At 55.6% G+C, this 56,732-nt stretch carries 60 protein-coding genes (1 of these 60 running past the window's edge); 35 read left to right on the top strand and 25 right to left on the bottom strand.

The window, feature by feature from the left end:
• Positions 1 to 827, bottom strand: the 5' portion of a protein-coding gene (locus tag IKP20_05710; GenBank protein ID MBR4504449.1) for a DUF1743 domain-containing protein. Its footprint begins 499 nt before the window's first position; 827 of the gene's 1,326 nt are visible here — the first part of the coding sequence; the start codon lies at positions 825 to 827; the stop codon falls past the left edge of the window.
• A 26-nt stretch (positions 828 to 853) separates the two neighbouring features.
• Complete coding sequence (locus IKP20_05705) at positions 854 to 1,156, bottom strand: hypothetical protein (GenBank protein MBR4504448.1); 303 nt, start codon at positions 1,154 to 1,156, stop codon at positions 854 to 856.
• Positions 1,157 to 1,581: 425 nt separating this feature from the next.
• Between IKP20_05705 and IKP20_05700 the strand changes: the two genes are divergently transcribed.
• Both IKP20_05700 and IKP20_05695 read left to right on the top strand, forming a co-directional pair.
• Positions 1,582 to 2,817, top strand: a complete 1,236-nt coding sequence (locus tag IKP20_05700; GenBank protein MBR4504447.1) for an ORC1-type DNA replication protein — start codon at positions 1,582 to 1,584, stop codon at positions 2,815 to 2,817.
• Between the two features lie 260 nt (positions 2,818 to 3,077).
• Positions 3,078 to 3,821, top strand: coding sequence for a DUF169 domain-containing protein (locus IKP20_05695; GenBank protein ID MBR4504446.1), 744 nt, complete (start codon positions 3,078 to 3,080; stop codon positions 3,819 to 3,821).
• Between the two features lie 60 nt (positions 3,822 to 3,881).
• Here IKP20_05695 and IKP20_05690 read toward each other — a convergent pair whose 3' ends face one another.
• A complete protein-coding gene (locus IKP20_05690) occupies positions 3,882 to 4,670 on the bottom strand; it encodes a S26 family signal peptidase (protein ID MBR4504445.1) in 789 nt (262 codons plus the stop codon).
• Positions 4,671 to 4,768: 98 nt separating this feature from the next.
• Here IKP20_05690 and IKP20_05685 point away from each other — a divergent pair, with 98 nt between their 5' ends.
• The 11 genes from IKP20_05685 (at position 4,769) to IKP20_05635 (ending at position 13,838) form a co-directional block, all read left to right on the top strand.
• On the top strand, positions 4,769 to 5,218 hold the full coding sequence (locus IKP20_05685) for a dCMP deaminase family protein (protein ID MBR4504444.1): 450 nt from the start codon (positions 4,769 to 4,771) through the stop codon (positions 5,216 to 5,218).
• Positions 5,219 to 5,379: 161 nt separating this feature from the next.
• Positions 5,380 to 5,712 (top strand): hypothetical protein, encoded by a 333-nt coding sequence (locus IKP20_05680; GenBank protein MBR4504443.1) that lies wholly within the window; start codon positions 5,380 to 5,382, stop codon positions 5,710 to 5,712.
• A 40-nt stretch (positions 5,713 to 5,752) separates the two neighbouring features.
• On the top strand, positions 5,753 to 7,744 hold the full coding sequence (locus IKP20_05675) for a V-type ATP synthase subunit I (GenBank protein ID MBR4504442.1): 1,992 nt from the start codon (positions 5,753 to 5,755) through the stop codon (positions 7,742 to 7,744).
• 13 nt (positions 7,745 to 7,757) lie between these two features.
• Complete coding sequence (locus tag IKP20_05670) at positions 7,758 to 7,985, top strand: ATPase (GenBank protein MBR4504441.1); 228 nt, start codon at positions 7,758 to 7,760, stop codon at positions 7,983 to 7,985.
• Positions 7,986 to 8,005: 20 nt separating this feature from the next.
• Complete coding sequence (locus IKP20_05665) at positions 8,006 to 8,566, top strand: hypothetical protein (protein MBR4504440.1); 561 nt, start codon at positions 8,006 to 8,008, stop codon at positions 8,564 to 8,566.
• 5 nt (positions 8,567 to 8,571) lie between these two features.
• Positions 8,572 to 9,630, top strand: coding sequence for an ATP synthase A1 subunit C (gene ahaC / locus IKP20_05660; protein ID MBR4504439.1), 1,059 nt, complete (start codon positions 8,572 to 8,574; stop codon positions 9,628 to 9,630).
• Positions 9,630 to 9,935 carry a V-type ATP synthase subunit F gene (locus tag IKP20_05655; GenBank protein ID MBR4504438.1) on the top strand — a complete coding sequence of 102 codons (306 nt, stop codon included), beginning with the start codon at positions 9,630 to 9,632 and terminating at the stop codon, positions 9,933 to 9,935. Before ahaC ends, IKP20_05655 begins: the two co-directional genes overlap by 1 nt.
• Positions 9,936 to 11,666: a V-type ATP synthase subunit A gene (locus IKP20_05650; protein MBR4504437.1), complete on the top strand. Its 1,731-nt coding sequence runs from the start codon at positions 9,936 to 9,938 to the stop codon at positions 11,664 to 11,666.
• 5 nt (positions 11,667 to 11,671) lie between these two features.
• A complete protein-coding gene (locus IKP20_05645; protein MBR4504436.1) occupies positions 11,672 to 13,054 on the top strand; it encodes a V-type ATP synthase subunit B in 1,383 nt (460 codons plus the stop codon).
• A gap of 5 nt (positions 13,055 to 13,059) precedes the next feature.
• Positions 13,060 to 13,680: a V-type ATP synthase subunit D gene (locus IKP20_05640; protein MBR4504435.1), complete on the top strand. Its 621-nt coding sequence runs from the start codon at positions 13,060 to 13,062 to the stop codon at positions 13,678 to 13,680.
• Between the two features lie 2 nt (positions 13,681 to 13,682).
• Positions 13,683 to 13,838 carry a hypothetical protein gene (locus tag IKP20_05635; GenBank protein ID MBR4504434.1) on the top strand — a complete coding sequence of 52 codons (156 nt, stop codon included), beginning with the start codon at positions 13,683 to 13,685 and terminating at the stop codon, positions 13,836 to 13,838.
• A 56-nt stretch (positions 13,839 to 13,894) separates the two neighbouring features.
• Here the strand turns inward: IKP20_05635 and IKP20_05630 are convergent, their stop codons facing one another.
• Both IKP20_05630 and IKP20_05625 read right to left on the bottom strand, forming a co-directional pair.
• A complete protein-coding gene (locus IKP20_05630) occupies positions 13,895 to 14,536 on the bottom strand; it encodes an SIMPL domain-containing protein (protein MBR4504433.1) in 642 nt (213 codons plus the stop codon).
• A 56-nt stretch (positions 14,537 to 14,592) separates the two neighbouring features.
• On the bottom strand, positions 14,593 to 16,053 hold the full coding sequence (locus IKP20_05625; GenBank protein ID MBR4504432.1) for a DNA-directed DNA polymerase II small subunit: 1,461 nt from the start codon (positions 16,051 to 16,053) through the stop codon (positions 14,593 to 14,595).
• A 202-nt stretch (positions 16,054 to 16,255) separates the two neighbouring features.
• Between IKP20_05625 and IKP20_05620 the strand changes: the two genes are divergently transcribed.
• Positions 16,256 to 19,633, top strand: coding sequence for a leucine-rich repeat domain-containing protein (locus tag IKP20_05620; GenBank protein MBR4504431.1), 3,378 nt, complete (start codon positions 16,256 to 16,258; stop codon positions 19,631 to 19,633).
• 479 nt (positions 19,634 to 20,112) lie between these two features.
• Here IKP20_05620 and IKP20_05615 read toward each other — a convergent pair whose 3' ends face one another.
• A complete protein-coding gene (locus IKP20_05615; GenBank protein ID MBR4504430.1) occupies positions 20,113 to 23,925 on the bottom strand; it encodes a leucine-rich repeat domain-containing protein in 3,813 nt (1,270 codons plus the stop codon).
• Between the two features lie 316 nt (positions 23,926 to 24,241).
• Between IKP20_05615 and IKP20_05610 the strand changes: the two genes are divergently transcribed.
• Together IKP20_05610 and IKP20_05605 are read left to right on the top strand one after the other, a co-directional pair.
• Positions 24,242 to 24,628 carry a hypothetical protein gene (locus IKP20_05610; GenBank protein ID MBR4504429.1) on the top strand — a complete coding sequence of 129 codons (387 nt, stop codon included), beginning with the start codon at positions 24,242 to 24,244 and terminating at the stop codon, positions 24,626 to 24,628.
• Complete coding sequence (locus IKP20_05605; GenBank protein ID MBR4504428.1) at positions 24,625 to 25,392, top strand: sugar phosphate isomerase/epimerase; 768 nt, start codon at positions 24,625 to 24,627, stop codon at positions 25,390 to 25,392. The genes IKP20_05610 and IKP20_05605 overlap by 4 nt, the downstream gene beginning before the upstream one ends.
• Here IKP20_05605 and IKP20_05600 read toward each other — a convergent pair.
• From IKP20_05600 to IKP20_05550, 11 genes are all read right to left on the bottom strand, one after another.
• A complete protein-coding gene (locus IKP20_05600) occupies positions 25,356 to 26,480 on the bottom strand; it encodes a CPBP family intramembrane metalloprotease (GenBank protein MBR4504427.1) in 1,125 nt (374 codons plus the stop codon). The two genes, IKP20_05605 and IKP20_05600, sit on opposite strands and share 37 nt — an antisense overlap.
• A complete protein-coding gene (locus tag IKP20_05595) occupies positions 26,477 to 27,088 on the bottom strand; it encodes a hypothetical protein (GenBank protein MBR4504426.1) in 612 nt (203 codons plus the stop codon). Before IKP20_05595 ends, IKP20_05600 begins: the two co-directional genes overlap by 4 nt.
• A complete protein-coding gene (locus IKP20_05590) occupies positions 27,085 to 28,029 on the bottom strand; it encodes a transcriptional regulator (protein ID MBR4504425.1) in 945 nt (314 codons plus the stop codon). Before IKP20_05590 ends, IKP20_05595 begins: the two co-directional genes overlap by 4 nt.
• A 47-nt stretch (positions 28,030 to 28,076) precedes the next feature.
• Entirely contained in the window at positions 28,077 to 28,973 is an 897-nt protein-coding gene (locus IKP20_05585) for a ribokinase (protein ID MBR4504424.1), read from the bottom strand.
• Between the two features lie 226 nt (positions 28,974 to 29,199).
• Positions 29,200 to 29,685, bottom strand: a complete 486-nt coding sequence (locus tag IKP20_05580; protein MBR4504423.1) for an Hsp20/alpha crystallin family protein — start codon at positions 29,683 to 29,685, stop codon at positions 29,200 to 29,202.
• An 86-nt stretch (positions 29,686 to 29,771) separates the two neighbouring features.
• On the bottom strand, positions 29,772 to 31,922 hold the full coding sequence (locus IKP20_05575) for a CDC48 family AAA ATPase (protein ID MBR4504422.1): 2,151 nt from the start codon (positions 31,920 to 31,922) through the stop codon (positions 29,772 to 29,774).
• Positions 31,923 to 31,927: 5 nt separating this feature from the next.
• Positions 31,928 to 32,389: a helix-turn-helix domain-containing protein gene (locus IKP20_05570; GenBank protein MBR4504421.1), complete on the bottom strand. Its 462-nt coding sequence runs from the start codon at positions 32,387 to 32,389 to the stop codon at positions 31,928 to 31,930.
• Positions 32,390 to 32,548: 159 nt separating this feature from the next.
• Entirely contained in the window at positions 32,549 to 32,827 is a 279-nt protein-coding gene (locus tag IKP20_05565) for a hypothetical protein (GenBank protein ID MBR4504420.1), read from the bottom strand.
• Between the two features lie 6 nt (positions 32,828 to 32,833).
• Positions 32,834 to 33,019: a hypothetical protein gene (locus tag IKP20_05560; protein MBR4504419.1), complete on the bottom strand. Its 186-nt coding sequence runs from the start codon at positions 33,017 to 33,019 to the stop codon at positions 32,834 to 32,836.
• The gene (locus IKP20_05555; protein MBR4504418.1) at positions 33,016 to 33,519 is read right to left on the bottom strand and encodes a hypothetical protein; all 504 of its coding nucleotides are present in this window, start codon (positions 33,517 to 33,519) and stop codon (positions 33,016 to 33,018) included. Before IKP20_05555 ends, IKP20_05560 begins: the two co-directional genes overlap by 4 nt.
• 213 nt (positions 33,520 to 33,732) lie before the next feature.
• Entirely contained in the window at positions 33,733 to 36,222 is a 2,490-nt protein-coding gene (locus IKP20_05550; GenBank protein ID MBR4504417.1) for a hypothetical protein, read from the bottom strand.
• 203 nt (positions 36,223 to 36,425) lie between these two features.
• Between IKP20_05550 and endA the strand changes: the two genes are divergently transcribed.
• Complete coding sequence (gene endA, locus IKP20_05545) at positions 36,426 to 37,478, top strand: tRNA-intron lyase (GenBank protein ID MBR4504416.1); 1,053 nt, start codon at positions 36,426 to 36,428, stop codon at positions 37,476 to 37,478.
• Between the two features lie 101 nt (positions 37,479 to 37,579).
• On the opposite strand, the gene IKP20_05540 is transcribed toward endA, so the two are convergent.
• The gene (locus tag IKP20_05540) at positions 37,580 to 38,512 is read right to left on the bottom strand and encodes a transcription initiation factor IIB (protein ID MBR4504415.1); all 933 of its coding nucleotides are present in this window, start codon (positions 38,510 to 38,512) and stop codon (positions 37,580 to 37,582) included.
• The gene (locus tag IKP20_05535; protein ID MBR4504414.1) at positions 38,439 to 38,747 is read right to left on the bottom strand and encodes a hypothetical protein; all 309 of its coding nucleotides are present in this window, start codon (positions 38,745 to 38,747) and stop codon (positions 38,439 to 38,441) included. The genes IKP20_05540 and IKP20_05535 overlap by 74 nt, the downstream gene beginning before the upstream one ends.
• Positions 38,748 to 39,063: 316 nt before the next feature.
• On the opposite strand from IKP20_05535, the gene IKP20_05530 reads away from it, so the two are divergent.
• The 4 genes from IKP20_05530 (at position 39,064) to IKP20_05515 (ending at position 41,614) form a co-directional block, all read left to right on the top strand.
• Positions 39,064 to 39,366, top strand: coding sequence for a hypothetical protein (locus IKP20_05530; GenBank protein ID MBR4504413.1), 303 nt, complete (start codon positions 39,064 to 39,066; stop codon positions 39,364 to 39,366).
• 88 nt (positions 39,367 to 39,454) lie between these two features.
• On the top strand, positions 39,455 to 39,937 hold the full coding sequence (purE, locus tag IKP20_05525; GenBank protein MBR4504412.1) for a 5-(carboxyamino)imidazole ribonucleotide mutase: 483 nt from the start codon (positions 39,455 to 39,457) through the stop codon (positions 39,935 to 39,937).
• Positions 39,921 to 40,868 carry a glutamine-hydrolyzing GMP synthase subunit GuaA gene (guaA, locus tag IKP20_05520; protein ID MBR4504411.1) on the top strand — a complete coding sequence of 316 codons (948 nt, stop codon included), beginning with the start codon at positions 39,921 to 39,923 and terminating at the stop codon, positions 40,866 to 40,868. Before purE ends, guaA begins: the two co-directional genes overlap by 17 nt.
• Before the next feature lie 65 nt (positions 40,869 to 40,933).
• Positions 40,934 to 41,614, top strand: a complete 681-nt coding sequence (locus IKP20_05515) for a GMP synthase subunit A (protein ID MBR4504410.1) — start codon at positions 40,934 to 40,936, stop codon at positions 41,612 to 41,614.
• Here the strand turns inward: IKP20_05515 and IKP20_05510 are convergent.
• Together IKP20_05510 and IKP20_05505 are read right to left on the bottom strand one after the other, a co-directional pair.
• Positions 41,580 to 41,849: a UPF0147 family protein gene (locus tag IKP20_05510; protein ID MBR4504409.1), complete on the bottom strand. Its 270-nt coding sequence runs from the start codon at positions 41,847 to 41,849 to the stop codon at positions 41,580 to 41,582. The genes IKP20_05515 and IKP20_05510 overlap by 35 nt on opposite strands.
• Positions 41,850 to 41,860: 11 nt before the next feature.
• Entirely contained in the window at positions 41,861 to 42,025 is a 165-nt protein-coding gene (locus IKP20_05505) for a hypothetical protein (GenBank protein ID MBR4504408.1), read from the bottom strand.
• Between the two features lie 353 nt (positions 42,026 to 42,378).
• On the opposite strand from IKP20_05505, the gene IKP20_05500 reads away from it, so the two are divergent.
• The 8 genes from IKP20_05500 (at position 42,379) to IKP20_05465 (ending at position 47,754) form a co-directional block, all read left to right on the top strand.
• On the top strand, positions 42,379 to 42,603 hold the full coding sequence (locus IKP20_05500) for a protein translocase SEC61 complex subunit gamma (protein ID MBR4504407.1): 225 nt from the start codon (positions 42,379 to 42,381) through the stop codon (positions 42,601 to 42,603).
• 49 nt (positions 42,604 to 42,652) lie between these two features.
• Positions 42,653 to 43,531, top strand: a complete 879-nt coding sequence (locus IKP20_05495; protein MBR4504406.1) for a transcription elongation factor Spt5 — start codon at positions 42,653 to 42,655, stop codon at positions 43,529 to 43,531.
• 14 nt (positions 43,532 to 43,545) lie between these two features.
• Positions 43,546 to 44,016: a 50S ribosomal protein L11 gene (locus tag IKP20_05490; protein ID MBR4504405.1), complete on the top strand. Its 471-nt coding sequence runs from the start codon at positions 43,546 to 43,548 to the stop codon at positions 44,014 to 44,016.
• A 182-nt stretch (positions 44,017 to 44,198) separates the two neighbouring features.
• A complete protein-coding gene (locus IKP20_05485; protein ID MBR4504404.1) occupies positions 44,199 to 44,840 on the top strand; it encodes a 50S ribosomal protein L1 in 642 nt (213 codons plus the stop codon).
• Positions 44,841 to 44,852: 12 nt separating this feature from the next.
• Entirely contained in the window at positions 44,853 to 45,863 is a 1,011-nt protein-coding gene (locus tag IKP20_05480) for a 50S ribosomal protein L10 (GenBank protein ID MBR4504403.1), read from the top strand.
• A 14-nt stretch (positions 45,864 to 45,877) separates the two neighbouring features.
• The gene (rpl12p, locus tag IKP20_05475; GenBank protein MBR4504402.1) at positions 45,878 to 46,198 is read left to right on the top strand and encodes a 50S ribosomal protein P1; all 321 of its coding nucleotides are present in this window, start codon (positions 45,878 to 45,880) and stop codon (positions 46,196 to 46,198) included.
• Between the two features lie 174 nt (positions 46,199 to 46,372).
• Positions 46,373 to 47,122, top strand: coding sequence for a hypothetical protein (locus IKP20_05470; protein MBR4504401.1), 750 nt, complete (start codon positions 46,373 to 46,375; stop codon positions 47,120 to 47,122).
• A gap of 44 nt (positions 47,123 to 47,166) precedes the next feature.
• Positions 47,167 to 47,754, top strand: a complete 588-nt coding sequence (locus IKP20_05465) for a GNAT family N-acetyltransferase (protein ID MBR4504400.1) — start codon at positions 47,167 to 47,169, stop codon at positions 47,752 to 47,754.
• On the opposite strand, the gene IKP20_05460 is transcribed toward IKP20_05465, so the two are convergent.
• A complete protein-coding gene (locus IKP20_05460; GenBank protein MBR4504399.1) occupies positions 47,714 to 48,442 on the bottom strand; it encodes an RNA methyltransferase in 729 nt (242 codons plus the stop codon). The genes IKP20_05465 and IKP20_05460 overlap by 41 nt on opposite strands.
• Positions 48,443 to 48,553: 111 nt before the next feature.
• Here IKP20_05460 and IKP20_05455 point away from each other — a divergent pair, with 111 nt between their 5' ends.
• Genes IKP20_05455 through IKP20_05435 form a run of 5 tightly spaced genes read left to right on the top strand, consistent with a single transcriptional unit; the run spans position 48,554 to position 52,625 of the window.
• Positions 48,554 to 49,306, top strand: a complete 753-nt coding sequence (locus IKP20_05455) for a phosphopantothenate/pantothenate synthetase (GenBank protein ID MBR4504398.1) — start codon at positions 48,554 to 48,556, stop codon at positions 49,304 to 49,306.
• 1 nt (position 49,307) lies between these two features.
• Complete coding sequence (locus tag IKP20_05450; protein MBR4504397.1) at positions 49,308 to 50,546, top strand: adenosylhomocysteinase; 1,239 nt, start codon at positions 49,308 to 49,310, stop codon at positions 50,544 to 50,546.
• Positions 50,543 to 51,463 carry a carbohydrate kinase gene (locus tag IKP20_05445; protein ID MBR4504396.1) on the top strand — a complete coding sequence of 307 codons (921 nt, stop codon included), beginning with the start codon at positions 50,543 to 50,545 and terminating at the stop codon, positions 51,461 to 51,463. The genes IKP20_05450 and IKP20_05445 overlap by 4 nt, the downstream gene beginning before the upstream one ends.
• On the top strand, positions 51,460 to 51,981 hold the full coding sequence (locus IKP20_05440) for an adenylate kinase family protein (GenBank protein MBR4504395.1): 522 nt from the start codon (positions 51,460 to 51,462) through the stop codon (positions 51,979 to 51,981). Before IKP20_05445 ends, IKP20_05440 begins: the two co-directional genes overlap by 4 nt.
• Entirely contained in the window at positions 51,972 to 52,625 is a 654-nt protein-coding gene (locus tag IKP20_05435) for a CDP-alcohol phosphatidyltransferase family protein (protein MBR4504394.1), read from the top strand. The genes IKP20_05440 and IKP20_05435 overlap by 10 nt, the downstream gene beginning before the upstream one ends.
• A gap of 2 nt (positions 52,626 to 52,627) precedes the next feature.
• Here IKP20_05435 and IKP20_05430 read toward each other — a convergent pair whose 3' ends face one another.
• From IKP20_05430 to IKP20_05420, 3 genes are all read right to left on the bottom strand, one after another.
• Positions 52,628 to 53,677, bottom strand: a complete 1,050-nt coding sequence (locus IKP20_05430; GenBank protein ID MBR4504393.1) for a DNA primase large subunit PriL — start codon at positions 53,675 to 53,677, stop codon at positions 52,628 to 52,630.
• Positions 53,678 to 53,713: 36 nt separating this feature from the next.
• Positions 53,714 to 54,217, bottom strand: coding sequence for a hypothetical protein (locus IKP20_05425; protein MBR4504392.1), 504 nt, complete (start codon positions 54,215 to 54,217; stop codon positions 53,714 to 53,716).
• A gap of 63 nt (positions 54,218 to 54,280) precedes the next feature.
• Positions 54,281 to 55,897 (bottom strand): radical SAM protein, encoded by a 1,617-nt coding sequence (locus IKP20_05420; GenBank protein MBR4504391.1) that lies wholly within the window; start codon positions 55,895 to 55,897, stop codon positions 54,281 to 54,283.
• 164 nt (positions 55,898 to 56,061) lie between these two features.
• Between IKP20_05420 and IKP20_05415 the strand changes: the two genes are divergently transcribed.
• Positions 56,062 to 56,568 carry a hypothetical protein gene (locus IKP20_05415; GenBank protein MBR4504390.1) on the top strand — a complete coding sequence of 169 codons (507 nt, stop codon included), beginning with the start codon at positions 56,062 to 56,064 and terminating at the stop codon, positions 56,566 to 56,568.
• Positions 56,569 to 56,732 lie beyond the last annotated feature (164 nt).

Genomic DNA, 56,732 nt, shown 5'->3' with positions numbered 1-56,732 from the left:
GGAACCAAGCTCTTCGCGTGGGTGATGATGTGATCGTCCGTCCCCTGGTTTGTCAGGAATATCATCCATCTCTCTATCGGCTCGGTCGATATTTTCCCGGAAGCTTCGATGAGATCTTCTTCGACGTCGCCGCGAAGTCCGTACATCACAGGACAGGGAGTCGCAGGAACCATCGCAACCTTCTGCATGCGGTCTTCCCAGCTGTTGAATGTCGTAGGATAACCGTGCTCAACATCGCGTATGGTGAGAGGATCGAAAATACGCTCTGTGCCCCACCTCTCGGGTGGGCGATAAGTCAGAAGCTCATATGTGCTGTCCCTGGGCCTCCAAGCCATGCCGCAAACGCAACCTATGAGACCTCTTCCGCATCCAATTTCGAATGTGGTGCCTCCGACAGCCTTTATCCCAGGATCCACGTCATCGCGGGTTAGTATGGTCCTGACCCCTCTCCAGTAAAATTCTTGGGAAGGTTTCCGGACGGATATCAGCAGGCCAGGATCGGAATCATCCTCGTGATGCTCTTGGATATGCGGTATGATCCTGCGCTTCATCTCCTCCGGATCGGGCTCGTATGAAGTATGGCGGTCATAGCAGAATATGTCGCGATCTCCTATGCGTCCGATGAGCCTCTTTTTCCCAGCACCTTTTCCGAATCTCATAGTAAGAGAGCCGTTTCCGCGAGTCTTCCATGGGACAGAAGGGTTGAGACGAACCAAACGGGGATTCCCTATGAGATCCAGCTCGGGGAACTCGCGTATGATCTCCGTCGCAAGGAACGTCGTGCAATTCCCTTTCATCGAATCCGTATCGTCAACCGCAACGAACATCCCGAGGGCAATCGCTCAATGCTACTTTATATTGTCCCAAAAGAGGGATCATCCAGAAGAGTCAGAGTCGAAACAAAGAAGATAGACCCATCGCTCGAGAATGCGCCGGAAATACCGTAATGACCCAATTCTGTGACTTCAACCTTGGAGAAACATCTAATCTTGGTTCCATCGGAGCAGTCGAAATCGAAAGTGTACCCTTTGGCAGATTCGCTCACGCCATGGGCGATGCCCCTCTGATCGAATTCCATCATCGGATTCCCCGAGAAGAAAACGATAAGAAGCGCGACAGCTACGACCGAGAACGCGAGAATGAGATATTTATTCAATCGGAAGCACCGGATAAAAAGTTCCGCTGCAGATGATAAAGAAATAGGGGTGCGGTAGACAATCATGCCCCCCACCCCTCCATTTCCACTGGAACTCCCCATGAAGGGTATGGGGCAGCTCAGACCATGGAGTTGATGAGGCAAAGAACGCCTATGAACGCGACTATCCCAAGAATGCAAGCGCCGATAGTGAGCCATCCTTTCATTGTTATGCTCCTCCTTTGATTGTAATGAGGGTAACCTGAATCTATTATTTAATATGGATTAGACCTGAGAAGGATCCGACGGAAACCCTGAAAAATTTCCATTGGAATAGGGACAATCAGAGCACCATCAGGGCGCTGTCTGAAAATCGTTATAAACAACGTAAAGATAGAGTGGAAAGAAAATTGGAAAAAGGTATTTCCAATGAAAAGGGTAGGGACATGACTGAGCCGAACATTTTTACGCAATATATGCAAAAAAGGAATACGGTGGTGAAGAATAAGAAAATTCTTCAGTCATCCTACATACCTGAGAAGCTGCCACATAGAATGGATAAGATCAACGAAGTCGTCGAGATAATAGCCCCTGCCCTCAACAAAGACAAACCATCCAACATTCTTATAATCGGAAAGACCGGAACAGGAAAGACCGCGGTCATGAATTTTGTCGGCAAAGAATTGAAAAAAGCCGATCCGAATCAGACCAATTGCGCATATATCTATGTGAACTGCGAAGTCGTCGACACTTCCTACGGAATCTTATACAACATTTCCAACCAGATAATCACGGATCCCAGCAAGAAGATTCCGTTCACAGGATGGAGTATTGATAAAGTCTTCGCGGAATTGGCTGAATATATAGACAAAGAAGAGAAAGTCTTCATAATCGTTCTCGACGAGATAGACAGATCATTCCAAAAGAATGGGGCAGACATCTTCTATTATCTCACATCGATAAACGAGATCCTTCAGATTTCCAAAGTTTCCGTGATCGGAATAACCAACAATGCGAAATTCACTGAATTCCTCAGTCCTAGGATCAGAAGCAGACTGGGAGAGGAAAAAATCATATTCCCTCCATATAACGTCGAGCAGCTCCAGGATATCCTTTATGAAAGAGCGAAATTCGCTTTCGATGACGGAATTCTTGACGATGATGTCATACCATATTGTGCTGCGCTTTCTGCGCAGGAAATGGGGGATGCGAGACGCGCCTTGGATCTTCTCAGAATGTCTGCGGATATAGCTGAAAGAAACGGAGATTCCAAGATAACATCGGCTCATGTTCGTTCTGCGAAGAATAAGATCGAACTCGATGCTGTTTCCGAAGTTGTAAAAACCTTGACTATACAATCCAAGACAGTTCTTCTGAGCGTCATATTAAATAAAGATGAAGGGCTGAATCCGATGACAACCGGGGATGTCTTCACGAAATACAAATTCATATGCGAAGTCATCGGACAATCTGCGCTTTCCCAAAGAAGGGTTGCAGGTCTGATTTCTGAACTGGATATGCTTGGAATCGTCCATGCAAGGGTCAAATCCTTCGGAAGAGCCGGTCGTACGAGGGAAATTGAACTCAGCACCCCAAAAGAAATTGTCAACATGATAAAATCCGATGATGCTTTCAAAGATTATTGGATGTACAAGCCTCCGAAACAGAAGACTTTCTTCTGATTCCATAGGAAAAATTCTTTCATTGCCGCTTTGAATTGAGCAAACTGATTTCGTTCGGTTCAAAGCGTGTTTTATCTTATTCATCATTCTGTTTTTCACTCTTTTCAACGCTTATTTTCCTTCTTTCCTATCCCTTTCCTCGTATTTTCCTGTCTGTCTACGATTGCCCATATCTTTTTTTCTGGTTCCAGTGGAAATGGAGGGGTGGGGGCCTTTGCCATAAGCATAGTATTATTTCGTCAGGATTGGATATGGCATCCATGGGAAAATTATCCGCTTATCTCCGTAATGAAACTCCATTTGTAGCAATATACCACGTTCCAGAAGCTCCAGAAGGATCTGAATCTCCTGATGAGAGCATCCATTGCGTTTTCAAGTCCATGTTCATTCCTGCTTTAAAAGGACATACCATCGCGGCCCGCAAGGATCAGATGGGTTGCGGCGGTTCGCACAACGGTCTGGGAATGGGCGGCGAATCCGATCGCAAAGACCTTTCATTCATCTATTCCACCGGTCTGAATGACAGGCCCGGTGCTGGTTTTTATCGTGATCCTGAGATCGCATCCGCTTCTCTTGGTTTCATGAAGGCTTATGGCACCGGGAATGACTATTGCGTCATGGAACCTCTGGATAAGGCGGAATCCAGGGGAGCTCCCATAGAAGTTGTGGCGATCCTCACCGACAACGTTCGCATTTCCGCGCTTTCCACTCTCATCGGTTACGATCGCGCTCCCGGCCCTCATGTGCACATGGTCCATGCTTTCGCTTGCGAGGAATTGTACGCGCTTCCCAAAGCCGAAAGCGAGAAAGGGACTCAGGATGCGTTCTTGGGGGCAACCGAACTGTATGTCAGGAAGTTTGTGCGTCCGGAGGAGATGACCTTCGCAGTTCCGTATGAAGCGTACAAAAGAATGGAATCGAACGCTGACAAGACATTCCTGGCGAATGGCAGGTGGGAGAAGGCATTGGGAGACCTCCAGGAAAACCATTCCTGCTGCATGTAAGAACTTTCTTAATGGTTCCATAGGGGCGGGATTGTTTTACCCGTCCCATAGATCCTATTTTTATTCGTTTTTCCATCTTCTCGCCTGCCAAATTATGTCTATTATGACCATGGATGCTATCACGAGCGTCAGAAGCATCGCGAGAGATGGCACGCTGTTCGGAACGTAGGTGAGGTTGCTGTTCCCTTTGATGAGGAGTTTTATGGTTCCGAGCCACGGAAGCTCCAATATCGGGACGGATTTTATTTCGCTGTAAGATATCGGATGCCCTATTATCCCGGATGCCTGATCGAAACTGAGGTTGGTCTTCGGGTTGTCGCCCAATGTAAGGTATCCGCTGTTCTTCCCCAAGTTGGAGAGATTGATTGATACAGTTTTTTTGGATTGGGTTATATCCACGAAAGTGAGGGTTCCGGTCAGATCGGTATAGTCTGACCCATTGCTGCTGTACCAGGTGCCCTTATAATTCTCGAGTTCCGGGGAGCTCCATTTTTTCGTGTTGGAATCCCATTCCAACCAGACTATCGCTCTGTGGATCACCGGATTATAATTCACATTCCTTTCGTAAATGATGACCGATCCGTAATCTCCGAACGAGGAATATCCGATCTGGGTGCCTTCTACATAGCTTTGGATGTCTGAATTTGACTTGTTTTTCACGACGACGATGTCCCCGGTGTCTATGCATCCGATCTGGGATCTTTCATTGTCGTGCTGCATGCTTTGGGACATCACCACGCTGAACGGGGTGTTCATTCCCGTGTATGCTATGAGCGCGGCGTATCCGACGACTATTATCAGCAACGCTATTCCGATGGCCATTATCGTCTTCTTGTTCTCGCTCTTCACGCCTCTCCCCATGGTGTGCGGGTATAAACACATGGCGAATATTGCATCGATTTCATTCGGATTTCCGGGTTTATATATGGCATCGCGTATTAGCTGTCATGGCAAGGCCCACCAACGACGAGTATTTCATGAGCATGGCAAAGTTGGTAGCCAGCAGATCCACATGCATCAGGAGGCAGGTAGGCGCCGTCATCGTCAAGGATAAGAGGGTGCTTTCCACAGGCTATAACGGATCCCCCAAAGGGACGCGCCATTGCGAAGAGCTTGGATGCATAAGGGAGCAGCTTCATGTCCCTTCCGGAACTAGGCATGAGCTCTGCAGAGGCGTCCACGCAGAACAGAACGCAGTCATCCAGGCGGCATATTTCGGCACCAGCGTGAACGGCGGCACACTTTACACGACGACTTATCCCTGCTCCATGTGCGCCAAGATAATAATCAACGCTGGGATCAGAGAGATAGTGTACGACGAGGGCTATGTCGACGATCTTTCCAACCAGATACTGTCCGAAACAAACATCATCGTCCGCAGATACGAAGTCCGATGACGTTTTCAATCAATGGTGTATTTTTTTCTTCCACAGATTTTTTCTCATTTTGAGATATAAACCTTTTCTAAACTCTTTATAATTGAATTATTAATTGATTTGATGGCACTAACATTAAGTATATCCCCCCGATTACCTCAATTAGGGTCGGGGAGAGTAATATGAGCCGAACTGACATACTTTCGGAAATTAAGCGGGCGGAACAGAAAGCTGACGACATCATGAACGATGCCGAAGCTCTGAGAAAAACCGCCATCGCTGACGCTCGCAGAGACTCTGTAAAAAAGATTCAGGATGCTGAGGCCGAATGCCGCAGCTCTTTTGAATCCGCGATCACCGCAGCCAAAGTGAAACTCGAGGCCGAACGTTCCAACCTTCTCAAAGACGGTAATGCGGCGGCGGCAGCGATTGAGCAGAGAGCGACGGTGAAAATGCAGGAAGTAAAAGATTTTCTCTTCAAAGAATTCGAGAGGACCTTAAATGTCACTTCCTGAGCCGATGAGTAGGATTGTGATCGTGGGTACCAAATCTCACATGGACGAGGCTATCGACGCCTTGTACGATGCGGGGGCTATCCACCTGATCGATCATACTGTCGACGCGGATGAAGGTTTCACCCTCGGGGTTCCCCGTCCATACGCATCTAAAGCATCCGAAAGGCTGCTGAAAGTGCGCGCGATGGAGAAGGATCTTGGTATCACGAAAAAAACGCGCACCAATCCTATCCCCGAGTCTGAAATAAAGAGCCGGATATCATCGGACAGCGTCGAGCTTGCTGAGGATGAGATTTTCTCTGTCACCAGCAAGAAGAATGATCTCAATCAGAGAATCACTGAGCTGAACGCTACCAAGAAGAATCTTGAGCTTCTATCCAAACTCGATATCGACCTCGATATGTACTCAGGCTACCTGAGCATATTCTCGATGGTCGGAACCGTCGCCGCCGATCCCACCCCTCTTCTCGCCGATATACCCTGCGAAGTCTATGTCAACGGGATTTCCAAGAAGGAGGATGGCGTCGCCGCAGTTTTCGCCAAGAACGAGGACAGGGACAAAGTCTTGTCTGCGCTCGCGAACTGCGATTTCTCCGAGATCACGGTCCCCGAAGGGAAGACCGGCTCCGCTTCTGCGGCGCTCGCGAACGTAGATTCCGAGCTTGCCAACGTCCAGGCGGAACTCGAGAAAGTCGAGGGAGAGCTCAACGCGCTTCTTGAGAAACACAAAGATTTCCTCAAAGCTTCTGAGGAAGAACTATCCATTGAAGTTGAGAAAGGCGAGATCCCCGTGAGGCTCGCCGCCAGCGATTACTCCTTCGTCGCAGACGCTTGGGTGCCCACCAAAAAGGCCGAATCCATCAAGATCGCGCTTGAATCCAAGGTGGAAGGCACTTACGTCGAGATCCTGGAGAACCGCGGCAGATCGATGAAAGAGGTTGAAGATGCAGAGGACAGATTCAAAGAGGTCCCCACCAAATTCAACAACGGAAGAATAGTGAAGGAATTCCAGTATCCGACGAAGCTCATGTCGGTTCCGAAGTATCAGGAGATTGATCCTTCTGTGCTCATAGCGATTTTCCTTCCGTTGTTCTTCGGAATGATGATCGGTGATGTCGGCTATTCCATCCCGTTCATAATACTTGGTGCTTACGGACTCAAAGTCACGCACCACAAAGATTGGCGCGCCATCGCCACCGTCCTGTTCTTCGGAGGAATCTGGGCATTCATCTTCGGATTCTTCTTCTATGGCGAATGCTTAGGAATGCACTTCATAGGCGAACAGGAAGGCGTGGAATACACATGGGAATATCTGTTAGGTCTTGACCACCTTCCGAACTTCTTCCACGGAATTCTCCCTGGAGGCGAAGGTGTCCATAAATTGGGTTCTGATTGGATCGGATTCCAGCTCAAACTCTCTGTCTACATCGGTATCTGCCACCTTCTGTTGGCGTACTGCTGCGCAGTCTACAACAAGACCCTCCAGCATGGATTCAAAGCCGCATTCAAAGAGAAGGGCGGATGGGTCCTCAGCTTCCTCGGCATGGTCTTCATATGCTATGCGCTTGCGATGCTGCTCATCTACAAGCTTCCGTTGGACGGCCTCCTTGTCTATCTGGCAATCGGCGCCGTGCTCCTCATAATAGGCATCGTCCTCAACCTTCCCCACGAAGGGATGCAGGCGGTCATGGAGCTTCCCGGAATCGTAGGTGGTATCCTTTCCTACACTCGTATAGCCGCAATAGGAATGTCAAAAGCAGGAATGGCTCTTGCTTTCAACTATATCTGCATCGGAATGATCTATCCAGGTCTCGGCGGGGGAATCTTGGCGCTCGTAGTGACGTTCGCCCTGTTCGCGTTCCTCCATCTGATGATTTGGACCCTCGGAATCCTTTCCGCAGGACTTCACTCTCTCAGGTTGCAGTTCGTCGAGCTTATGGTTAAGTTCTTCGACGGCGGCGGAGTCGAGTACAATCCCCTTAAAATCAAACGCGTGAAAACCACTTCCGAACCCAGCAAAAACAAAGCATAAAGAGGTATCATAAATGGCAGCAGCAGAAGCAGCAGGACTCATCGCAGTTGGAGCAGGACTTGCAGTCGGACTTACCGGTCTCGGAGCAGGTATCGCGGAAGGAAACGTCGGAGCCGCCGCAGTCGGAGCCATCACCGAGGACGCAAGCCTTTTCGGTAAATCCATGATCTTCATGGTTCTTCCTGAGACCATCGTCATCTTCGGACTGGTTATTTCCATCCTTGCTATCTTCGTGATGTGAGCCCGCCAAGAGGTAATCTCATGGCAGCATTAGCAAACGTCACTCAGGAGATCCTCAAAACCGCAGAGGACGCGGCCAGCAGCGTGAAGGCTCAGGCCGAACAGGAGATCGCTAAGATCGCCGCCGATGCGGATTCGAAGATCGCTGAGCTTGTGGGCAGAGAGGCCAAGAAGCGCGATGAGGAGATTGACCGTCTCAAGCGCCAGGAGATCTCCAGCGCTGAACTCGAGAGCAAGAAGATCGTCCTCGCCAAGAAGAAGGACGTCCTCGCGAAAGCTTTCGACCAGACTCTCGCCGACCTTGAGAACGCTCCCAGGGATAAGAAGCTGGAGCAGTACAAGGCCATGGTGAAGAAGGTCAAGGACATCATCCCCAACCCTAAGGCGGTAATGTCCAAGAACGAAGACTTCACCGCAGAAGAGCTTGGCGTGTCCTCGGTCTCCAAAGACAGCAGGATAAAATCCGGTCTCATCCTCCAGAGCGAGGATGGGCAGGTCGAAGTGGATATGCAATATTCCACCTTGCTCCAGTCCATTTGGAACCGCGAGATCAAGACTGTGTCGAACATTCTCTTCGGGTGAGGAAGATGTTCAAGCGCAGTGTAAGGAAAGGAAACTACGAGTACACCGTAACCAGGGTCAAAGCGAAGAAGTCGAAGCTTCTCCGCGAGGAAGATTACGACAAGATGATCCAGATGAGCCTGCCCGAGATCTCCCGTTACATAAGCGAAGCCGGCTACCAGAAAGAGATAGCCGATCTCGCCGGGAAATACTCCGACATAGCCTTGGTAGAGCATGCTACCTATCAGAACATGGCCAACGTGTTCAAGAGCATCCTCGGAGCCTCCCAGGGAGAGCTGGCCACCATGGTCGGTTCCTATCTCGAGAAATGGGACATCTGGAACCTGAAGGTCATTCTCCGCGGGAAATCGTACGGACTCGACGCCGAAGGGATGAGAGAGGATTTCGTCCCCGCAGGGAAAGTCGACGCCGCCGATCTGGAAAAGCTCCTTTCGCTCGATTCCATCGACGATGTGCTCAACGAGTACAGCAAAGTGGGAAAGGTGAAATTCCCTCCTGAGGTCATTTCCGAGTACAAAGAGACTCAGAACCTTGGCGTCATCGAGGATTTCCTCGACAAATACCACTATCAGAGACTGCTCGACAGCATCAATCCCTACACGCGGCCTACCAAGATCTTCCTTGACTACATCAGGAAGGATATCGACGTGGTGAACCTCAGGACGATCATGAAGCTCAAGTCGGAAGGCATAACCGGCGATCAGGCGATGAAATACTTCATCCCCGGTGGGATGCAGATCGATTCGAAGTTCGCGCAGGTGCTTGCCAACGCTGAGACAGTCAGCGCGGCCGCCGGCGACATGTCCCGTCTGGAGGTTTTCGAGGACTACATCAAACCGGTCCTCGATACCGACAGCACCACCAACAAAGCCGTCGTCTCCGCCATCAAGAAGTATCAGGGGGATCAGGCCAACAAGATGGCCCATATGTATCCTCTTTCGGTCCTTCCCGTCATCGACTTCATGGTCCACAAAGAGACCGAAGTCAGGAACATCAGGATCGTTGCGAGAGGCGTCGACGGAGGCCTCAGCAGAGAGACCATAAAAGGATTGCTGGTGATCTGATGGAGATAGCAGTCATCGGAAGCGAAGATTTCGTACTTGGATTCAGGCTAGCAGGAATCAGGCGCGTATTTGTCGCGAATTCAGACAATTACCAAGACATAATGCTGGAGGCAATGGCCCAGCCAACAATAGGTATCCTTGCAGTGGATGCAAAGGACCTCGACAATCTCTCCTACACCGTCAGGCAGAAGGTATCGGATTCGATCCAGCCTGTCGTGGTGCCTGTCGGAGGCGACGAGAGCGATCTCCGCGAGAAGGTCAAGAGAGCGATTGGCGTTGATTTATACAAAAACGAGGATGAATAAATGAGCACTGAAGGTGTAATTTACAGGGTCGCCGGACCTGTCGTGACCGCCACCGGTATCTCCCCCAAAATGTACGATGTCGTGCACGTCGGGGACGAGCAGCTGATGGGCGAAGTCATCAAGATCATCGGCGAGTACTCTATCATCCAGGTTTACGAAGATACCGACGGCATAAAACCCGGAGAGCCCGTCACCAACACCGGCAGGCCTCTTTCGGTCGAGCTCGGTCCTGGCCTTCTCACCTCCGTTTACGACGGAATCCAGAGGCCTCTCCCCATTCTCAGGGAGAAAATGGGCGACTTCATCTACCGTGGTGTCTCCGCACCTGGTCTTGACCACGACAAAAAATGGGAGTTCGTCGCCACCGCTAAAGCAGGCGACATCGTCTCTGAAGGTCAGGTCATCGGAACCGTGCAGGAAGGACCTATCCTCCACAAGATTCTGGTTCCCATCGGAATAAAGAACGCGAAGATCGAGAGGATCAGCGGCGGATTCTACACCATCGACGAGACCGTCGCCGTCATCGGCGGAAGGGACATCCCCATGGTGCAGTACTGGCCCGTCCGTAACGCCAGGCCTGTCATCGAGAAATACCAGCCTGACATACCTCTGGTCACCGGGCTTCGTGTCCTCGACACCATGTTCCCCCTCGCGAAGGGAGGAGCCGCAGCCATCCCCGGAGCGTTCGGAACCGGGAAGACCGTCACCCAGCAGTCCCTTGCCAAGTACTCCGATGCCGACATCGTCGTCTACATCGGATGCGGAGAGCGCGGAAACGAGATGACCGAAGTTCTGACCGAATTCCCCGCTCTGAAAGACCCCAGGACCGGAGAGTCGCTGATGAAGAGGACCGTCCTCATCGCCAACACCTCCAACATGCCTGTGGCGGCCCGTGAGGCTTCCGTCTACACCGGAATGACCATCGCCGAGTACTTCAGAGACATGGGATACAACGTGGCTCTCATGGCCGATTCCACCTCCAGGTGGGCAGAGGCCATGCGTGAGATCTCGTCCAGGCTCGAAGAGATGCCCGGAGAAGAGGGATACCCCGCATACCTTGCAGGACGTCTCTCCGAGTTCTACGAGCGTGCCGCGCGTGTCAAAGCGCTCTGCGGCCAGGACGGATCCGTCTCGGTCATCGGAGCGGTTTCGCCTCCTGGCGGCGACCTGTCCGAACCTGTCACTCAGAACACCCTCCGTATCGTCCGTGTCTTCTGGGCTCTGGACACCAAGCTGAGGGAGAGAAGGCACTTCCCCACCATCAACTGGCTCACTTCGTACACCATGTACGACAGGCAGCTCTCCGAGTGGTTCAAATCCAACGTGGCCGACGACTTCATCGACCTCAAAGGATGGGCCATGAAGACCCTGCAGAAAGAGTCCGAACTTCAGGAAGTCGTTCAGATGGTCGGTTCCGACTCCCTGCCCGACGAGCAGAAGATCACCCTCGAGATCTCCAAGATGATCCGTGAGATCTTCCTCCAGCAGAACGCATACCACCCCGTGGACTGCTTCTGCCCGCTCCCCAGGCAGTACAGGATGCTCACTCTGATCAAGAAATACTCCGACATGGCGGACAAAGCCCTCGCCTCCGGCGCGCAGGTCGACAAGATCGTGCACCTTCCCGTCAGGACCAGGTTCAACCAGGCCAAATACGAGGACAACGTCGACGCCGAGCTGGATGCCGTATCTGCGGACATGGACAAGCAGTTCGCGGAGATTGGAGCGTGATTCTTATGGCAGACATATCCAAAGAGTACAAGACAATCTCCCAGATCGCCGGGCCTCTCGTGTACGTCAAGAACACCGAGCCCGTCGGATACAAAGAGATGGTCAACATCAGGCTCTCCGACGGAAGCATGAGGAGAGGCCAGGTTCTCGATTCCTCCGGCGACATCGTCGTCGTCCAGGTTTTCGAGGGGACCACCGGTATCGACAGGGATGCGTCCGTCCGTTTCCTCGGCGAGACCATGAAGATGCCCGTTTCGAAGGACATGCTCGGAAGGATCCTCTCCGGATCCGGAAAGCCCCTCGACGGAGGAGCTGACATCGTCCCCGAAGACGAGCGCGACATCATGGGTGCGGCTATCAACCCCTGGGCAAGGGACAGCCCGTCCGACTTCATCCAGACCGGTATCTCCACCATCGACGGTATGAACACCCTGGTCAGGGGACAGAAACTGCCTATCTTCTCCGCGTCGGGTCTTCCCCACAACGAGATCGCGCTTCAGATCGCGAGGCAGGCAAAGGTCCGCGGAGAGAACGAGGAGTTCGCCGTCGTGTTCATCGCCATGGGTATCACCAACGAGGAGAAGCAGATGTTCATGACCGAGTTCGAGAGGACCGGAGCGCTGAAGAACGCAGTGGTCTTCCTCAACTTGGCAGACGACCCTGCCGTCGAGCGTACCCTCACTCCCCGTCTCGGTCTCACCACCGCGGAGTACATGGCATTCGACCTCGGCATGCAGGTGCTGGTCATCATGACCGACATCACCAACTACTGCGAGGCTCTCCGTCAGATCGGAGCCGCCCGTGAGGAAGTGCCCGGAAGGCGTGGATATCCCGGTTACATGTACACCGATCTTGCCCAGCTCTACGAGCGTGCGGGAAGGATCAAAGGGAAGAAAGGATCTATCACCCAGATCCCCATCCTGTCCATGCCCGGAGGAGACATCACCCACCCGATCCCCGACCTTTCCGGTTACATCACCGAAGGCCAGATCGTTCTGTCGATGGATCTCCACAGGAACGGTATCTATCCCCCGATCAACGTTTCCTCGTCCCTCAGCAGGCTGATGGGAGGAGGAACCGGAGAGGGCAAGACCCGTGAGGACCACAAAGGGGTCTCCGACCAGCTCTACGCCTCGTACGCAGAAGGTAAGGATCTCCGCGGTCTCGTGGCCATCGTCGGTAAGGATTCGCTTTCCGAGATGGACAGGAAACTCCTGGACTTCGCCGACGTCTTCGAGGACCGCTTCGTCCGCCAGGGATCCGAAGAGGACCGTTCGATTGAGGAGACCCTCGACCTCGGATGGAACCTTCTCACCACCCTCGACCTCGAGCAGATCACGAAGATCGGCCGTAAGTACATCGAGAAGTACATGCCCAAGAAGGAGTGATCCCCATGGGAGCGCACGATGTCACCCCCAACCGTTCGGTCCTTCTCCAGCTGAAGAACAAGATCAAGCTGACCGAAGGCGGCCACAAAATTCTCAAGATGAAGAGGGACGGCCTCATCATCGAGTTCTTCGAGGTCCTGGAGAAAGCCAAGCAGATGCGCGCGGGAGTATCATCCGACTACGAGTCTGCGATGGAGAAGATCAACATCGCCTCCACGGTCAAGGGAGAGATCGCAGTGAAATCCGCGGCTTACGCCCTGAAGGCGGATCCGCAGGTGAAGCTGAGCAGCAAAAGCATCATGGGAATGGTCGTCCCCAAAGTCGAAGCCGAAAGCATCCACACGAAGATTGTCGACAGGGGATACGGTGTCATCACTACCTCCTCGTACATCGAGGATGCGGCGGTCGCGTTCGAGAAGCTTCTCGACACGATCGTCCGCGCGGCCGAAGTCGAGACCACCATGAAGAAGCTGCTGGACGAGATCGAGAAGACCAAGAGAAGGGTCAACGCCCTGGAATTCAAGATCATCCCCGAGCTCAAAGAGTCGGAGAGGTTCGTAAAGTTCAGCCTCGAAGAGATGGACAGAGAGAACACCACCCGTCTCAAGCACCTGAAGAAGGAGTGACGATGAAATCGCTCGAAGAGCGCGCAGAAGAGATCCGCGACGATCCGAAGAAGCTGAAAAGGGCCTTCACGATCGTCTGGGTCGCCGCTTATTCGATGCTGATACTCGGAGTCATAATCATACTCGCTGTGCTGCTCAGCGAGCATGTCTTCAACTGAAACCGTTTCCGCCTCCCGGCGCTCCTGACGGCCCGGGAAGGCGGATTTTTTCTGATTCAAGCGATATCCCATTCGACGGTTACCGTCTCGGAGATCTCGATATCTTCCGGCTCGAAATCCACGTTGTATGCCATGTCGTCCAGGCATTCCTCGGCGTTCGCCCTGCACCCCATGGCTTTCATCATCGGCCTTATGGGCTCCGGGCCTCCGATCGACCTTATGCCCAATATGCTGGCTCCGGAGGCTTCAGCCATGATCTCAGCGCGCTTCCTGGCGGTTTCTATGGCTTTCTTCAGGGCTTCCGTGCGGGCCTCCTCGAGTTCCGTCGATTGGAACGAGAATCTGATTCTGGGCGCGCATCCGCACCTCGATATGCTGTACAGTGCCTTCCCCAGGACGGAGTTGTCGATCGGGAATTCGAAGCACAGGGACTGGACGTATTCGTAGCCTTTGAAGACCTCCCTGTATTCGTTGTTCCCTACCTTCACGTTCTCGTATCTCGGGTCTATCCTGAAATCTGTGGTCTTGAGGGATTCCCTCTTCAGGCCTATCTTTTCCAGGACGTCCTTGATTTCGTTTCCATTGGAAACCGAAGCGTCGAAAGCTTCGGAATATTCCTTCTTGATTCCCGAGATCGTGAGGTCGATCCTGGTCGTATCCGGTTTGGCGGTCGCTCTTCCGGTCGCTGTAGCGCTCATTATCCCCATATCCGCGGGAATGGCGTCCGGCGTTCTTATCTATGTCGAAGAACCCCTCAATTTCCACTGGAAAAAGATCGTCTCATGAAATTGTGCATCAGAACCGATCCGTCTCCGAGGTCTACCACAGGCATTATCGCCGGGTCCGGGATGAAATTGTGCATCTTCTGGTATTCGGTCTGGCTCTGCCAGGTGGATGCGTTGATCATCCTGATGCCGTTGTATATCTCCTGCCCTGCGCCGTGCACATGGCCCGAGACGAAGATCTCCGGCACATATTCCATGACCAGATAATCTCTTTTTTCGGGTGCGAGAGCGTTCCTCTGGCCGTAGATCGGGGCGAGATGGCGGGTCTTGCACATGGACCGCATGACTTTCAGGGGATCGTCATAGCTCATGCCGCGCACCCCTGCGATCCAGTCGTCCATGCTCTTCCCATGGTAGGTGAGAACCGTTCTGCCTTCCACGCTGAGATACACGGGGTTGCCGAGCATCAGGACATCGGAATCGAACGCTCCGGTGAATTTCTTGTTTAAAGCGGGCTGGGGCTCGGCCAGGCGGGCTGCGTCATGGTTTCCTGGGTGAATAACCATCTTTATTCCGTCGGGGATGTCTTTCAGATATTCCGCGAGCTTTTCGTACTGCTCATAGATGTCCGCGATGATGAGTTCCTTGTCCTGATCCGGGAACACGCCTATGCCATCCACGACGTCCCCCGGGAACACCAGATAATTTATGTCGTTCTTTTCGGCGTTGGCTCTGAGCCAAGACGTCATCCTCTTCCATGCGGGCTCAAGGAATGTTGTGCTGCCTACGTGGACGTCGGAGAGGAAAGCGATTTTCGAGGTCTGGTCCCCCGGCTCCCACGCGTTGCCCTTGGGCACATCCGGCCAGATTATCTTGTCGGCTATGAAGAGATCTTTGCTTTTCCCGGTGGATTTTATTGCTACGCCGATGACCTCGTCATCGATCAGGAGCTCGTCGATCAGGGGCGAATCCTTGGAGACCAGTATTTTGGCCGTGTCGGTGTCGTCCTCCACGGACAGCATGATGTGCCCGTTCTTCGTGGTGCTTTTTTCATATATCATGACGACCACGTGGCAGTCCCTGTTCATCGTCTTGGCTTTCTCGAGGCTTACCGCATAGGCCATCTCCCTGTTTTTCATCAGGATTTTTTTCAGGGATTGGAATCTGCTCATCATCAGGTTCGCGAAATCGTTTATCTTCCCTTCGCAGGTGGATTCTCCGGTGACATCGGTCCCGCCTATCACATGGATGTCCGGAGTGAATCTGTTCCTGGGCTTCGTTTCCTTCGGGGATTGGAACATTATGCTGTCGCCGGCGATGCAATCCATGATGTCTTTTTTGCTGACGAAAACCATGTCCGAAGCCAGATGGGAGAATACGGTATTCGTGAATGCCATGGGGTCGCTGTTGGACAGGATCATCTCCATAGCGTCCGGAGAGAAAAGGATCTTTCTCTTAGCAGCCTCGGAAAGGATCTCCGCCTTCATGATTGGTGATTTGCCGTAATCTATATTTGAGTTGGCACCGGCCGCGTCGGAGCTTCACCGTCATGGAGGAGTCAGCACTATGAGGCCGCGTTATTCCCGCGAAGCGAAGGGGAAATGATGGGCCAGAAATGGTTTCCCAGCGGTCTGATATCGGCAAGAATTATCCTTCCCGATGATTATAAATTCATAAACAGATACGAATCCCATGGGGCACATCTGCGATATCAAAGTGAATGAGATCTGGCGCATGATAGCTGTCGCCGCTATAGTCATGGCCGCGGCTGCGCTAATAGTAGCCACGCAATCGGACGGCTCGGAAGGGGCCCAATCCGGCAGATGCGGGGCCGATCTCACTTGGGAGCTTGACGACGATGGGAACCTGACCATCTCCGGCAGCGGTATGATGTCTGACAATACTTGGAAAGAACTCAATTTCTGGCCTTGGGTCGATGAAGTGAAGTCTGTGCGTTTCGAAGGCTCAGTCACGACTATTGGCGGTTATGCATTCTTGGGTTGCACTTCGTTGGTCTCCGTGGACATCCCAGACTCGGTTCACAGCATCCTATGGGGCGCATTCTACGGATGCACTTCGTTGGTCTCCGTGGATATCCCAGATTCGGTAACCACCATTTCACAGAAGGCATTCTACGGATGCACTTCGTTGGTCTCCGTGGATATCGGGAACTCGGTCGAATCTATCGAATGGGATGCGTTCCACGGCTGCACTTCTTTGTCTTCCGTGTCCATCCCCGACTCGGTCATTCATATCAGAGACAATGCGTTCTACGATTGCACTTCGTTGGTCTCCGTGGACATCGGGAGCTCGGCAGTGGACATCGGAAGTTCCGCATTTTACAACTGCGTCTCATTGGTATCTGTGTCCATCCCCGACTCGGTCACCCTCATTATGGACAAGGCGTTCTACGGCTGCAATAAAATCAAATCTGTGTATTTGCGGGGTGTCATAACTGTTCAGGTAAAGGCATTCGCCAGATGCACATCTTTGGCCTCCATCAGCTTCGGAGACTCTCTGAGTGACATACAGTCGTATGCTTTTTACGGGTGTACCTCCCTTTCCAAAGTGAATTTCCCGGATTCTCTGGCAACGATAGAACAGGCAGCGTTCGGCGGGATCAGATTTCTGGATGAGAACGGGAACGAACTCCCCCACACTGCAAGCAGTCTCGGGGGATTCGCTTACGAAGGCCATGGCGGCGTGTTGAAGCGGACCGGAGCATTATTCGCCTCCGATGGGTTGCTGTTCAGGCTCGATCGGCTAGGAGACGCGGATGTAACTCTGGTAGGCTTTTCCGAGCCAGCGGCCTATCTGTCAATCCCCGCGTCAGTATCCTATGGGGAGAAGGACTATTATGTCTCCGGCATAGGGTCGCGCGCTTTCAACAGACTCGCTGAACTGGTCTTCGTCTCCATCCCGGACTCGGTCACGGCCATCGGGAATCAGGCGTTCGCGGAGTGCACCTCCCTTGAATCCGTCTCCATCCCGGACTCGGTCACGGCCATCGGGGAGTACGCATTCTACGGGTGCACCTCGTTGGTCTCTGTGGACATTCCAGACTCGGTCACGGTCATCAATGAAGGAACGTTCCACGGTTGCTCCTCTCTGACCTCCGTCTCCATCCCGGACTCGGTCACATCGATTGGATATAGTGCGTTTTACAGATGCACCTCCCTGTCCTCCGTCTCCATCCCGGACTCGGTCACGGCCATCGGGAATCAGGCGTTCGCGATGTGCACTTCACTTGCCTCCGTGAATCTTGGAAGCTCATTGACATCTATTGGCTACGGCGTATTCTCGAGGTGCACCTCCCTGTCCTCCGTCTCCATCCCGGACTCGGTCACGACAATCGATCTATATGCGTTCTATATGTGTCCATCCTTGGCCTCTGTCTCCATCCCGGACTCGGTCACGTCCATCGGAAAAAATGCGTTCAATGAGATCAGTTTCCTGGACGAGAAGGGGAACGTTCTTCCGCATACGCCGGAAGGCCTCAGAGGGTACGCTTACGAAGGCCATGGCGGCGTGCTGATGCGTGTGGCGGGCTTAGTATTCGTATCCGACGGGTTTGTGTTCAAGCTCAATTGGTCCAGCAGCACGGATGTCACCCTGGTCAGCTGTTCCGAGCAGATGGCTAATCTTACGGTCCCTGCAGCGGTATCCAACAACGGGAAGAGTTATCCAGTCTCCGGCATAGGATCCAAAGCTTTTTACGGGCTCGCCGAACTGGTGTCCCTGTCCATCGGAAGCTCGGTGGAGACCATAGGCGAGTATGCGTTCGAGAATTGCACGTCTCTGTCTTCCATTGCCTTTGGCGACTCGGTAAAAACCATCGGAAGGGGGGCGTTCAAAGGTTGCACTTCCCTGTCCTCTGTCTCCATCCCGGACTCGGTCACGGCCATCGGAGATGATGCGTTCTGCGGCTGCAGTTCTCTTGTTTCCGTAGAGATCGGAAGCTCGGCAGAGTCTATCGGGGCCTCTGCATTTTACGGCTGCACCTCCCTGGCCTACGCAGTCATCGGGAGTTCAGTCGAGCACATCGGGGCATACGCGTTCTACGGTTGCGATTCCCTTGTCTCTGCGGACCTCGGAAGCGTATCCGAGATAGGCATGAAGGCGTTCGCCCGCTGCGGGTCGCTGGAAACCGTCAGCTTCGGCGGTTCCCTCGGGGAGATAGCGCCGTACTCGTTCTTCGGGTGCGGTTCCCTTGCCTCCGTATCCATTCCGGACTCGGTTGCGTCCGTAGGGAAGAGCGCGTTCAGCGGGTGCAAAGCGCTTATCAGCGTGATCATCCCGGGCTCTGTGGCCTCCATAGGCGAGAACGCATTCTACGGGATCAGGTTCCTGGATGAGAGGGGGGATGCTTTAGACTGCACGGCGGCCGGTCTGAGCGGATATGCGTACGAGGGGCGTTGCTGCGTTCTCCAGCGCGTGGCGGACGGCTTCACGTTCGTTTCCGGCGGTCTGGTATACAAGGTGGACTGGTCCGGCGATGCGGACGCGACTCTCGTCGGCTTCTCCGAGCCGATGGCGAATCTTGCGGTCCCGGCCTCGGTGTCCTACGGTGGAAAGGATTATCCTGTCACTGAGATAGGCCCCAAGGCCTTCTACGGCCTCGCAGAGCTGGTATCCGCCGATCTGGGGAGTGTAACCGAGATAGGCATGAAGGCGTTCGCCCGCTGCCCCGCGCTGGAAACCATCGACTTCGGGGATTCCTTGAGGTCGGTGGGAGGGTATGCGTTCTACGCATGCGATTCTCTCGCATCCGTGTCTATTCCGGATTCCGCGGTGTCCATCGGGAAGTGTGCGTTCTCGCTGTGCGGATCCCTTGGGGAATTAGTGATTCCAGATTCGGTGGGGACTGTCGCCTATCGCGCGTTCTGCGGATGCACGTCGCTGGCTTCGGTGGCCGTCGGAAGCTCGGTGGAGACCGTAGGCGACCAGGCGTTCTTCGACCTCAGATTCTTCGACGAAAACGGAAAGAGGCTGCCTGCGACCGCAGATGCCCTTGCCGGCTATCTGTACGTAGGAGACGGCGACGGGCGGCTGTTCCGTTCCGCAGCCTGACGGGACCTCCCGCCGGCCAGAACCACAAACGGGGCCCTTCCAGCAGGGTCCCGTCTTCACTTTCTTCCTCGATCGCATCTCGTCTTCCTCATCCCCTGCGGCCGCTTCTGATACCGGCTCGGTCGTCTGGGCCCGGATCCAGGCCGTCGCGATATACCGCGCAGTTTCTGATGTCAGCCCGGCCACTGCGCAGAGAGGGGCGCTTCGTACCGGTCTGATATCGGCAAGAATTGCCCTGCTTGACAATTATAAGTCGAGTAAGAGGGGCCCTTACTTGACTTAATAAAAAACATATGTCCCATTCCGTCGTCACCGAGACTTTCATATTCTGCCAGCTATCTGTATGAAGGAGTCGGCGACGGGAGGCTTTCTGCTTCGCGGTCCAAGAGAATCTCGGGCGGATACCCACCCGGTAAAGGCGCTGGTTCAGACCTTGTAAAGGGCCTGCACCAGCGTTTTGATAGGTATGGATCCGCCCGTCAGGCGGTGGAGCGGTACATCCTCCCGTCCCCTGCACCCACATAAAGATAGCCAGCGAGGGCCTCTGCGGTCGCCGGCAGTCTCTTTCCGCTTTCATCGCAGAATGCGATGTCGAAGAACGCCTGATAGCCGATGGAACTTACGGAGCTTCCGATGGCTACGCTAGACAGAGATGTGCACAGACAGAACGCGTACCTTCCGATGGACACCGTGGAATCTGGGATGGCGACGGAAGCCAGGGAATCGCACGCGTAGAACGCATACCCTCCCACCGACCTCAGGGAATCCCCGAAGTCGACAGTTTCCAGCGAAGAACAGCGGGCGAACGCCTTCATGCCTATTTCTGTTATACTTCCCAGGTCGGCTGATACCAGCTCTGCGAGGCCGTAGAAGGCCTTGGGGCCTATCTCAGTGACAGGATAATCCTTCCCGCCGTAGGACACCGAGGCCGGGACCGCAAGATTCGCCATCGGCTCGGAGAATCCGACAAGAGTCGCGTCTGCATCGCCGGACCAGTCCACCTTGTATACCAGACCGCCGGAGACGAACGTGAAGCCGTCCGCCACGCGCTGGAGCACGCAGCAGCTCCCCTCGTACGCATATCCGCTCAGGCCGGCCGCCGTGCAGTCGAGGACGTTTCCTCTCTCGTCTAGGAACCTGATCCCGTAGAACGCGTTCTCCCCGATGGAGGACACGGAGTCCGGAATGGCTACGCTGGTCAGCGCAGTGCAGCCGCTGAACGCGCTGCGCCCGATGCTCATAACCGAATCGGGGATCTCTGCGGAAGCGAGCGAGGAGCATCCGAAGAAAGCGTACGCTCCTATCTCTCCGAGGGAATCTCCGAAGCTGACGCTTTCCAGCGACCCGCAGCGGGCGAACGCCTTCATCCCTATTTCGGATATGCCTCCCAGATCGGCGGATACCAGATCGGCGAGGCCGTAGAAAGCTTTGGGGCCTATGCCGGAGATTGTGTAGTTCTTGTCCCCGTAGGATACTTCCGCAGGAACTTTCAGATGCGTGATCGGCTTGGTGTAGCTGACAAGGATCACATTCGATTCGATGAACTGGTCCGCCTTGAACACAAGTCCGTCAGAGATGAATGTTGCATCCGTCATGCGCATCAGTACGCCGCCGCTGCCTTCGTAGTCATACCCTCTGAGACTCTCCGGCGTATGGGGGAGATTTTTCCCGCCCTCGTCCAGGAACCTGATCCCGTAGAATGCGTCGCGCCCTATCGCGCTCACGGAGTCCGGGATGTTTATGGATGCAATGGATGTGCAGCCGGAGAACGCAGAATAATCGATGAAAGTCACAGAATCGGGGATGGAAACGGAGGCCAGGGATGTGCATCCGTGGAACGCGCACCACGATATTGATTTGACCGAATCGGGGATTGTGACGGAGGCCAGGGATGTGCAGCCGTAGAACGCGGACTCCCCGATGGACGTTACCGAGTTAGGGATGGTGACGGAGGCCAGGGATGTGCAGCCGTAGAATGCGCTCCACGATATTGATTTGACCGAATCGGGGATTGTGACGGAGGCCAGGGATGTGCATCCGTAGAATGCGCTGGACGATATTGATGTGACCGAGTCAGGGATGGTGACGGAGGCCAGGGATGTGCAGCCGTAGAATGCGCTGGACGATATTGATTTGACCGAATCGGGGATGGTGACGGAGGCCAGGGATGTGCAGCCTCTGAACGCGCTTTCCCCGATGTCCGTGACAGAATCGGGGATGGTGACGGAGGAGAGGGATGTGCAACCCCAGAACGTGCTGTCCCCAATGGACTTGACCGAATCGGGGATGGTGACGGAGGAGAGGGATGTGCAGCCGGAGAACGCATAATCTCCGATGGACTCGACCGAGTTCCCGATGTCTACGGATGACAGGGATGTGCAGCCGTAGAATGCGTTGGTTCCGATGGACCTGACCGAATCGGGGATGGTGACGGAGGCCAGGGATCCGCATCCGTAGAATGCGCTGGATGATATTGATGTGACAGAATCGGGGATCTCAGCGGAGGCCAGGGATCCGCATCCGAAGAAGGCATACGCCCCTATCGCTTTCAGGGAATCGCAGAAGACTACGTTTTCCAGCGATTCGCAGCGGGCGAAGGCCTTCATCCCTATCTTGGAGACGCTCTCCAGGTCGGCGGAGACCAGATCGGTGAGGCCGTAGAAGGCCTTGGGGCCTATGCCGGTAACCGCGTAGTTCTTGCCCCCGTAGGATACTTCCGCAGGAACCGCCAGATGCGCCACCGGCTCGGTATAGCCTACTAGGACGGCATCCGAGCCGCCGGACCGGTCCGGCTGGAACACCAGCCCGTCAGAGACGATTGTTGCATCCGTCATGCGCATCAGCACGCCGCCATGGCCTTCGTAGGTGTATCCACCGAGGCCTTCCGGCGTATGGGGGAGAATGGCCCCGTTCTCATCCATGAATGTGATCCCACGGAAAGCATCCTGCCCCATCTTTTTCAGGGAGCCAGGGATATGCACGCTGGAAAGCGAGGTACAATTAAGGAATGCTTCCGCTCCGACGGTAGTTACCGTATCGGGGATGGCGACGGAGGCCAGGGATGTGCAGCCAGCGAACGCGGACCCCCCGATGGACTTGACCGAATCGGGGATGGCGACGGAGGCCAGGGATGTGCAACGAGCGAACGCGGCATATGATATAACCGTGACCGAATCGTGGATGGAGACCGATGAGAGCGATTTGCAACCCCAGAACGCCCAGTCCCCGATGGACTCGACCGAGTCCGGGATGGCGACGGAGGCCAGGGATGTGCATCCGTAGAACGCGCAGCGCCCGATGTCCGTGACCGAATCGGGGATGGTGACGGAGGCCAGGGATGTGCAGCCTCTGAACGTGCTGTCCCCAATGGACTCGACCGAGTCCGGGATGGCGACGGAGGCCAGGGATGCGCATCCGTAGAACGCGCTGTCCCCGATGTCCGTGACCGAGTTTCCGATGTCTACGGAGGCCAGAGATTTGCAGCCTCTGAACGCGCAGCGCCCGATGGACTTGACCGAATCGGGGATGGCGACGGAGGCCAGGGATGTGCAGTAGTCGAAAGCATAATCCCCGATGGAGGTGACAGAATCGGGGACTGCATACTCGGCATCCCGCTTTCCTGCGGGATATGTGATAAGGGCCGTTTTGTTTCTGTCGAACAGGACGCCGTCCTCTGAGCTGTACGTTTCGTTGTCGGCGCTTACGGATATGGAGGCCAGGGATGTGCAGTATTCGAAAGCATAATCCCCGATGGACTCGACCGAGTCCGGGATGGCGACGGAGGCCAGGGATGTGCAGCCAGCGAACGCGGACCCCCCGATGGACTTGACCGAATCGGGGATGGCGACGGAGGCCAGGGATGTGCATCCGTAGAACGCCTGGCCGCCGATGGAACTTACGGAGCTTCCGATGGCTACGCTGGACAGGGATGCGCAGCCTCTGAACGCAATTTCCCCGATGGACTCGACCGAATCGGGGATGGCGACGGAGGCCAGGGATCTGCATTCGTAGAACGCGCTCCTTCCGATGGATGTAACGCCCTCCCCTATCGTCACGGATATGATGGCGGACGTTCTCCAGGGACGATTCCATTCGAAATCGTTCATGCTCCCCTGCCCCGAGACGGTCAGGTTGCCGCTGCCGTCGAGGTACCATCTGAGGTGGTCCCCGCACGTCCCCGACGAGGCGGCGTCGCAGTCTTCGGAGGCAGCCAACGGAAGCACGGCCAGCAATGCGGCGGCCGCCAGCGCTGCGGACAGCGCAAAACCCCATTTGTGCCGTCTGAATGCCATGGTTTGATTTATTTTATGGAGATTCATAGCAATACATTTTATTTGCCAAATAAAAGTATATTTCCCATTCCGTCGCCACCGGGGCCCGGGCATTCTGTCAGTTTCTTTCTTTGGCGGGAGCACGGGCTTCAAGCTCCGGAGATGCTGGCCGGTCATGCGCCACCGGATTCCGCTCACAACTCGCTTATGGCTATGAGAATCTGGCCCCGGAGAATTGCGGTTCTGTATTTCGCCGATCAAATTCTTCATGGCCGCCTCATCTTGAATCGAAACCGCTGGCACAGAGACTTATTTATCCATTCGCCGATTGCCCTGCATGGCTGTTGCCGAGATTTTCTGTCCGGTGAATCCCAGCGAGGATCCGGACAAGGTGCGCGCCGCTGTGGAATCGATATTCCCAGATGCGGAGCTGGAAAGGGATGAGAAGGGGTTCTTCGGCACCGCTACCCTCGATACGTTCTCTAAGGCGATCCGCAGGCAGAGGATTCTGGACGCCGTGCGCGGGGTCATGCTGTCCAACAGAAAGGGCAGTTCAACCCGCATGAGCCTGAACAAGCAGGTGGCTACGGTCGGGAAAGTGTCTTTCGCAGACAGGAACCCGGTCCTAGGCGCGATAGAGGTGACTGTCAGGGACGACGATATCGAGGCGCTCATAGACAGGGTGGCTCCGATGACGGTCGACGGCGAGGAGGTCAGGATATGACCATAGGGATATCATGCACCGAATTCAGCGCCAACCCGATCGAGGATTGGCTGATACCGGTTTTCGAGGAGTTCGATCATTGGGAGATCTTTTCGGAGGCGTTCCATTCGGTATTGTATCACGCGGACGAGATGGAGGACATCCTGCCATCGTATGACATGTCGTATTCCATTCATGCGCCGATATGCGACGTCAATGTGGCTGCGGTGTCCGATTGCATGAGGGAAGCTTCCATCAACGAGATAGTCCGCACGGCGGAGATCGCGGCGGACCTCGACATCAGGCTGGTCACCGTCCATCCAGGGCTCCATTCGCTTTCGGTGGCAGGGCTGGAGAGACACACGATCGAGATCGCCAAGGATTCCATGAAATATCTGAGCAGGGCCGCGGAGGAGTACGGCGTGACCATGGCCATAGAGAACATGCCTTCCAAGCCCTATTTCCTGGGGCGCACTGCCGCGCAGCTCGCCGAGCTCATAGAAGGCACGGATCTTTCCGTCTGCTTCGACATAGGCCATGCGAACACTGCCGGCCAGATCGACGCGATGATCGACGCTTTCAAAGGCAGGATTGCCAACGTGCACATCCATGACAACATGGGAGACGACGATTCCCACCTGACCATAGGCGATGGGAACATCGATTTCCTCGGCGTGCTCCGCAGGCTCTCCGGATACTCCGGGAATTTCGTGATCGAATCGAAGAGCTTCGATTCCGCCGCCGAATCTCAGCCGAGGTTGGAGCGGCTGCTGTCGTCCGTCTGATCCTCATCCTCAGCAACCCATGTCGGCATATTTCCGATCTTGGGTATGCCATCCTTCAGATACTTGGCCAAGGCCGCCACGCTGATGAAGCCGATGACCACGATGAGGATGAAGATGAAGCTGAATATCTGCTCCCCGACGACTGCGAGGGCTATCCCCGAGAAATCCGTGATGAAATGGAATATGATCGATACGTGGATGCCGAATCTGACGTAAAGATACGACATCATCAGGCCGCCGATGATCATCGGGATGACTTTGGCCCATCCCCAGCTGTCCAGATGGGCAAGCCCGAATATTGTGGCGGACAGGATTATCAGGACGATCCCGACTTTGGTGATGCCGAATCCTCCCAGGAGATACCTCAGGAAATCCTTCCTGCCGCTGAGCCCGGCGACCACCACCATCGGTATGCCTATGGGCACCAGGCGAGACGCTATCTCCTCCCACACGGCGGCGTTGGCGTAGGACAGGAACGCTTCCGGTTCCGTGCCCAGCGGAAGGCCGTCCGGAGCGGTGATGACGTATCCTATGGCGCCCTGTATCGCCGCGACTATTATGACGAGAGCCAGATAGGCGCTGAACATGAGGGAAAGCCAGAAGAGCGGCGTCCTTTCCACTTTGCCTACGAGATCCGGGCCATTCCTTTCGGTGACTATCGTCCGCGACTGATAGGCAAGCACGATCCCTGACGCGGTAATGGCGGCGATGAGGAAGATCCAATAGGCTTGGAGCGCCCCGTTCCCCAGGGTCCCTATGGAAACCATCTGGGGCAGAAGCAGATACATCTTCAATTCGTGTCCGGGAATCCAAGAGAAGACGTCGCCGGCCCACCAATAGAGGCTCAGCCCCTCGATTATCAGCAAGGCTATGATGGCGGGGGCGGCCACGAAGACGGCTTTGGAAAGCGCATGGCTGTCTCCCCTCCTTTCCGGGCGCTGCGCCAGCGGCCTGCCGCATTTGCCGCAGTACCCGTATCCTTTTCTGGCGTATTCCCTGCACAGGTCGCATTCGCCTGCCGGCGCGCCGCAATCGGGGCAGAAAGCCCACCCTTCCCTGGCGGCCTCTCCGCATCTTGGGCAGCTCATCTCTTTCCGAGAAGGGCGGCGACTCCGCCGCACCTCTCGACCTCCAGCAGGACAAGCAGACTCTTCCTGTATTTCGAAACGTCGGTTATCTCTTCGGCGATGTGCCTCTCCCTCTCTTCGGAGACTTCCCTGAAGCCTTTGACTTCGTTGACGTAGGCGTCCCATTGGACGGCGAATTCTTCAGGGGTGGAGGCATCGAACTTTTTCTTCATGCCTTTCTTCGCGAGGCGGTGCTCCCTGACGAATTCGTACGCTTTGACTTTGTCGCAATAGAGCTCGGTGAATTCCTCGTCGTTCATGTCGAGAGGTATGGCGCTGATCCCGTTTTTCCTGCAGAGGTCCACGAGCTCGCAGACCGCCGGGGACGGCATCTCAACCTCTCCGAAAGCGCCCATTTTGTCGGCGTATACCAGATCCAGCTCGCTGACGGTCGGGTCGTCATCGATCTCGTCCCTTTTTTCCACGGCCTGTATCCCTTCTATGCCCATGGATACGCCGTACGCCTCGTATTTTCCGAACGCTTCGCGGACTTTATCCGCCTCGGATCTGAGGCCGCTGACGAACGGGAGTATGTCGACGGCGCATCCGTCTATCATGATCGATATCATTTCTTCGCTCCTCTTGACGCTACCAGATCGGTCAGCTCGTCCGGGGCGTCTATCCTTTTCAGTTCTTCGTTGGAGACGACCGCGGTGCCGTCGATGCTGTCGCGCTCGCGTTTGGTCTCCACTATCATCACGGAGAAGCGGTCCATTATCCTCGAGAGCTCCGAAGCCACCACCGCCCTCTGGACTATCCCGCTGTCGTCGGTTCCGAGGCCGGTCAGGATGAATGATTTCCTGTCTATCGTGACAGCTTCGAACGGGCTTTTAACTACGGGCGTCACTTTGAATCCCAGATTGGAAAGCTGCCTCAGCGCGAACAGATCGGGGACGTCCCGCACTGACCTCTCTTCCTTCTCCCTTTCCTCGCTCTTGAATGCGAACGGGTCTATCGGCTCGATGATCGGCAGATTCATGTATTCCTCTATGCGGAGCGCCGCATCTATCATCGCGCCCATCCCGGATTCGTACATCTGGATGGTGCGTCTGGATACGCCCGCGGTCTCCGCCAGAGTCCCGAGGCTGATGCCCCTCTCCTCCCTGGCTTTCTTGAGGAGTTCGCTGTCCAGCTTGACGTAAAGCCCGCCGGGGGCCGCGAATATGAAAGGAGGGGCCTCTTCGAGGAGAAGATCCGCCAAGGTTTCGTTGGACACTATGGATATGTTGAACCTGGAATAGACTATGCCGGCCTCCAGAGCGCCGGCGCTCGAACGTTCGCCGGTGACCATGGGCGTGGCGTCCAGCGCGTCGGCCAGGGCCTTCATCTCTTCGGCGTTCTCCTTGGAGAAGGCGTCGATGTTGCTGAGAACTTTGATTATGAGAATTTTCTCGTCGAGCCTGGCGATGACGTCGAAGCATATCCCCCTTAGGCTCAGAGCGGAGGACACGTCGAAGCCCGCCTTAGCCAGTATGGCTCTGGTGGTGTTGATGAGTTCGTTGCGTCCCATAAGTTCTCCAATGGCGCAGAGGATTTTATATTTTTATTGGGACGGATTCAGAAACGGATTTCGCCGATGGTCGGTATGCCGTCCATCGCCCCCTTCCTGGCGCACGACATGGAAGCCGCCGCCGTGGCTAGGCGGACCGATTCCTCTATGGAAGACCCATTGGAAAGGGATGCGGCGAGATAGCCTACGAACGTATCGCCCGCGCCGGAAGTGTCTATCGCGTCTGTCTCGGGCGCCGGCACGGTTTCGCTGCGCCCTCCGTACGCATAGAAGCACCCGGCTTTTCCCAGGGTCACAACGACGGCCTTCGCTCCGCCTGAGATGAGCGCCGCGGATCCCTTTTCGAGGTCGTCCGTCCCGGCGAAATACCGGAATTCGGTTTCGTTCACCGCCAGGATGTCTGTCATGCTCAGCATGCCTTCCGCCATGGGCCTGCAGGGGGCTGGGTTGTAAATGGTCATCGTCCCGTTATCGGATGCGATTTTCATTGCGGCCAGATCTGTCTCGGACGGGATTTCGTTCTGCACCACGAGGATCCCGCGTCCGGAGATGGCGGAGGACGCATCCTTCACGTCCTCGGGTGTCATCACCATGTTGGCGCCTCCGATGACGGCTATGCGGTTCTCCGAGCGGCTGTCGATCTCTATGAAAGCCTGGCCTGTATCGCATTGCTTCCGAACGATGGAAAGAGTCATCCCCTCTTCGGAAAGCCTTTCTTCGAGGATCTTTCCTTCCGGGTCGTCTCCCAGAGCGGTCATGAACGTTACGTCGGCTCCGGCTCTGGCGGCTGCTACCGCTTGGTTAGCTCCTTTGCCTCCGCAGGAGACTTTCTTCCCTGCCGCATGCACGGTCTCCCCCGGCGAAGCGAATCTGTCCAGATAGATTGACGTATCCAAGTTCGAACTGCCGATGACCATCACTCCGGGTTTCATGGCCTTCCCCATCAATCCGAATCATATGCTGGCCTTTGAACTCTGCGGAGGAAGGTTGCGGAAGTGAATCACGCGATTCTGCGGCCGGTCATGAAGCGGCGGCATATGCGTAATGAATCATATGGATTTCCCGCAACCAACTTTAAGGATTTCCCATAGTCGACTTTAACATTTTCCCAAAATGAATCGGAATGATTTTCGAAAAATGGACGGGTCCGGGGGAATCCCCCGGGGGCCGTCACATCACTTCGATGTGCTTTCCGTTCTGCTTCGTGGACAGAGATTTCAGCGTGACCTCCAGCAGACCGTTGTTGTACACGGCTTTGGCCGAGTCAGGGTCGGCTTCGCATGGGAGGGCCACATCCTTGGAGAAGCGTTTGCTTCCGTTGTCCACCCTTATGGATAAGGAATCGCCGTTGCAGCTGAGGTCGATGTCTTTCTTTTCGATCCCGGGGATCTCGGCTATGACCTTCACTTCGCCGTTCTCTTCGCAAACGTCCGTGAAAGGCTCTCTGACCGATGCGAGCTGAGGTCTGCCGAAGGTTCCGTCGCTGTTTCCGAACTCCTTCACGTGCCTTACCCCGTCGGGACCCTGGTACATGGTATACCCATATGTCTTGACGCCGGGTCCGTCCATGCTCAGCTGGGCGAACATGTCCTCGATCCTTCTGTTCAAGCTGTCGAAGCTTCCGAAGAAGCCGTTCCAGATGTCATCCGCGCTCATCTCACTCACCTTCGATTGGATTCTTTGCCATTCTGCTTTCTTTTGTTCTTATGTTCGTTCCAAAGGGTTTGGGAAGGGGTTTGGGCTCAGGATTTGTAATCCCTGAGCTTCTCGGCCGCTTTCGGGCCGAATTTGTCCAGCGACTTCTCGAAGTCGGCCATGCTCACCTTGCATTGGGCGATCTGCTCGTCGGTGGGCATCTCTCCGGAGGACACCAGGCGCCTCACGGCGTTCATCACCGCTTCGTTGCAGATGGCGGCGATGTCCGCTCCGGTGCAGCCTTCGGTCTTGCCGGCTAGCACATCGAGGTCCACATCGTCGGCCATCGGCCTCTTGGAGGTGTGGATGCCGAAGATCGATTTCCTGGATTCCTTGTCCGGAGGTCCGATGAAGATGGATTTGTCGAATCTTCCCGGCCTGAGCAGAGCGGGGTCCATGATGTCGGGCCTGTTGGTCGCCGCGATCACCACCACGTCGCTGAGGCCTTCGAGGCCGTCCATCTCGGTCAGCATCTGGGAGATGACCCTCTCGGTGACGTTGCTGTCCCCTCCGGTTCCTCTTTCCGGCGCGATCGAGTCGATCTCGTCCATGAAGATGACGCAGGGGGATGCCTGCCTCGCCTTCCTGAACGTCTCTCTGACGGCTTTCTCCGACTCTCCTACCCACTTGTTCAGGAACTCCGGGCCCTTCACGGAGATGAAGTTGGCTTCGGACTCCGTGGCGACGGCTTTCGCCAGCATGGTCTTCCCGGTTCCTGGCGGGCCGTACAGGAGGATTCCCTTCGGGGGCTTGGCGCTCATGTGGTCGAAGACCTTGCCGAATTTCAGGGGCCATTCCACGGCTTCCTTCAGCTCCTGCTTGGCCTCCTCCAAGGCTCCGATGTCCTCCCACTTGACGTCAGGCTTCTCGATCAGGACTTCCCTCATGGTCGACGGCTGCATGTCCTTCAGGGCGTTCTTGAAGTCGTCTTTGGTGACCAGGATGCTGTTCAGCATGTCGGCGGAGATCTCCTCGGATTCCAGGTCGATGTCTGGGAGCACCCTTCTGAGGGCGGCCATAGCGGCCTCTTTGGTCAGCGCCGATATGTCCGCTCCGGCGTAGCCGTGGGTCTTGTCGGCGAGCCATCCGAGGTCCACGTCGTTCCCGAGAGGCATTCCGCGGGTGTGGATCTGGAGGATCTCGAGCCTGCCGTCCCTGTCGGGGATTCCGATCTCGATCTCCCTGTCGAATCTGCCCGGCCTTCTCAGGGCCTCGTCTATGGAGTTGGGCCTGTTGGTGGCTCCGATGACCACTACCTTCCCTCTGGCGTTCAGCCCGTCCATCAGCGCGAGGAGCTGGGCCACTATGCGCCTCTCCTCTTCGCCGCTCACCTCGTCCCTCTTCGGTGCGATCGAGTCTATCTCGTCGATGAAGATGATGCTGGGCGAGTTCTCCTCGGCTTCCTTGAAGATCTCTCTGAGCTTGCCTTCGGATTCCCCGTAGAACTTGCTCACGATCTCCGGCCCGCCGATGTAGATGAAGTTGCTGCTCGTCTCTCCGGCGACGGCTTTGGCCAGCATGGTCTTCCCGGTTCCTGGAGGTCCGTGCAGGAGCACTCCTTTAGGAGCCTCGACGCCCAGCCTCTTGAAGAGCTCGGGATGCCTCAGCGGAAGCTCGACCATCTCCCTGATCTTTTTGACCGCGTCTCCAAGGCCTCCGATGTCGTCATAGGAAGTCTTCGGGATGTCTCCGCTGTTCTCCGCGGGTTTGTCGGAGATCTTCACCTGGGTGGTGCTGGACATTATCACGGCTTCACCGGAAGGCGAGAAGGACGTGACCACGAGGTCTATCCTGTTGCCCATGACGTTCAGCGTTATCGCATCGCCCTTCGAGATCGCCCTTCCCTCGAAGTTCTGCCTGAGGAAATCCTCTCCGCCCTGTAGCCTGAGCTGTTCGGTTGGCGCGAAAGTAATTTTCTCGGCGTTCTTGGCGGTCACCTTCTTTATGGAGACGCGCTCGTCGATGGATACGCCGGCGTTGCGCCTCGTCGATCCGTCTATCCTTATTATGCCGAGGTTGGCGTCCTCCTCCGGACCTCTGAGCACCTTCACGACGGTCTTTTTGTTCCCGTCTATCTGGATTATGTCTCCGAATTTTATTCCGAGGATGTCCATCAGCGCGGGATCGAGCCTTGCGACCCCTCTGCCCGCTTCCCCTGATTTGAGCTCCGCGACTTTGATCGCTTTCTCTTCTGCCATATCGATCATTCCTCCGTTCTTTTCCGGGGGATTTCCGCCCCCGCCGTCATCCCAAGCATTTTCCTCAGAGCTCCGGCCTCGCGCAGGAGGTCGTTCTTCCTGCGTTCCAGCTCTTCCAGCTCCTTTCCGATCTCCTCCAGCCTGACGATTGCCTCCTCGGTTCCGATAGGTTTCCCCGGCTCCGGCATCAGCCTGACCGAGAACACGCTTCCGTGCATGTCCACGACCAGGGTGAATTCGGCGTTCGGAGCGTAGACGGTGCGGTCCGGGCCCATGCTGCTGCTTTCGCGGTAGCAGGTGACCATGCCGTTCCTCTCCATCAGTGCCAGGTTCTTCATGACGGCCTGCTGGCTGATTCCGAGCTCTTTCGACAGCCGCAGGGCGTAGCTGGGGGTGTCAGCGAGCATCTCCAGGATCCTCCTGCGCGTCGGGTTCTCGACCATAGCGAGCAGATCGTCGATTTCCATGTTTTCACCTCTTGGTTGTCAACCTTTGGTTCACTACCCAATAGTATGTATGATGTTCTATATAAAATTTTGTATAAACCGCATCCAGCGGGAAATCAGAGTCGCAAATCTCCCCTCGCGGCGGGCTTGCGGATAGGGTCCGCGCCAGATAATCTTCTGTCAGGCGGACCGTCGGATGCTTTTCACCGGTCTTGCCGGTACCCCGGCCACGACGGTCATGGGAGGGACGTCGCGGGTGGCGACAGCTCCCGCCGCGATTATGGAATCGTGCCCGATGGTGACTCCCCTGAGAATGGTTGCGTGGGATCCCACCCATACATTCCTCTCCAGGACTATCTCTGACGCCATCACATCATGGCGGTGGGCAGGATCTATGTCGTGGTCTATGGTGGCGAATACGACTTGGTGTCCGATCTGGCAGCCGTCGCCTATGCGCACTCCGCCTTAGTCCTGGAAGCAGCATCCGGAATTGATGAAGACTCCCTCCCCCAGAGATATGTTCCTGCCGAAATCGGCGTAGATGGGCGGGAACAGCATGAATTTCTCCGGCATCTCTTTCCCTATGAGGCGTCCCATAAGCGTCCGGAGCTCAGCCTGGTCGTGGTATCCCGTGTTGATCTCGGCGGTCACTTTCCGGGCTTCGGCGGCGCAGGCGTCCAGCAGCCTGAAGATCGGGTCGCCGTACGGTATCCTTTCGCCGGAGGCGAGCTTGTCCAGAAGATCTTGCAGAGACGGATCAGACATGGCAGTCCGAAAAGAATCGGAGTAGATATCCGTAACGGGATTCGTCCTATGCGGAATTTCTCGCGGTCATACTGCGACAGTGAACCCAATCTGCGTACGAGATGGGTGCTCGGGATTGAGCGGACTTCCCTGTCCACATAGGTCTCCGTATCCAGTCCGGCTTCCATGTAGTCCTCGATGACGTCCCTGGCGTTGGCTCCGCCGCTCTGGGAGGTGCATCTGCGGAACAGTACGTCGCCGTTCCGGGTCCCTACGACGAGGATAGGGCGGTCCTTTATCCCGTCAAGGTTCTCGACCCACCAGACCTCTCCCGGGTTCGGAGCGCGAGGGGAGCGGTTGTGGCGCGTCCTCTGGCTCTTTTTGTATTGGCTGAGGAAGTCGGTCATGCTGGTTTGTAGGTCTACTTCATATTAAACCGGCTCTGAAGGGCGATGCCGCTTTCAGAGTTCTTTCTGCGTGCGGCGCTGCGAGGTTTGTTCATAGATGGGCCGCAAAATCCCATCGGTCTCGGCTGCCAGATAATATGGGAATCCCGGGGCAGGTCCCTTTCTGCCCGGGATTTTCGATAAGAAGTTTTTCCTTTGCGGGATCCAGGTCGATCAGCGGAAGTACGCGTATATCGTCGTCGGTTCCGTTACGACCGGCGGAACGTTCGACCAGCCGGCGAAGCGCGCTAATCCGGGATCTGCCGTGGCTTCGACCGTGACATCGTCGATGATGAGCTTGTTCCCATCCACCGTTATCGGGGTTCCGACCAGGAATTCACCGTTGTAGCGGTCGACGAAACCGCGGCCGTACGCAGCGAAATTCAGGACGACGACCTTGCCGAAAACCGCTGTCAGTGTCATGTCTTCTTCCACGGTGCCGGGGACGTCCGCCCATCTTACGAACTTGGCGCCTTCTTCGTTGCCGATGATGGCATAGACCTGCACGTTGCCGTTTATCGTCAGGAGGTTGCCGTCTGCGGCGATGGCAGACCCTCTGGGCACGACGACCGAATTCATCGTCACATATCCGGGGCCGTCTGCGGCGAAGGTTATGGTGCAGTTCACGGGTTTCGCTTCGAACACCGCGTGTACGGTCGTATCTCCGGTTATCGTTCCGGGCACGCCCGTCCATCCCTTGAATTCGGATGTTTGCGCCGCGGAGCTGACCGGATCCGCCGTGACGGTTTTCCCGCCTATCATCATGACGTTCCCGCTGACGGCAGGTTTGGTTCCGTAGGGCGCGGAAACCGAGCCTGCGGAAACTTTCCCGGGTCCGTCGGCTACGAAAGTTATGGTGTACTGCACGGCTGTCGTCTTGAAGACGGCATAGACCGTCGTGTCTCCTGTGACCGTATCGGAACCGAATTTCCATTGCACGAATTCGGATGTATATCCCGCCGGTGCGTCGGGCTCCGCGGTGATCTTCGTGTTTCCTACGTACAGGGCATCGCCGAGGATGTGCAGAGCGGTCCCCTGAGGCACGGTCAGGCTGCCTGCGGATACTTTTCCGTGGCCGTCGGCCAGTATGGTCACCGTGTGATAATCCGGCTCATCTTCGAAGACGGCCGTTATGGTCGCGTTCCCGGCCACGGTCCCGGGAATTCCGGTCCATTGCAGGAACTTGCTGGGCTCTCCGGAGCTGAGTCTGATGGATTCGGCGCGTATCTCTGTGCCGCTGACGGTCAGCGTCTGCCCCTTTTCCGTTATCGCGGAGCCGTACGGGACTGTCACCGAATTCGGCGATACCGATCCGGGGCCTTTCACGGCGAAAGTCAGGGTATAGTTCTCGGTTTTTTTCTCGAATACCGCGCGGACCGTCTGGTTTTTGATTACTTTGTCCGGGACGCCGGTCCATCCTTTGAATTCGCTGTATTCGCCCGGCCCCGGATCGGTTGTTTTGGCCAGTATTTTTTGGCCGTTCACTGTCAGGGTCATGCCGTCGACGGTGATTGCGGAACCGGACGGGACGGAGACAGAAACAGAGCTGACGGTCCCGGGCCCTTCGGCTTCGAATGCAAGGGTGTACTGGCTGTCTCCCTGATTCATCATGAAGACCGCGGCGATGCCGCCTCCGATGATCAGAGCGACGGCCGCTATTATGGCTATCAGTTTCGGCGCGGACAATGACGACAGGCCGGCCGCCGCAACTGTACCTGCTGCAGTGGCCGCTCCGGCGGATCCTATCGCCGAGGCGCCGGCTGCGGCGGAAGTATCGGCTGCAGGATTGAAATCCGGCTTCATTCTTTTGGCCAGCCTGATCATGGCGTCGGCCATCTGCTTCCCGGTCTGGTATCTGTCCTTGGGATCTTCGGCGAATGCTCTGTCGAATATGCCGACCAGTTCTCTGCCGAAGACGGCTTTGAGCTGGATGGTGTTGCCGAAGAATGTGAGGGCCTGGGTCTTCATCAGGGCGTTTTTGTAGGTCTCCCGGTCCGGAACGGTCCTGAGATCCGTTTTTTCGCCGGTGATCATGCTGTAGGCCGCCAGGGAAACGGCTTTCAGGTCCTCCATTTTGGCTTTCTCGGCCTCGGGATTCCCGGACATGTCCGAGATATCTTCGGGAGGGGGATCCATGATAAAGTCCGGTTTCCGGAGCCCGAATCCCGAGAATTTCCATTTGTGCTTCTTGGCGATTCTGGAGGCGATCGTGGTTCCCCAGTCCTTCAGGTCGTCCGCCGTCCATTCATGCTCGCCGAGAACGATGTTGTCCGGAGATATGTGGAGTCCGAACAGGCCGAGTCTGTGGACCTTATCCACGGACCTCAGAATATCCATGGCATCGCCGGCTGTGAGCTTATCATCCCGGCTCTTCTTTTTTTCTTTGCCCATGACGTTTCCGAAGGTTCCCGCCACGCGTTCGGCGAGGATGCGGTATTTTCCGTCTCCGCTGGCTTCGGACCGGAATATCTTCACCATGTCTTTGGGTATCTTCTGGCTCACGTCCATCCAGAATTCTGCGGCCTCATCCGTCTGTCCGCCGGCTTCATCCAGCTCCAATTCCGAGAATCTGTAGCCTTTGCCATCGACCAGGTTTGTTATTCTAGGGCTGTCATATTGGAACGGGTCTTTTTCGTCCCTGAAATATCTGATCCCGTCGATCACGGCGAACGCTTCTTTTTCTGCATCGGCACCCGGAAAATCATCCGTTTCAAAACACCTCCATGTCCATCATGCCAAAGGCGGCCTTCGACGCGCAATAAATCGGCCGGACGCTTATTATGGTTGTCGGAGAAAACATGGCGCCCTCCTGCGGCCGCGGCCGTCCAGCACTCATGTTTACATATCTTTCCGCCAATGGTCGGCCGATGGCAGGGATACTATCCGACGATATGGTCGAAGTCCGCGACCAGAGCGAAGGGAGTCGCATTTACACCAGAGGCAATTACGGGTATCCGCGCAGCGGCGGCGGAGTCGATTTGGATCTCATAGAAGCAGCGTATCTGCTGGAATGCGGCCGCTTGGAAGTCTTGGACAGGGGCAAGCCTATGAGCTTCCCGGAGCTGTTCATGCATTCCGCTTCCATCTCCGAGGATTTCGACATAAAATACCTGGTGTACCGCGATTTCCGCCAGAGAGGGTTCGTCGTGAAGAACGAGACGGGCGGATATGATCTATCGGTGTTCCCCCGCGGCAAGACCATCAGCAATTCCCGCCCGGAATATTATGTGAGGGCGGTATCGGAGAGGTCGTCGTTCGAGATATCCGAGCTGATCGATCAGGCCGAGGAAGCCGTGGACAGGAAAAGGGCCATTCTTTACGCCGTGGTCGACGAGGAGGGCGATGTCACATACTACAAGATGTCCCTGCGCGACCCATTCGGGAAAGCTTTCGTCAAAGGGATGAGACGTCCCGCGAAAGGGCGCCTGGTCAGGGACAGGATATTCGTCTATGATGCCGAGGACGCCGAGAACCTCCGTACTCTGGGCTACTTCGGCAAGACCGTCGGACCTTTCATGCAGCTCTCTCTGGTGGAGGGCTGCTATCTCGCATCCAAAGGGAAATTGGATGTGACTGGCCCGTCGGGAGAGCCTATGTCGGACGGCGAGCTGGAAGCGTTCAGCGCCTCGGTCCAGGACGGATTCAGAATCCGTCTGCAGGTCTATGATGATCTGAGGGAGAGGGGCCTGGTAGCCAAATCCGGGTTCAAATACGGGAACCATTTCCGCGCGTACACGGAGTCTCCGGACGATTGCCACGCAAGGTATCTGGTCCACGCGATAAAGGACGGCGGGATCAAGACCTGGCCGGAGGTCTCCAAGACGGTGAGGCTTTCTGGCGGGGTCAAGAAAGAGATCCTGTTCGGAAGGGTCTCGGAGAACGGCATACAGTACCTGGAGTTCCAGTGGTTCCGCCCCTGATGGGGCATTCCGGATGCGTGCGATGGCCGTCGCCGCAATGGAATCATAGAAAAGGGAAACCGTTTGCCGCCCGCCGTTAGGAAACGCGGCGGACAGCGGGCTCAGAGCTGGATGTCGATCCCCAGCTTGTCGGTGAGCTCTTTGTAGCGGTTTCTGATGGTGACTTCGGTGACGCCTGCGACGTCCGCCACTTCCCTCTGGGTCCTTCTTTCGCCGCAGAGGATTGAGGAGATATAGATCGCGGCCGCGGCGACTCCCGTGGGGCCTCTCCCCGAGGTGAGCTCCTTCTCGGATGCGTCCTTGAGGATCTCTGCCGCTTTGCTCTGGACGTCTCCGGTGAGCTTGAGTTCGGAGCAGAACCTCTGGACGTAATCCTGGGGCTTAGTCGGCATGAGCTTGAGCTTCAGCTCGCGGGTCATGAACCTGTAGGTCCTTCCGATCTCCTTCCTTCCGACGCGGCTGGAGCTGGCGACCTCGTCGAGCGTCCTCGGGACTCCGCACTGCCTGCATGCGGCGTAGAGCGATGCTGCGACGACTCCCTCTATGGATCTTCCTCTGATGAGGTTCTTGTTGACGGCTTTCCTGTAGATCATCGCGGCCGTTTCCCTGACGTTTCTGGGGAGACCCATTGCGGAGGCCATCCTGTCGAGCTCGGAAAGGGCGAATGCGAGGTTCCTTTCCGTGGCGTTCGAAACGCGGATCCTTCTCTGCCACTTCCTGAGCCTGTACAGTTGGGCGCGGTTTCTTGTCGGGATGCTCTTGCCGTAGCTGTCCTTGTTCTTCCAGGATATCTCCGTGGACAGACCTTTGTCATGAATGGTATATGTCATCGGAGCGCCGGTGCGCGCCCTTTTCTCGCCCTGCTCGACGTCGAAAGCCCTCCATTCAGGCCCCTGATCGATGAATTGGTCGTCTATGACCAGTCCGCAGTCTTCGCAGAGAAGTTCGCCGCGCTCATAATCACGTACGAGATGGTGGCTCCCACATTCCGGGCAGACTTCGATCTCGTCTGTTCCTTCTCTTGTCTTTGCCATTCTGCTGCCTCTTTTTGTAGAAGATGTCTTTCCCTTTCATTCTCGGGGAGTCAACGCTTTTGTCAGGTGATACGGACGCGTACGGTCCGTCAACAGGTCCGAACACCCTCCCTATGGTCCCGATCCTGTTCATCTTCGCATCAAACACGGTGTCGCCTATGTCGGGAACCGTTTCGCATCTCACTATCAGCCTGCCGTCGCTGGTTATTTCTTCGACGCGGCCGAGATGCTCCATGGACACCACAACATACCCTATTTGTATACTCCGTATACGGTTGTTTGATGGTTATATATGCATTTCATATATAAAATTTGTGTATTATTTATAAACAATGAACCGATTATTCGTTCGCGTTTCTATATATTGGTTGTTAAAAATCACCACTTTGATGGATGCATGCGGTCATGGCGGAGAAGGGTGTCTGATTATATCTGGGTGTCGATTTGACCGTTCCAGATTGCGTCGGTTTTTTATGCGTAGGTTTAACTACGGCCAATGTTTTCATGTCGCTAACAACCCCGCTTCGCGGGCAGAATAATGGAGGCAAAAAATGGATCCAATGACCTTTGTGACCCTCATCGTCCTCGCATTCGCCATCGTGATGATCGCAGCAGGAGCTTTCGCCGCGATCCTCGGCTCTGGCAAAAGCAGAGCGTTCGGCGGTGTGATGGCTGTAGTCGGTCTCGTCGTCTTCGTCGTCTGGGCATGGCTCGTAGGATGGAGCGACATATCGCCCTTCTGTGAAGTCGAGCTTTACGATACGCTGTATAATGCCATCGTCAACCTCATCGGTGTCCTTATCGGCGCTCTCGTCGCAGTCGGAATATTCCTGATCACAGTTCTCAAGAGCTGATCGGACCCATTCCCAAAACCCTTTACTTTTCGCTTTTTATTGATTCCTACCGCTAAGATTAATATCGGTTATGCAGTAGTTGCCGTCGATGTCCAAGGTATCCATAATCATGGGAAGCAAGAGCGATCTCCCGGTGGCCGAGAAATCGATGGCCATGCTGAAGAAATTCGGCATACAGTTCGACATAGCCGTGGCCTCGGCGCACAGGACCCCTGGGAGGGTGGAGGAGCTCGTGAAAAGCAGCGGCTCCGATGTTTTCATAGCGATCGCAGGGCTGTCAGCGGCTCTTCCCGGCGCAGTCGCTTCATATACCGTCAGGCCGGTCATCGGCGTGCCTGTCAGCGGTCCCGTGAACATGGATTCGTTGCTGTCAATCGTTCAGATGCCTCCGGGAATCCCCGTTGCCGCCGTCGGTCTGGATAGAGGCGACAATGCCGCGGTCCTTGCGGCGGAAATAATCGCCACCAGGGATCCGGAAGTCAGGGCGAAACTCTGCGAATATAGGTTGGAGCAGGCCAGAAAAGTGATTGCCGACTCCGAGAAGGTGGCAGCCGATGTTGGGTGCCGATGATTTCATCGAGGACACTCTACGCACCGCCGCAGAGAAGATACCTGGGAAAGCAGTGATCGCCTGCTCCGGAGGCGTGGACAGCATGGTCGCCGCCGTGCTCGTGAGCAAAGCGATAGGGGACAGGCTGCTGGCGGTCTACGTCGACAACGGCCTGATGAGGAAGGGAGAGACCGAAGAAGTCCGCGGCATGCTGTCCGAAATGGGCATCAATTACAGGATAGTGGATGCCGGCGACGAGTTCTTCGCCGCCTTGAAAGGGATTACGGACCCGGAAGAGAAGAGGAAGGCCATCGGCGAGAGGTTCATACGCGTTTTCGAGAGGGAAGCCAAGGATTTCGGCGCCGACACTCTCGTCCAAGGCACCATCGCCCCTGACTGGATAGAAAGCGGCGACGGCGTCAGAGACACGATAAAATCGCATCACAACGTCGGAGGGCTCCCCAAAGATCTGGGGATGAGCCTGTATGAGCCTCTGAGGGACCTGTACAAGGATGAGGTCCGCGACCTCGCCAGGATGCTTGGCGTCAAATCTTCGGAGAGGCAGCCGTTCCCCGGACCTGCGCTCGCGGTCAGATGCTTGGGCGAAGTCACAAGGGAAGACATAGAGATCGTCCGGGAAGCGTGCTTCATCGTCGAGGACGAGATCATGACAGCTTCCGTGGCCGGGAAGATGGACATGCCATGGCAATACTTCGCGGTGCTTCTTCCGTCCAAATCGGTAGGGGTCCAGGGGGACAGGAGGGCATACGGCCGCACAATCGCGGTACGCGCCGTATCCTCGGTGGACGGGATGACTGCCACGTATTCCAAGATCCCGATGGAAGTTCTAGATTCCATCTCCACGCGCATCACCAACACCATGAAGAATTCGGTCAACCGCGTGGTATACGACATAACCAGCAAGCCTCCCGCGACCATAGAGTGGGAATGAAACATCCGCGGTCCGGAGATTCCTTCGGTCCGCCAGATTTTTATCTGATTCGCCGATGGCGCGGCATGAAAGTGTATGTGATCGACAACGGTGGCCAGTGGACCCACCGCGAATGGCGCGTTCTCAGGTATCTCAAAGTCGATACCAAGATCGTCCCGAACACCGCGCCGTTCGAAGACATAGCCGATGCTGATGGGATAATCCTCTCCGGCGGGGCCCCTTCAGTCGCCACCGACGGCGGGCGCCTCGGGAACTGCGGCGAATTCCTGGACAGAGCCGATTTCCCGGTCCTCGGGATATGCGCCGGCATGCAGCTGATCTGCGAGCATTTCGGCGGGAAACTCGGCCCCGGAAGCGTCCCGGAATTCGGCGGGGTCACCATCGACGTGAGGTCCCACGACGATATTTTCAGGGGGCTCCCAGACAGATTCAAGGTGTGGGCATCCCACAACGATGAGGTGAAGGTCGTCCCCGAAGGCTTCGAGGTCATCGCCTCCTCCGATACGTGCCCGCACGAGGCCGTGAGGTCCGTAGACCGTCCCATATACGGCGTTCAGTTCCACCCGGAGGTCGAGGACTCCGAATACGGGGTGGATGTCTTTAGGAATTTCCTTAAAATTATAGAAGAGCGGAAAAACCGAGGGCGGAGCCGATCTCTGCCCACTTTTTGTTTTATGGCGGTATCCGGCCATCCAAGGCCGGAATTACCGCTCAGTTCTGGCGGCTCATTGTTTCCAGCTGGCTGATGGCCTGCCAGATTATGGTCCTGCCCTGAAGGGGAATGTTGGGGTCGTTGGCAAGGTCCTCAAGGATGACGATCGCGCTTGTTGCGCGGATGTCCATGGGCTCTTTCGTGTCCAGAAGCCTTGCCTTGGCGTCCGAAGCGCCTTTTCTGATGTTTCTCGGGATGGATGTGTCTTCCGCGAGATAGTCAAGGTAATCGGTTACGTGTTTCATATCGTCTGATGCCGCTACTACCATGGTACCACCTGTCAGAAAGTTTCGAACTCTTCCTGCATATCCTGGACGAGCTGCTCGAGGACTTCCTCGAATTGGACGGATCTGTACTCCCTGATTCCGCCGAGATCGCTCTGTATTTTAACGACAAAGTCGTTGTTTTCTTTCACGAGTTCAACATTGCAGAGTACTTCTTCCATATTTGTATCCCCTTGTGTGAGACCTTATTTACAACCCTTATTTATAATCTACACAGACTCCAACATCTGGGTCAGGGTTATCTCCGGGCGTACGGGGTGTTTATTCTGCATCAGGCAATCGCAGCCGACAGCCAGAATACGTTAGGAAGCATGCGGCACGGGAGTCTGACTCAGTCGCCGGTGATATCGTCTGATACACCGTTCAAAACGGATTTTGATGCCGTTTCTGTAAAGCTACCTACGAAACTTTTAAGAGAAGGACACGATTAACGGACATTCCCGTTTGAGGTTGCCCCAGTGGTAACGAAAAACGGATAAGGGCTGCCGACGGCCGGCGGCTGGAGAACGGTAACATGGCTGAAGATAACTCGGCAGTGCAGGCTTTTTCCGAAGAGATGGAATCGAAAGCGCGTGGCTTCGGAAAGGGGAAGTATGGGAAGATCCTCAAGACCGCCCATACTCCGACCAGGGAAGAGCATAAAAAAACTATGATGATCACCGCATTGGGTATCATACTGATTGGTGCCCTTGGGTTCGCCATCTGGTGGCTTATGACGTATCTGCCTAAGTACTTCTGATGGAGGCATAGCATTGAGCAAGATCGTTTCCGGCGATTCAAAAGACGACATGGACTTCGACGAGGATTTTGAGGATCTCGAAGAGGAGTTCAAGTCCAGCGAGGAGGCGTCCGAAGCCCCCGCACCTATCGGCGGCATATTCTCCACCGAAGATGAGCGCGTCAAGAAAGTGTCCGCCGGAAGCATCGTCAATTGGGAGTTCGTAGCCTCTCCCAAGACGTCGCCTACGGCCCTTACGTTCTCAGTCGTTTACGGACGTGACGATGCCCCCGAATGGGAGGTTTCGCTCAGCGACGGTTCCGCGGAGATATGGAACAGCGCGGTGACCGGCGAGGCCCAGATCTCGGTAGACAATCCCAAGAGGTTCTATCTGAGCGCCGAGTGCCCCAGCGGAGTGAGATATGGCGATTCCGTGAGGATCGAGATAAAAGCCAAATCTTCCGCCAGCGCGGATTCGATGGATTTCGAAGCCGTCGCAAAACAGTCCATAATGATCCTGAAGACCCAGATAGACCAGGAGAAGAGCGTTGCGGACACCCTCAACGCCAAAGCCCATCTCGGTGAGAAGGACATCTATGCGATTCTGAGCCCCCAGGGACTCAGAGGATATGTGTTCGTCGAAGGCATGAACACGGAACGTCTCCTCGAGAAGACCAAGGAAATCAAAAAAGCCAGGAAATTCATCGAAGGAGAAACGTCGATAGAGGACATCGAGCCGTACCTCACCCCCGCGTCCCCTGTCATCGGCATTTCAGAGGGAGACATCGTCGAACTCGTCAGCGGACCCTTCAAGGGTGAGAAGGCAAGGGTCCAGAAGATTGACCAGGACAAAGAGGAGATCACTGTTGAGCTCATCGAAGCCATGGTCCCGATACCCATCACCGTCAAAGCGGACAGCGTTAGGGTCATCGAAAGTCAGAATCACTAAAGGAGATATGAGCAATGGTAGATACTGTTGAGGCAATGGTTGATGGAGGCAAGGCCACCGCAGGCCCGCCTCTCGGTCCCGCCCTGGGCCCTAAAGGCGTGAACATCGGGCAGGTCATCGCTAAGATCAATGAGAAGACGAAAGCTTTCGCCGGGATGAAGGTTCCTGTAAAGGTGCTCATCAACAGCGACAAAACTTTCGACATCAAAGTCGGAACCCCTCCGATGTCCGCCCTGATCAAGGGAGAGCTCGGAGTATCTTCCGGGGCCCACAACGCAAGGACTGAGAAGGTCGGAAACCTCACTCTCGATCAGGCGAAGAAGATCGCCGACATGAAGCAGGACGACCTCCTCGGAGCCGATCTCAAGGCAAGGGTCCTCGAGGTCGCGGGCAATTGCGTTTCCGTCGGAGTCACCATCGACGGAAAGAACCCCAAGGACTTCACCGCCGCCGTCAAAGCCGGCGAGTATGACGACAAGTTCTGAGAGAAACCGGGGCTCAGGCCCCCTTTTTCAGTTTTTAACTATAAGCGCGGCATCCTTTCCTTGCGCGCGAATAGAATCGCTTTTTATGGGTTCATTGGGTAGTTTTAAATATAACCCATGTCTAAGGCCGACTGCTTGTAGGAGAGCCCAAAAGCTCGTTTGCACTACGAGGAGGAATTGTATTGGCAGAAAAACCAACCGTAATGGCTGTGCAGAAAGCACTGGACAGTGCGAAGAAGCGCAATTTTACTGAAACGGTTGAGTTGGCTATCAATCTCGTTGATGTTGACCTGACTATCCCGAAGAACCGTATCACCGAGGATATCATCCTCCCGAACGGACGCGGGAAGCCGGTCAAGATCTGCGTGATTGGTGGTGGCGAACTTGCCTTGAAAGCCAAGGACGTGGCTGACCGCGTCATCACCCCCGAAGAGCTCGGGGAGATCGCGGGCGACAAGAAACAGGCCAAGAGGATCGCCAACGAAACCGACTACTTCATCGCCGAAGCGCCTTTGATGGCTGTCGTAGGTAAGAGGCTCGGTACCGTTCTCGGTCCCCGCGGAAAGATGCCTAAGCCCATCGCTCCGGGAGCAGATCCCGCCCCGATGATCGAAGGTCTCCGCAAGTCTGTGACCATCAGGACGAAAGACAGGAAGACCTTCCACGCACCCGTCGGAACGGTCAACATGAGCGCGGAAGAGATCGCGGACAACGTCGATCTCATCCTCAAGCGTGTCGAAGCCCACCTCGAGAAGGGAAAGCACAACATCGCTTCCGCTTATGTCAAGACCACGATGGGTCCATCGGAGAAGATCGCTTTGTAAGGAGGCTCAAAGATGGCACACGTCGCAACTTGGAAGAAGGACATGGTAAGCGAGCTGGTACAGGATATGCGCGAGTACCCCGTCGTCGCTGTCGTCGACATGGAGGGTATTCCCGGACAGCAGATCCAAGCCATGAGGGCCGGACTCAGAAACCACGCCAAAGTCAAGATGACCAAGGACAAACTCATGTTCCTTGCTCTCGACGAGATGGCAAAGGAGAAGCCCGGCATCGAAAAGCTCAAGGAAGCTGTCCACGGTCAGTGTGCGATTGTCACTACCGACATCGATTCGTTCAAGCTCTTCAAAAAGCTCGAGTCGACCAAGACCGCCGCTCCCGCAAAGGAGGGGCAGCTCGCACCCTACGATATCGTTGTACACAAAGGACCGACTCCCTTCGGACCTGGCCCGATTATCGGTGAACTTCAGAAAATAGGCATACCTGCCGCTGTTGAGGCAGGAAAGATAGCAGTCAGGAAGGACACGACTCTCGTCAAAGAGGGAGAGCCCATATCCGGCCCCATCGCCGCGATGCTCCCCAAACTGGAGATCCTTCCCATGGTCGTAGGTATGGACCTCAGGGCCGCCTACGAAGATGGGGTCATCTACAAGAGGGACGTCCTGGACATACCCGAAGACTACTATTCCAACATGTTCGCTACGGCCGCTCACGACGCGCTTGCGCTCGGCGTATCGATCGCGTTCCCCACGAAGGACACTATCGTGCCGCTCATCGCAAAGGCGTACAGAGAGAGCATCGGACTTTCTCTCGAGGCCGCGATACCCACCAAAGAAAACATCGACAAGCTCTTGGCAAAGGCAGACGCTCAGATGCTCGCCTTGGCCGCAACATGCGGATACACTAACGACGCCATCGCAGCGAGGGCAAGCTCTGCTGCAGCAGCGGCTCCTGCCGCACCCGTCGAGTCCGCAGCCTCCGCACCCGCCGAGAGCGCAGAAGAAGACGACACCGAGGTCAGCGAGGAAGAAGCCGCTGCAGGACTCGGTGCATTGTTCGATCTGTAAAGGAGTTGAGATAAATGGAGTACATTTACAGCGCAATGGTGCTTTACTCTGCCGGCAAGGACATCACCGAGGATGCCATCAAAGCAATCCTCACTGCCGCCGGAGTCGAAGCCGACGCAGCCAAGATCAAAGCTCTCGTTGCATCTCTCGAGGGAGTCGACATCAAAGAGGCTATCGCAAGCGCAGCCTTCGCCGCGCCCGCAGCCGGTGCCGCCGCCCCCGCCGCCGGAGCAGCAGCCGCCGCACCCGCAGCAGCAGCCGCCGACGAGCCCGAAGAGGAGACTGTGAGCGAAGAGGACGCGGCAGCTGGCCTTGGCGCACTGTTCGGATTCTGAGTTTCACATCCATAAACCTTTTACCCTTTCTGCCCATATTCGGGCAGATTTTCATGCCTTATCCGTTATGCAGACCGTGCCGCCAGCGTTTTATCCGGAGGGATCGGTCTGCGCGACGTTCTGATAGTAGCCTGCGGAGGCGCCGGATGCCGTATTTTCGCGGAGTCGGAATCCGTGCTGGAGTACTCGGTGCTCCTCATAAATTCCGACGGATCCAGCGGCGTGCCGGTGGGGCACCCGGGCATGGAAGGCTGCCGCGGCGACGCGGATCTGGCGTTCTCCATTGCTTTCGAGAACATGGACGCGATCAAAGAGGCGCTCAAAGGCTATCGCTCGGCGATCGTGTTCTCCATGCTGGGAGGCGGGACGGGAACGGGGATGGTGCCGGTGATCCTGGATTGCGCCAAGGAATGCGGGTGCAGGACGATTTCGGTCATCGGATTGCCGATGTCCTTCGAATCGGAGAGAAGGGGCAGGGCCCAGAAGGTTTTGGGCAAGATTTCTGACAGCTCCGATCGCATGTATCTTCTCGACGGGGACGCCATCATAAGGATGTGCCCCGACGCAAAGGCTCCGAGCATACTGAAGATGATCTCCCATTCCATCATATTCACGGTGAAATGCATCGCCGATATGCTTTCAGGTCCTTTTTATTCCACGTTTTTCGATAAGATCTACACCTTCGCCTATGTCTCGGAGCTGAACCCCATAATCGCGATAGAGAAGGCCGTCGATTCTTCCATTCCGGCGGTGGTCGATCCGGTCGGCAGAATAGTCGTGGCGGTCAGCTCGAAGCTGGGGGAGGCCGAATCCGACGCGATTTACGATAAGGTTGCCGCCATGACCGGAGTCGTCCCGGACATAGTGCGCAGAAACGACAGGGAAGACACCAAAATTGTGGTGTTCTTCTCGGTTTGGAGCTGACGGGAGCGTACATTCGATATACGGCGCCTGCCGTTAGGCATTTCATGGAAGCATCGCTCGAGCCGATCGGACCGGATGGGGCGGAGGAGCTCTCGCGTTTCGCATATCCCGTGTGGGTCGAGACATATGCGCCCTTGGTCGAAGGGGGGAAGAAGCGCGTGGACGAGTTCTATCCGGATTGGATGGGCCCGGATGCCGTCAGGGACCTGATCTCCCGGGGGTACAGGTTTTTCTATATCGTTTATGGGGGCGAAAGGGCCGGATATCTGTCATACAAAGTGGGCGATGAGGTTCTAACCATAAGCAAACTGTATCTTTTCCAGGATTTCCGCGGGCTGGGGCTCGGCTCTTGGGCCATGGACCGCATCCTGGAATCCGGCATGAATGAGGGGTGCTCCAAAGCGGAGCTGGTGGTCAACCATTACAACGGGCGCGCCATAGCTTTCTACAAGAAGTATGGCTTCTCAGAGATACGCCGCATACCGGAGAAAGGCACTCGTCGCCCCGATTATCTTTCGGTAATGGGCAAGGATCTGCGATACCGCCCCGGCTCTGCCGAATCGTTATCGGGCACGGGCAAGAAAGGGCAGTTCACTCCTTCCCTTTCTTCTCCCACGGCTTTCCGTGCCTGATTATTTTCGATGCGTCGCCGAAGACGCCCATGATCGTGTTGTATTCGTATTTCGTCGGTATGGCGCGCCCCATCATCCTTCTGAACATGACGCGCGTCATCTCCCTTCTTGTGAGGGGGTAATCAATGGCATCCATGAGGTCCGAGAAGAATCCGAACATGCGTTCTTTCTCGTCCCTGTCCGCTGGCTCCGCCCTCCTGTTGGTGTGCTCCGCCTGGAACATCTCGTACATCACGATGTTGGCCGCATGGGAAAGGTTGAGGATGGGATATTCCTCTCCGGCCGGTATCGTTATGAGGACATCGCACAGGTTGAGCTCCTCCTGAAGAAGGCCGATATCCTCTCTTCCGAACACTATGGCTATTTTCTCTGGGTAGCCTCTGCATTGCTCCGCGAACTCGCGCACCGGAACCGGGACGCGCGTGTAGTTCCTGTCGCCTTTCGTGGTGATTCCGCTGGTTCCCACGACCAGGAAGCAATCTTTGACGGCATCCTCGAATCCGGTGACGATGTGGACGTCATCGAGGATCTGGGACCCATGCTTGGATCTGCGATAGGCGTCGTCCCCGAGTTCGCAGGGATTCACGAGATACAGCTCTTTGACATCGAAGTTCGCCATGGACCTCGCTATGGCGCCTACGTTGCCCTCGAATTTCGCTCCGACGACGACTATGCGGATTTCAGGCATGTCCGGCGCAACGTAGACTTACGATATTTTGTTTATGACGGTCCGGCCATGTCTCCAATCCATTTTGATGCCCATAAAACACTAAAATATGAGTGCGTAAGTACTCATGGCATGGAAATCCCTAAGGATCATCCCAGATACAAATCCCTGGTTACCAGGGAGCGTCTGGCCGAAATGGTGGAGAAAGGTTTGGTTACGCCTACCGGACTGATCTCCCACGGCCGCGGGGAAGCTTACGATTATTTGATGGGGGAGAAGAGCACCGAAGCGGCTCTCTACGCGGAGAAAGCTGCCGCGGCTTTCCTTCTGGGGGCTAAGAACCCCGTGGTCTGCGTCAACGGCAATGCGGCCGCGCTCGACGCCGGCAATCTGATAAAGCTCGCGGAATGTATCCCTGCGAAGATAGAGGTCAACCTGTTCCACAGGACGCCGGAGAGGATGGAAGGCATCATCTCGTATCTGGAATCCAAAGGCGCCAAGAACGTTCTTGGGAGGGAACCCGACCAAAGGATCAAAGGTCTGAACCACGACCGCGCGCTGTGCACTGGCGAAGGCATATTCTCCAGCGATGTGATCATTGTCCCGATCGAGGACGGCGACCGCGCCGAAGCGCTGGTATCCATGGGCAAGACGGTGATATCCATCGATCTCAACCCGTTGTCCCGCACTTCCCGCACCGCCAGCGTCCCGATCTCCGACGAGATGACCAGAGCCTTGGAGAACATCATCCGTTTCATAGGCGAGCTTTCAGGGGATTCCGAGAGCATCGAGAGGATCAAAAAAGAATTCTCTTCATCGGATTGCCGCCGCAGGACCGTCGAATGCATATGCGACAACCTCATGTCAGAATTCAGGGAGCGATAAAATGGACGACGAATTGAAAAGAGGGAGTCTCAGACTCCATTGGGCCGAAAGCCACATGCCAGTTTTGAAGGACATAAGGAAGCGCTTCATCGATGAGCAGCCGTTGGCCGGCCTCAAGATAGGTATGGCCCTCCACACCGAAGCTAAGACCGGGATGCTGGCAGTAACGTTGGCCGATGCCGGGGCAGAGATCCGCTTGGCCAGCTGCAACCCGCTTTCCACCGACGATTCCGTTGTCCTCGCGCTGCGCGAGGAGTTCGGCCTGAAAGTATACGCCAAAAAATGGGAATCCTCCGAGGAATACTATCGCAACCTCAACTCCATCCTCGACATGTCGCCGGATTTCATAATCGACGACGGCGCCGATCTGGTAGCAATGTCCCACACTTCCCGCAAAGAGGTGCTGTCCACCGTCAAAGCCGCGAACGAGGAGACCACCACCGGCGTAGTCCGCCTCAAGGCGATGGCCGCCGACGGGGCGCTCAAGTTCCCTGTTCTGAACGTCAACGACGCGAAGATGAAGTTCCTGTTCGACAACAGATATGGGACCGGCCAGTCCGCCTTTGACGGGTGGATGAACGCCACCAATCTCATCGTCGCCGGTAAGAGGCTGGTCGTCGCCGGCTACGGATGGTGCGGCAAAGGCGTCGCGATGAGGGCCAAAGGCCTCGGTGCTTCCGTCATCGTTACGGAAGTGGATCCGGTCAAAGCGATAGAGGCCAAGATGGACGGGTTCGAGGTCATGAAGATGATCGACGCGGTAAAGGTCGCCGACCTCATCATCACCGTCACCGGTTGCAAAGATATCATCGCGGCGGAGCACATCGCCGTCATGAAGGACGGATGCGTCATGGGCAACGTCGGGCATTTCGACAACGAGATCAGCAAGCCTGCCCTCGAGGAAGGCTCTGTGTCATGCGAAAGGGTCCGCGATTTCATCGACGAATACAAGATGAAAGATGGCCGCAGCCTGTATCTCATAGCCGAGGGCCGCCTGATGAACCTCGCCGCCGGGCAGGGGCATCCCGCGGAGATAATGGATATGAGCTTCTCCACCCAGGCGCTGGGCGTCGTCCACATGTCGCGCCATTACAAGGAGATGGAGCCCAAGGTCTATGCCGTCCCGCAGGAGATCGATTCCGAGATAGCCGCCATCAAGCTGAAATCCATGGGCGTAGAGATCGATACTCTTACCGACTCGCAGGTGAGCTACATTACCGGCTGGAAGGAGGGTACATGAGCCCCTTCCTGTCGGTTTATGGCCACGTGACTATAGATCAGATAATGGGAGTGAAGAAATTCCCCGCTGCGGGGACAACGGAAGACGTAATCTCAGCGGTAACGACGCTCGGAGGAACCGGCACCAACATCGCGGTTACCGCCGCGAGGCTCGGCTGCCCTACGGCCTTATGCGCGATGGTCGGAGCGGATTTCCCCGCTTCGTTCGAGAAGGAGATCAGGGATTCCGGTCTGATCATGGACGACTTCGTCCACGTGGACGGGTACGATACGTCGAAGGCGATAGTCGTCAACGACCAGGATATGGTCCAGAAGGTCCTGTTCTACCAGGGTCCCCAGGGATTCGCTGGCGATACCGGCATAACGCTAACAAAAATGGCGTCCGAGTCCAGATTCGTGCATTTCTGCACCGGCCAGCCGTCATATTACATCGATCTGATGGGACGGCTTCCGGATGCGTTCATTGCCGTGGATCCGGCGCAGGAATCCCATCGCATATGGAACGAAAAGACTTTCCCGGCGGCGCTGGAGCTTTCCGACGCGGTGTTCTGTAACGAAAAAGAGGCGGAATCCCTCGCCAGATACATAGGGAAGAGCAGCATCTTCGACGCCGAAGTCGGTCTGGCCGTATGCACGTTCGGATCCGAAGGGAGCGAAGCGCGCATGGGAGACGAGAGGATCAGGATCCCAGCGGTGAAAGCCGACAAGGTGGCTGATGTCACCGGCGCCGGAGATTCCTACAGGGCAGGCTTCTATACCTCTCTGTATCGCGGATACCGCATCCCAGAGGCTCTGGTGATAGCCGCCGCAGTCTCGTCCTTCGTCGTCGAGAAGGTCGGAGCGCTTACGAACACGCCTTCGTGGGAGGCCGCGCTGGAGAGGGCCGAGCCATATTTCGGGGAGATTTCCGGATGCTGATAGCGATCACCGGCACCCCGGGCGTCGGGAAGAGCGCGGCGTCGGCCGAGCTCCGTTCCAGAGGTTTCGAGGTCGTGGACCTGAAAGCCCATATAATGTCGCACGGCCTTATGGGGCCCCTGGATGAGAGCAGAGACACTCACGAGGTGGATTTGGACCTTCTCAACGATTCGCTGGAGGAGTACAGAGAGCGCGAAGGCACCGCGTTCATGGAAGGGCATCTTTCGCATTACATGGATTGCGGGCGCATAATCGTCCTCAGATGCTCCCCTGATACGGTCGCTGAGAGGCTCAGAGCCAGAGGATACGGCGAATCCAAGGTTCTGGAGAACGTCAGGTCCGAGGTTCTGGACGTGATCCTGTGCGAATCTGTGGACACCGACATCCCGGTGGCCGAGATAGATTGCACAGGGCATTCCGTGGCGGAGGTCGCTGACATGATCGAACAGGCGGCTTCCGGGGGAGAGTTCCCCCCGGGGAAGGTCGACTGGTCTCAGGAGATGGAGAAATGGTTCTAGACGGACAGAGAGCGAGAGCAGATTTCGCTTTGGCCCCGGTGGCCAAGAAGCTGATAGGGGTCAATCCCAACCTGATATCGTGGATCGGGCTCATAATAGCGCTGCTGTGCGGCGTGCTGTTCTATCTCAGCGGATTCGAAGGCAAAGAGTATCTGCTGATAGTCGGCGCTATATCGGTCATCGTGTCGGGATATTTCGATGCGCTGGACGGCAAAGTGGCCAAACTGGCCGGGAAAGCTTCCCGCAAAGGCGATTATCTGGACCACGTGTTCGACAGATACGCGGATGTCTTCATGATCGGCGGCGTCGCGGTGAGCTCTTGGTGCGATCCATATCTCGGCATGGCCGCTTTGGTCGGGGTGCTTCTGACTTCGTACATGGGCACGCAGGCCCAGGCCATCGGCGCGCCGCGTCTGTATGCGGGGCTCCTCGGCCGCGCGGACAGGGTCGTCCTTTCCACGCTGTTCCCGATAATCCAGTTCGTCATGATGCAGTTCGGGTTCGGATCCTTCGAAATAGCCGGTTTCACCCTGAATTGGCTCGAGATAATGATGCTTTGGTTCGCCGTGGTGGGGAACCTCACCGCGATTCAGAGGGCCATCATAACCTGGCGGAACCTCTGCGCCGAGGACAAGAAAAACTGAGCTCAGGCTTTGCTTCCAGGGGCTTCCCCATCAGGTTTCCGGGGGCCTCTGGCCTTTATCCTGTAATAGTTCAGAGGATGGTTTATTTTCGCGCAGAGAGCGTTCGGCTCGAAGCACAATCCTTCGGTCTTCATCGTCTTGCATTCCGGCGGGGTATAAGCGTCCCTCCCGTACAGCTCCCCTGTGATGTGTTTTATCTGGTATTCCGACTTCGATTCGTCGAAATCAGGGGATTCCGCGAAGATCCTGATGATGCCGTCGTAATCCAGCCCCAAGGCGGACATGAACGTTACCAGGGCGAACCTTCCGCTGTGCGGCAGGTTGATTCCCTTCATGGCCAGTTCCAGAAGATGTGATACGCAGGGCGGGAGGTATTCGTCTTTCATGCCTTCCCCGCGGGTCGGGCTCATCTTCATCTTGGCCGTTTCCAACGCCGCCCTCACTTCGTCGCAGTCCTTTTTCAGATACGGCAGGAATTCTTCCGGAGGTTTGAGGGGAAGCTCGGATTCTATCTTGTCCTGCAGGGCGTTCTGCATCAGGCGGTTGAATTTCTCCTTCGGAAGGAACACGATTCCGGAGCGGATGTCGCTGTTTATCAGCTTCCAGTCGATGCTCTTCATCCTGCTGGACAGCATGAGGTAATCCGGGAAGCTCATGCGCATCGTGCCGTCGCTGTCCGTCGCGGCTTTGAAGCCCAGCTCATCCGAGACATAAAGGATGGTCTGGCGGTCCTCGTCGGAGAGCACTTTGTTCATGCGGACGGCCTCTCCCAGAGCGTACCTCTTGGTGAGGTATCTGTCCCATATGGTAGACACCAGAATCCTCGCGTACGGGTACGACAGGACCTCCATGAGGCAGTCGTAATCCCTCATGAGAGGTTTGTATGCGACTTCGCCGGAGTTTATGGCGTCCAGGACCCTCTCTTTGCCGCGGGCGCGGGCGGGCGAGAAGCTTTCCATCGTTATGAGGGATTCCAGGTCCGCGGAGTTTTCCGCCGCGAATTCCGATGCCTCCCTAAGGAACGGGAATTTGGCGGAAAGTCTCGCGTCCATGGCCATCAACCGTCTGCCGCAGGGTATCCAGCAGGCTCATCCGAGCAGGGATGTGTCCTTCAAAGTCCTGACGGTCTTGGAGCTGCCGTCGGTTTCCTCTTCTTTGTAGAGGACGCCGTCTTTTCCTATGTACAGGATCTTTTTCCCGGAGTTTATCTCGTACAGGGTGCAGCTGACGTTTCCCCAGTGCGTGGGGACCATCTCGTCCCTGTAGTTTATACCGGACATCTTCTGGGCGTTCCTGCGGAGCTTCCCAAGGAATTCCGCTGCCGACATGGTTTCGGTGCCGTCCGTCTTCTCCACCGAGTATCTGCCGTCTTCCTCGGAGACGATCTCATATCTCTCCGAATATGCGGTGCCTTGCTTTTCGACTTCATACTCTATGAAATCCCCTTGTTTCAGATCGGTTCTGAGGTTCAGATCGGCGATTCTGGCATCCGTATTTTTGCTGGGGCTGCGAAGATACATTATGACGAATACGCCGCCTATGATCATCGCGGTGATGGATCCTATCAGAGCGATGGTGACGAGGATAGACATGGTTGGAAAAACGACTCTCTCGTATATATCGGTGGCATAAGGGGGATGCGATGCATAGGGGGATCATTGCGAAGGCCAAACGATTCTCAGCAGCTTTTCAGCCACTTCGGGGTCGCCTATGGCTTCGGCCAAATCCTCGGGCCCAGAGAAAGGCCTTTCCAAGACCAGCTTCGCCGCCCTCTTCTTTCCGATCCCGGGGAGGGATTCCAAGGCGCTGAGAGGCAGGCGGTTGATATCGAACGGATATGTCACGCCGGTGATCGAGCGGAACCCCCAATCGGTTATGAACACGTCATAGAACTTTTCCGTCTCCATTCTGTATGGGATCCCCACCAGAAGAGGGTACGATCCGATCTGCCTGCCGAATGTGACGTTTCCGTCGTTCAGTTCGGCGTAGACGTCTTTGAGGACGGTTCCGTATGGGGCGACGCGTTCCAGCATGGCGCGGTCTACTTCCGAGCGCACTTCTTCCTTGAATTTCTTGAACCTTCTCTGGTCCACTTTGACGTCGAATTCGCGCCTCACCGGAAGGACCTGGCGGATGTTTATGCGTCTGACCATCAGATTCTCGTCCCTTATCTTTCTGAGGAAATCCAGGTCCATGGCGTAAGTGGCTGCGGTCTCCCCGTCCAGGCCGCATATGATGTTTATTCCGGGGAGGAGTTTCGGCATTCCTCTGGGGCCTCTCTCGTTGCCGACTTCGTTTATGAGCCTGACGGCGGTGAGGACCTGGTCTGAGGTGCTGTTCAGGTTGTTCTCCATGTACACTCTGGGATCGGCGGATTCCATCCCCAGTGCGAGCACGTTTCCGTCGGTGCAGCATTCCACTATAGTCTTAAGGACCTCGCGGGATTCGTCGGGATACGTGGCGATGACCGCCGCATCCGCGTTGTCCACGTGCATGGTGCTGAAACCCATTGAAGAGAGGCCTTCGAACAGCTTTTTTATCGCGGCGACGTTCGGTTTGGGGACGGAGGATTCGTCATCGGATCCATAGGAGACGATGCATGTCTGTCCTCCGACTCTTATGTTCGTAACCCCCAAATCCCTCAGCTTCCGGGCTTCGGCCAGTATGTCCTCGGGTTTTCTGGTCAGGGGCTTCCCTTTGAGGGGCTCTATGCAATAGGAGCACCCTCCCGTGGCGTATCTGTGGCATCCGCGGTAGGATTCTATCTCGGCGACCAGCGGCTGAGGGAAATCCTGGTGCTGGGTGACGATGTCTGCCCCCAGGAGCATCCACCTGTTCCATTCGTCCAGCGTGCGCAGCCTTTCTCTGACTTCTTTTCCCATCATCCCATCGTAGAGGGATGCTGCCGGGTCTTTTCTGATGATGAAATCGAATTTCTGGGCGATCGCGGAGTCCGTCGCCGAGCCGCTTATCAGGCGCCATCCCTTCAGGCGGGGGAAGATGCTCTCCAGTTCCTTCGAGGACATCGGCATGGAGCGGAGGTATTTTCCCGGGACTGTATTTCCTGATAAGACTATAGTGACAGATGCGTCCGGAATCTTCTTCCCTTTGCGGATCATGTCGATGGAAACGTATTCCACTCTGTCCGCTCCCGCATCGATAGCTGCCCCGGCGATGGAGCGGATCATCGGAGAGATGTACGGCGGGACGCCAAGCGCCGCCGGGTCGTCGATGTAGCCGTCTATCAAAGCGACAATGATCTCCTTCGCCATGGTTCCGGATGCCCGTCGGATATAAAGACGGTATCTCATCTTAATCGTGTCAACGGCGTTTAGTTCATTGACACTCCGTAGAGTAGCAATGATAGTAGCAATGTAAGTGGTTGCGCTGCAATTGCCGCTTGAAAATTTTTATCGCCAATATGCATCGCATCTGCATGGAGTTCGATTCGATGCCGAGGTATGAATTGACGGAGAAGATGTTCCGCCAATTGGTGAGAATCGACGATTGCATCTCCCATCTTTCGGCTATGGAAGGCAAAGCCCAAGCGATACTACGCAAAAGCTCTCACATACGGTCGATAAATTCATCATTGGCCATAGAAGGTAATGAACTTCCGCTGAGCAAAACCATCGATATGATAAACGGAAAAACGGTGCAAGGGCCGTTCGACGAAATAGTGGAAACAAAAAACGCAATAGAAGCGTACTCCCAGATAGGGAAGTTCGATGTCTCGTCGGTAGAGGATTTCCTCAGAATCCACGATGTTCTTACATTCGGACTCATAGAGAAGCCCGGTTTCAGAGAGGAAAGGGCGGGGGTTTTTGATGGCTCCGAGCTTATATACGAAGCCCCAGACTATGCTCTGGTGCCCGATCTCATGGAGGGTTGTTCGATTGGTATTCTAAGTCGAACAGCCAGATTATTGTCAAATCTGCGATAATGCATTTTTACATAGCTTCCATACCGAAATTCTGCGCATGTAAGTAATTCAGTCCTTGGAGATCGCAAGGCGCCTGAGGTCGCATACCTCGACGCCCGAGATCGGCTCCTTCGGGACATCGACCCCGAACAGCCCGAAGATGCTCCTGCAGTTCTTCGAGATCT

The sequence above is a fragment of the Candidatus Methanomethylophilaceae archaeon genome, assembly GCA_017524805.1.
Lineage (GTDB): Archaea > Thermoplasmatota > Thermoplasmata > Methanomassiliicoccales > Methanomethylophilaceae > Methanoprimaticola.
Note: the sequence above shows the minus strand (reverse complement) of the source record. Positions and strands in the feature narration are given on the sequence as shown.

Bases quoted from the DNA above. Each gene is read 5' to 3' on its own strand.
- IKP20_05445 (MBR4504396.1), top strand. From the start codon at position 50,543: ATGAGCCCCTTCCTGTCGGTTTATGGCCACGTGACTATAGATCAGATA.
- rpl12p (MBR4504402.1), top strand. From the start codon at position 45,878: ATGGAGTACATTTACAGCGCAATGGTGCTTTACTCTGCCGGCAAGGAC.
- IKP20_05700 (MBR4504447.1), top strand. From the start codon at position 1,582: ATGACTGAGCCGAACATTTTTACGCAATATATGCAAAAAAGGAATACG.
- IKP20_05575 (MBR4504422.1), bottom strand. From the start codon at position 31,922: ATGGCAGAAGAGAAAGCGATCAAAGTCGCGGAGCTCAAATCAGGGGAA.
- IKP20_05595 (MBR4504426.1), bottom strand. From the start codon at position 27,088: ATGATATCGATCATGATAGACGGATGCGCCGTCGACATACTCCCGTTC.
- IKP20_05580 (MBR4504423.1), bottom strand. From the start codon at position 29,685: ATGAGCGCGGATGACATCTGGAACGGCTTCTTCGGAAGCTTCGACAGC.
- IKP20_05640 (MBR4504435.1), top strand. From the start codon at position 13,060: ATGGGAGCGCACGATGTCACCCCCAACCGTTCGGTCCTTCTCCAGCTG.
- IKP20_05505 (MBR4504408.1), bottom strand. From the start codon at position 42,025: ATGGAAGAAGTACTCTGCAATGTTGAACTCGTGAAAGAAAACAACGAC.
- IKP20_05615 (MBR4504430.1), bottom strand. From the start codon at position 23,925: ATGGCATTCAGACGGCACAAATGGGGTTTTGCGCTGTCCGCAGCGCTG.
- purE (MBR4504412.1), top strand. From the start codon at position 39,455: ATGTCCAAGGTATCCATAATCATGGGAAGCAAGAGCGATCTCCCGGTG.
- IKP20_05435 (MBR4504394.1), top strand. From the start codon at position 51,972: ATGGTTCTAGACGGACAGAGAGCGAGAGCAGATTTCGCTTTGGCCCCG.
- IKP20_05670 (MBR4504441.1), top strand. From the start codon at position 7,758: ATGGCAGCAGCAGAAGCAGCAGGACTCATCGCAGTTGGAGCAGGACTT.
- IKP20_05570 (MBR4504421.1), bottom strand. From the start codon at position 32,389: ATGGAAATCGACGATCTGCTCGCTATGGTCGAGAACCCGACGCGCAGG.
- IKP20_05645 (MBR4504436.1), top strand. From the start codon at position 11,672: ATGGCAGACATATCCAAAGAGTACAAGACAATCTCCCAGATCGCCGGG.
- IKP20_05540 (MBR4504415.1), bottom strand. From the start codon at position 38,512: ATGGCAAAGACAAGAGAAGGAACAGACGAGATCGAAGTCTGCCCGGAA.
- IKP20_05590 (MBR4504425.1), bottom strand. From the start codon at position 28,029: ATGGGACGCAACGAACTCATCAACACCACCAGAGCCATACTGGCTAAG.
- IKP20_05635 (MBR4504434.1), top strand. From the start codon at position 13,683: ATGAAATCGCTCGAAGAGCGCGCAGAAGAGATCCGCGACGATCCGAAG.
- guaA (MBR4504411.1), top strand. From the start codon at position 39,921: ATGTTGGGTGCCGATGATTTCATCGAGGACACTCTACGCACCGCCGCA.
- IKP20_05490 (MBR4504405.1), top strand. From the start codon at position 43,546: ATGGTAGATACTGTTGAGGCAATGGTTGATGGAGGCAAGGCCACCGCA.
- IKP20_05555 (MBR4504418.1), bottom strand. From the start codon at position 33,519: ATGACCGACTTCCTCAGCCAATACAAAAAGAGCCAGAGGACGCGCCAC.
- IKP20_05510 (MBR4504409.1), bottom strand. From the start codon at position 41,849: ATGGTAGTAGCGGCATCAGACGATATGAAACACGTAACCGATTACCTT.
- IKP20_05450 (MBR4504397.1), top strand. From the start codon at position 49,308: ATGGACGACGAATTGAAAAGAGGGAGTCTCAGACTCCATTGGGCCGAA.
- IKP20_05685 (MBR4504444.1), top strand. From the start codon at position 4,769: ATGGCAAGGCCCACCAACGACGAGTATTTCATGAGCATGGCAAAGTTG.
- IKP20_05675 (MBR4504442.1), top strand. From the start codon at position 5,753: ATGGACGAGGCTATCGACGCCTTGTACGATGCGGGGGCTATCCACCTG.
- IKP20_05610 (MBR4504429.1), top strand. From the start codon at position 24,242: ATGGCTGTTGCCGAGATTTTCTGTCCGGTGAATCCCAGCGAGGATCCG.
- IKP20_05630 (MBR4504433.1), bottom strand. From the start codon at position 14,536: ATGAGCGCTACAGCGACCGGAAGAGCGACCGCCAAACCGGATACGACC.
- IKP20_05530 (MBR4504413.1), top strand. From the start codon at position 39,064: ATGGATCCAATGACCTTTGTGACCCTCATCGTCCTCGCATTCGCCATC.
- IKP20_05425 (MBR4504392.1), bottom strand. From the start codon at position 54,217: ATGTCTATCCTCGTCACCATCGCTCTGATAGGATCCATCACCGCGATG.
- IKP20_05695 (MBR4504446.1), top strand. From the start codon at position 3,078: ATGGGAAAATTATCCGCTTATCTCCGTAATGAAACTCCATTTGTAGCA.
- IKP20_05495 (MBR4504406.1), top strand. From the start codon at position 42,653: ATGGACTTCGACGAGGATTTTGAGGATCTCGAAGAGGAGTTCAAGTCC.
- IKP20_05415 (MBR4504390.1), top strand. From the start codon at position 56,062: ATGGAGTTCGATTCGATGCCGAGGTATGAATTGACGGAGAAGATGTTC.
- IKP20_05665 (MBR4504440.1), top strand. From the start codon at position 8,006: ATGGCAGCATTAGCAAACGTCACTCAGGAGATCCTCAAAACCGCAGAG.
- IKP20_05535 (MBR4504414.1), bottom strand. From the start codon at position 38,747: ATGGAGCATCTCGGCCGCGTCGAAGAAATAACCAGCGACGGCAGGCTG.
- ahaC (MBR4504439.1), top strand. From the start codon at position 8,572: ATGTTCAAGCGCAGTGTAAGGAAAGGAAACTACGAGTACACCGTAACC.
- IKP20_05500 (MBR4504407.1), top strand. From the start codon at position 42,379: ATGGCTGAAGATAACTCGGCAGTGCAGGCTTTTTCCGAAGAGATGGAA.
- IKP20_05460 (MBR4504399.1), bottom strand. From the start codon at position 48,442: ATGCCTGAAATCCGCATAGTCGTCGTCGGAGCGAAATTCGAGGGCAAC.
- IKP20_05430 (MBR4504393.1), bottom strand. From the start codon at position 53,677: ATGGACGCGAGACTTTCCGCCAAATTCCCGTTCCTTAGGGAGGCATCG.
- IKP20_05655 (MBR4504438.1), top strand. From the start codon at position 9,630: ATGGAGATAGCAGTCATCGGAAGCGAAGATTTCGTACTTGGATTCAGG.
- IKP20_05605 (MBR4504428.1), top strand. From the start codon at position 24,625: ATGACCATAGGGATATCATGCACCGAATTCAGCGCCAACCCGATCGAG.
- IKP20_05585 (MBR4504424.1), bottom strand. From the start codon at position 28,973: ATGGGGAAGGCCATGAAACCCGGAGTGATGGTCATCGGCAGTTCGAAC.
- IKP20_05650 (MBR4504437.1), top strand. From the start codon at position 9,936: ATGAGCACTGAAGGTGTAATTTACAGGGTCGCCGGACCTGTCGTGACC.
- IKP20_05515 (MBR4504410.1), top strand. From the start codon at position 40,934: ATGAAAGTGTATGTGATCGACAACGGTGGCCAGTGGACCCACCGCGAA.
- IKP20_05620 (MBR4504431.1), top strand. From the start codon at position 16,256: ATGGGGCACATCTGCGATATCAAAGTGAATGAGATCTGGCGCATGATA.
- IKP20_05420 (MBR4504391.1), bottom strand. From the start codon at position 55,897: ATGGCGAAGGAGATCATTGTCGCTTTGATAGACGGCTACATCGACGAC.
- IKP20_05480 (MBR4504403.1), top strand. From the start codon at position 44,853: ATGGCACACGTCGCAACTTGGAAGAAGGACATGGTAAGCGAGCTGGTA.
- IKP20_05680 (MBR4504443.1), top strand. From the start codon at position 5,380: ATGAGCCGAACTGACATACTTTCGGAAATTAAGCGGGCGGAACAGAAA.
- endA (MBR4504416.1), top strand. From the start codon at position 36,426: ATGGCAGGGATACTATCCGACGATATGGTCGAAGTCCGCGACCAGAGC.
- IKP20_05455 (MBR4504398.1), top strand. From the start codon at position 48,554: ATGGAAATCCCTAAGGATCATCCCAGATACAAATCCCTGGTTACCAGG.
- IKP20_05600 (MBR4504427.1), bottom strand. From the start codon at position 26,480: ATGAGCTGCCCAAGATGCGGAGAGGCCGCCAGGGAAGGGTGGGCTTTC.
- IKP20_05465 (MBR4504400.1), top strand. From the start codon at position 47,167: ATGGAAGCATCGCTCGAGCCGATCGGACCGGATGGGGCGGAGGAGCTC.